Source organism: Actinophytocola sp., assembly GCF_036555685.1.
Lineage (GTDB): Bacteria > Actinomycetota > Actinomycetes > Mycobacteriales > Pseudonocardiaceae > Actinophytocola.
Window position 1 is genome coordinate 1 of the sequence record NZ_DATBKY010000247.1, and the last position, 54,728, is coordinate 54,728.

The window sequence follows — 54,728 nt, forward strand, 5'->3', positions numbered from 1 at the left end:
GGACGAGGGCGTCGATTCGCGACCGCAGCCCGATCGAGCCCTCGGCGGCCGGCTCGGGCAGCCCCGGGTTCGCGATCTTCTCGACGACGGCCGCGTACGTCTGCCGCGCGGTCATCTCGGTGGCCTCGACGTCCGACAGCCTCTCCTGGAGCGCGGCCAGCCTGCCGTCGAACGAGTCGCGCAGCCTGGCGAGCTCGGCGAGGCGGGTACGCAGCTCGCCGAGCCGCGTCGACAGCGCCGGCAGCGGGTCGGTCTTCGCGGCCGTGAGCACGTCGGTCACCACGAGCTCGCGGGCCGAATCGAGCTCGCGCCGCAGCCGGTTCACCGACTCCGCCACGGCCTTGTCGGCCGGGGCCACCGACTCGGCGAGCACCGACACCTCATGAAGCTCGCGTTCGAGCGGTTCGAGCCGGCCGATCGCCGCCGACCACGCGGACTCGGCGGTCGCCAGGACGTCCGTGACCGAGGCGAACGTCTTGCGCATCCGGCTCAGCAGCTCGTCGAGCGTGATCCGCTGGATGGTCTGCGACGGGCCGGTGAGCCCGCGCCGCTCGATCGGGACCTCCTCGGAGTCCAGCTCGACGACGGGCTCGGTGAGCAGCCGGGTGAGCTCGGCTAGCTCGTCGTCGCCGGGACGCGACCGGCGCGCCCGCACCTCCCGCGCCTTGTCGACCATCCCGCGGTAGGCGGCGAACTGTTCCCACAGTGTGGCCATGGCGACGCTCGTCTCGGCCCAGCGCTGCGCGGTCCGGCCGGACAGCGTCGCGCCGCGCAGGAGCTGGTGGCCGGCATGAGAGTCCATGTCGACGAGCGAGGTGGCGATCCGATCGCTGTCCGTACCGAGCCGGTCCAGCGCGCGGTCGACCTCTTCCCTGCTCAACACCGCGGTGCCCACTTCTCCGGTATACCCATCGGCGCTCAGTCCCGGTAGAGCACCGGCGGTAGCGCCGGAGCCGCGCCGAGCAGTTCGCGAAGCGAGTCGTCGTAGATCTTCGTCCAGGTGCCGTCGGTGCGCATCTTCTCGAGCACGGCGTTCACGAACCGCACGAAGTCCTCGTGGCCGTCGGGCATCGCCATGCCGTACGGCTCGTCGTCGATCGAGCCGCCGACGACCTCGGTGAACGGGTCCTGCGCGGCGAGCCCGGCCAGGATCGTGTCGTCGGTGGAGATCGCGTCGACCTGGTTCTGCTGCAGCATCACCAGGCAGTCGGTCCAGTCCGACACCTGCACGGGGACCGGCTTGGACTCCGCGGACGCGATGTTGGCGAGCGAGGTGGAGCCTTCCGTGGCGCACACCCGCTTGCCGCCGAGCGCCTCGATGCCGGCGATCTTGGCTTTCTTCTTCGCCAGCACCCGCTGGTGAGCGAGGTAGTACACGGACGAGAAGTCGACGTCCTTGAGCCGCTCGCAGTTGATCGTCATGGTGCGGATCACGATGTCGACCTGGCCCGACTTGAGCGCGGGGATGCGCTGGCTGGAGGTCAGCACGCGCAGCTGCAGCGCCTTCGGCGTGCCGAAGATCGCCGTGGTGATCTGCTTGGCCATCTCGATGTCGAAGCCCTTGATGGCGCCGTCCGCCGGGTCGCGGTAGCCGAAGCCGAGCGTGTTCTGGTCGACACCGACGACGAGCTTGCCCTTCGCGCGGATGTCGGCCATCGTCGAGCCGGCCGGCAGCGCGTTCGGGGCGGGCAGCGGGCCTGGGCGCAGGCTCTTGGTGGGGTCGACACAGCTGGGCGCCTCCGGTGCCTCCGGTGGGCTGGTCAGCACCTCCGCCCCGGCCGGGAGCGGCGGCTCGGCCTTCGCCCGGCTCCCGGAGACGGCCACGTCCGAGCCGCAGCCGCTGACGATGAGCAGTGCCACGCCGAGAAGCCCGGCCAGTAGGTTCCGGCGGTTCATCGGTACTCCTTGAGCCGCTGCCAGATGCCGACCACCGAGCCGGCGGCCATGATCGCGGCCAGCAGGATCACCCCGAGAACGGTCCCGGTGACCGCGTTGCTCGCCTGCGACACCTCGTCGGTGAACCGCTGCTGGGTGAGCGCCAGCGCCTTCTGCAGCTCCGAGTCGACCTGGTCGAACCGGGCCGCGGCGCCGTTCTCACCGTCGACGATCGTGAGGTCGACGGCGTGCGGGTAGTCGCCGCCGTCGTCGGCCGACCGGATGTCCTTGTGCACCGCGCGCCACTCGTCCCAGGCGGACCGGGCCGTGTCGACGTGGCCGCGCACCTCGTCGTTGATCGCGCCCTCGCGCGCGTCGCCGAGCAGATCGGTCAGCCGGTCGGCGACCTTGCCGTAGTCCTCCTCGTAGGCCGCGCCGCTGCCGCGCGCGACGAGCGTCAGCGTCTCGTCCGAACGGGCCGTCAGCGTCGCGATCCGTGCCTGGGCCAGCTGGTCCACGTCCTGCGAGCCGAACTCCCGGCTCTGGTCCACGTTGGCCGCGACCCCGAGCGTCGCGATGACCACCCACAGCAGCGAGACGAGCGCCGCGCCCGTGGCCACCAGCAGCCCGACGTTGAACACCCGGTTCGTCCGCCGCCGCACGAAGATCTGCGCGACCACCAGCACCGCCAGCCCGACCAGGCCCAGGAAGACCTCGAGCCACGGGAAGCCGCCCGCGCTGTCCTGGTCGTCGGACACCTGCACGGTCTCCGCCTGGTACAGCTGTTCGGCGGCCGGCAGGAGCTCGGTACGCATGAGGTTCGACGCCTCACGCTGGTAGGCCGCGCCGACCGGCAGGCCCTGGTGGTTGTCGGCCCGCGCGGTCTCCACGAGTCCGGTGTAGACGGACAGCTTCGCGGACAGGGTGGCGAGCGGGCTGTCCTGCGCCGTGACGTCGGCGGGCTCCCGGGCGGCGACGGCGATCGCGAGTGCGGACTCGGCCTGCGCGATGTCGTTCTCGTAGCGGGCGCGCTGGTCGGCCGGCTCCTCGCCGCCGGCCAGGAACACGCTCGTGGCGGTGGCGTCCGCGTCCGACAGCGAGCGGTAGATGTCCTGCGCGGCCACGCTGAGCGGACCGCTGCTCGTGGTGAGGTCGTCCAGCGCGGTGGCGCGGGTCTGCACGCCGATCGCGGTGAGCACGCCGACGAGCACGCTGACCAGGACCAGCCCCACGGCCAGGATCGTCAGGACGCCCGGTGTCGTCCGGGCCAGCTCGCCGACTTCGGTGAACCGGCCCCTCGGTCTCGGCGGTTCCGGCGCGGCGGGCCGGGTGATCGCGGGGGCACTCACGGCAGGCCCGCACGTGGCTGAATGGCGATGGACACGGCGCACCTTTCCGAACGGCCTCGACCGGGCCGTACCTTCCCCCGACGGTGATCGCCAGCCTAGTCGGCGCCGTCGTCACCCTGCGTGCCTTTTGGCGCGAAAGACCCACCCGCTTGACAACGGTTGGCACACGATCCACTATTTCACTACTTCATTAGTGAAAGGGTGTTGGAGTTGATCGACTTCAGACTTGATCGAAGCTCCGGCGTCGCGACGTACCTGCAGCTCGTCCACCAGGTCAAACACGCGCTACGGCTGGGCGTGCTGCGGCCGGGGGACCGGCTGCCGACCGCGAAGGAGGTTGTCGACCAGTTGGCGATCAACCCGAACACGGTGCTCAAGGCCTACCGCGAGCTCGAGAGGGAGGGGCTTGTGGCGGGCCGGCCGGGGCTCGGCACGTTCGTGCAGCGCTCACTCGGCGGCGCGTCGGTCACCGACCGCGCGCGGCTGCGGGACGCGCTCGCCGAGTGGGTGCACGAGGCCCGGTCGGCCGGGCTGGACCCGGAGGACGTGGAGGCCTTGTTCGCGTCCGTGGTTCTGGACTCGTTTCGCATGAGGAATGTCTCAGGGGAGGGCACGGCATGACGGCGCTGACCGCGACCGGGCTGGGGAAGAGGTATCGGCGTAGCTGGGCGCTGCGGGACTGCTCGCTGGCCGTGCCCGCCGGGCGGGTCGTGGCCCTGGTCGGCCCGAACGGGGCGGGCAAGACCACGTTGCTGCACCTGGCGGTCGGGCTGCTCCGGCCGACCACGGGCAGCGTGTCCGTGCTCGGCATGCCCGCGGGCGAGGCGCTCTCGCGGGTGGCGGTCCTGGCGCAGGACAAGCCGCTGTACGACGGGTTCACGGTGGCCGAGATGCTTCGCTTCGGCCGTCGGCTGAACCCGCGGTGGGATCACGAGCTGGCGGCCAAGCGGATCGAGGAGCTGAAAATCCCGCTGAACCGCAAGGTGGGCAAGCTCTCCGGCGGCCAGCAGACCCAGGTCGCGCTGACCGTGGTGCTCGCGAAGCGGCCGGAGCTGCTGCTGCTCGACGAGCCGCTGGCCAACCTCGACCCGCTGGCCCGGCACGACGTCATGCGCGGACTGATGTCCGCGGTGGCCGACACGGGCATGACGGTGCTGCTGTCCTCGCACGTGGTGTCGGACCTGGAGAACACCTGCGACTACCTCGTCGTGCTGAACGGCGGCCGGGTGCAGGTGAGCGGTGACATCGAGGAGCTGCTCGCCGGGCACCGGCTGCTGACCGGGCCCGCGGACCTCGCCGACGGCGTAGCCGCCCGGCTGACCACAGTGGACGACACGCGCACCGACCGGCAGGCGACCATGCTCATCCGCGGCGAGCCGGACGCGCTCGATCCGCGGTGGACGGCCCGCGGGGTCGGCCTCGAGGAGCTCGTGCTCGCCTACCTGCGCCGGCCCGACTCGTCGACCCTGCCCCGGCCCGCGCTGGCCTCCGCCTGACCGTCCTGAGGAGACTCATGTTCTGGCTCACCGTCCGGCAGTACCGGATGCAGCTGATCGTCACCGCCGCGGTCCTCGCCGCGATCGGCGTGGTGCTGCTCGTGCACTCGATCACGACGAGGAACGCCATGGCCGGGCTGTCCGGTGATGCGCTGGACCAGGTGGTCGGCGACCGGGTGGCGCTGATGCACTCGCTCGTCACCTGGCTGCCCGCCGCGCCCGCGCTGGTCGGGCTGTTCTGGGGCGCGCCGCTCGTGGCGCGCGAGATCGAGAACGGCACGCACCTGCTGGCGTGGACGCAGTCGGTCCCACGCCGTCGCTGGCTCGCGGTGAAGGTCGCCGTGCTCGCCGGCGCGGTCACCCTGTGCGGCCTCGCCCTCGGGGCGATCGTGACGGGCTGGGTCGGCACGTTCGAGGGGACGCCATTCGCGTACAAGTTCAGCGACTACGGCATCTTCGCCGTCTCGGGGGTCGCCGCCGCCGGCTGGTGGCTGTTCGCGTTCATGCTCGGCACCGCGGCGGGCGCGCTGACCCGCAAGCTGCTGCCCGCGCTGGTCGTCACGCTCGCGGTGTTCTTCGTGGCCGTGTTCGTCCTGTTCCAGCTCCGGGAGAACTACGCGGAGCCCGAGCGGATCGTGGCGCCCGCGGCGCAGGCGGCCACGGCGCAGGACGCCGACGCCATGCCGGTGGAGAGCAACTGGGTCGGTCCGGACGGCAAGGAGATCGCCGGCGCGGTCGAGGGCTGCGACGGGGACGCCTCGACGTACCTGGCGTGCGTGCAGGGCAAGGGGTACAAGGGCGTGACCTACGTCCAGCCGCCCGACCGGTACTGGCGGTTCCAGTGGACGGAGGCGGGCATCCTCGCCGCCGCCGCGGTGCTGCTCGGCGGCGTGGCGTACCAGCGGGTCAGCCGGAGGGCGCTCTGATGGTCTGGCTCACCGTCCGGCAGCACCGGATGCAGCTCGTCGTGACGTCCGGGCTCCTGGTGGCCTTCGGCGTGCTCCTGCTGGTGAACGCGCTCGTCACCCGGCACGCGATCGCCGGGCTGTCCGGCGAGGCGCTCGACGAGGTGCTCCCCGACCGCGTCTACGGCCTGCGCCTGCTGGTCACGTTCCTGCCCGCGGCGTCGGCGCTGGTCGGGCTGTTCTGGGGCGCGCCCCTGCTGGCGCGGGAGGTGGAGCGCGGCACGCACGTGCTGGCGTGGACCCAGTCGGTGTCGCGGTCGCGGTGGTTCTCGCGCAAGCTCGCGGTGCTCGCCGTAGCGGTGACCCTGTGCGGGCTGGCCGTCGGCGCGATGGTCGACGCCTGGCTGGACACGTTCGCCGGCACGCCGTACGCCGACCGGTTCGCCAACTACGGGGTGTTCGCCGGCTCGGGGGTCGCGGCGGCGGGGTGGTGGCTGTTCGGGTTCACGCTCGGCGTCGCCGCGGGCGCCCTGCTGCGCCGCCTGTTGCCGGCGATGGCCGCGACGCTGGCGGTGTTCGTCCTGGCGCTGCTCGTAGTGTTCGCACTCCGCGAGCACTACGCGACACCGGTACGCGTCGTGATCTCCGTCGGTCAGGTGACTCCCCGCGCCGTCGAGGAGGGCATGGTCGTGGCGAGCGGCTGCCTCGACGCCGCCGGCACGGAGACCGCCCTCAGCGCGTCGCCCGCATACCTGAGCTCGGCGGTGACCCCGCCGGCCTGCCCGACCGGATCGCGCGAGGTCACCTACTACCAGCCGGCCGGGCGGTACTGGCGGTTCCAGTGGACCGAGGCCGGCATCCTGCTCGTCGGTGCCTCGCTGTCGGCCGGCGTCGCCTACCAGCGGGTCGCGCGGCGTGCGCTCTGATCAGCGGAGCGCGCGCTCCGGGCCCGGCGGAAGGATGCGGTGGGGGAGGCCGTGCGGGCGCTTGCGCGGCTGCCACTCCCGCGGGTAGCCGAGCGAGACCTCGTCGAAGCGGACGCCGTCGTACTCGGTGGTGCGCGGGATGTGCAGGTGGCCGTAGACCATGGCCGCGGCGTCGAAGCGGACGTGCCAGTCGGCCGTCGCCTCGGTGCCACACCACTGGGCGAACTCGGGGTAGCGCAGCACCCGGGTCGGCTGGCGGACCAGCGGGTAGTGGTTCACCAGCACGGTCGGCGTGGTGACCTCCGCGAGCCGCTTCTCGGTCAGCGCCACCCGTGCCCGGCACCAGTCGTCGCGGGTCGGGTACGGGTCGGGGTGCAGCAAGTACTCGTCGGTGCACACCACGCCCGTCTCGTGCGCGTAGGCGAGCGCCTCCTCCTTGGTGGCGCAGCCGTCCGGCCGGAACGTGTAGTCGTACAGGAGGAACAGCGGCGCGATCGTCACCGTCCCGGCCGGCCCCGTCCACTGGGGGTACGGATCCTCCGGGGTGAGGACGTCGAGCCGGCGGGCCATCGCCACGAGCGCCTCGTACCGCTCGACCCCGCGCAGCGTCACGGGGTCGTCGGTCGGGGTCCACAGCTCGTGGTTGCCTGGCGCCCAGATGACCTTGGCGAACCGTTCGCGCAGCACGCCGAGCGCCCACGCGACGCTCGCGAACCGCTCGGCCACGTCACCCGCGACCAGCAGCCAGTCCGACTCGTCGACCGGGCGCAGGGCCTGCACCACCTCGCGGTTCTCCCGGTAGGAGACGTGCAGGTCACTGACCGCGTAGAGAGCACTCACGACGTCCGACCCTAACGGTCGCGTTATCTGCGCACGCCTACCGTCGTGCTGAACAATGGGCGGGACGGGGTTCGGTTGGGGAGGGAGCAGGGGTGCGCGGACCGATCGCCTCGTTGGCCGGCGTCGTGGCGCTGGCCGCGACGCTGCTGGTGGCGCCGGGTCCGGCGGCCGCGCAGCCGACCACGGTCGCGGGTCTGCTCGCGCACTACTACGACCTCAGCCGCGAGGCGGAGCGCGTCAACGAGGACCTGCTGGTGCTCCAGGACCGGGTGGCCGCGCAGCGGCGGGCGGCGGCCACCGCCACCCGGGCCGCCGACGACGCCACTGCCGAGGCCGACGCCGCGCGGGGCAGGGTGAACGCCGCCCAGGACCTCGACGAGGTCGCCGCCGCGCTCGCGTCCCACAGCGGGCTCGACGCGCTGTCGGCGTTCGCCACGAGCACGAGCCCCGAAGACCTGCTCAGTAGGCTCGACGCGGCGAACCTCGCCCAGCGGCTGTCCGGCCCGCGCGAGGTGCCCGACACCGCGCTCACGGAGGCCGAGGCGGCGGAGGACAAGGCGTCCGCCGCGTCCGCGACCGCGTCGGCGGCGTCCGCGAAGGCCGCCAAGGGCGAGGCCGACCTGCGTGACCGGCGGGCAGATCTCGACCGGCAGATCGCCGAGGTGCGCAAGGCGCTCGACAACCTGACCCCGGACCAGCGGGCGCTGCTGTCCGGCAGCGACGACTACGGCGGCGACGTGGTCGTCCCTGCCGGCAACATCGGCGGCATCATCGAGTTCCTGATGTCGCAGCGGGGCAAGCCGTACCTGTGGGGCGCGGTCGGACCGGACTCGTACGACTGCTCGGGCCTGGTGCAGACCGCGTTCCGGCGCGCGGGCGTGACGCTGCCCCGGGTCTCCCGCCAGCAGGCGACGGTCGGCCTGCGGGTGTCCCGCCAAGAGATCAAGCCCGGCGACCTGATCTTCTACTACCGCCCGGTCCACCACGTGGCCATCGCCGTGGACAACACCCGCGCGGTGCACGCCCCGAGCATCGGCGAGACCGTGAAGGTGAGCGCCATCGACTCGATCGGCCCGATCACGATCATCCGCCGGGTCCTCGGCTGACCGTACGGCGACCTCAGTGGTGGCGGCCGAGGTGCATGCGCCTGCGCAGGTGGTGCTCGCCGTCGGAGTCCATGTCGGAGTCCATCGTCTCGCGGAGTGTACGTAGCATCTCGTTCTCGCGCAGTACCAAGGGATCCGTGCGCAGGTCGCGCCACAGCGACCAGCACAGGCCGATCATCACCACGGCGAACGGAGCCGCCACGATGATGGTCAGGTTCTGCAACCCGGTCAGCGCATTGGCCCCGCCGTTTCCGGCGAGCAGCATCACGATGGCCACGCCACCCATCAGCACGCCCCAGAAGATGACCACGCCGCGCTGCGGGTGCACCGAGCCGCCCTGCGACAGCGTCCCCATGACGATCGACGCCGCGTCCGCGCCCGAGACGAAGAAGATCGCCACCAGGATGATCACCAGCACGGCGGCCAGTGTGGACAGTGGCAGGTGTTCCAGGAACGCGAACGTCATCGCCTGCGGGTTGCCGTCCGTGTTGTACACCCACGCGTTCGGGTCGTACGCGGTCGCCAAGCTCCCGTCCGCGTTCAGCCGGGCAAGCTCCGGCGCCGTCAGGTGCTGTGCCGCGAGCGCCTCGCGCTGCTGCTGGATCGCCGCGCCACCGAAGATCGCGAACCAGAACAGGCTCACCACGCTCGGCACCAGGATCACGCCGGCCACGAACTGCCGGATCGAGCGCCCGCGGCTGATGCGCGCGATGAACATGCCGACGAACGGCGTCCACGAGATCCACCACGCCCAGTAGAAGATCGTCCAGCCCCCGAGCCAGGTCTGCATCGCCTCGCCGCCCGTGGCGCCGGTGCGCCCGGACATCTCCGCGAACTCACGCAGGTAGTCGCCGATCGCGCCGGGCACCAGGTTCAGGATCAGCACGGTCGGGCCGACCACCAGGACGAAGAACGCGAGCACGGCCGCGAGCACCATGTTGATGTTCGACAGCCACTGGATGCCCTTCGCCACGCCGGACACGGCCGACGCCACGAACGCGACGGTCAGCACCGCGATGACCATCACGAGGAGCAGCGTGCCCGCCTCGCCGACCCAGCCGACGTACCGCATGCCTTCGCCCACCTGCAGCGCGCCGAGACCCAGCGACGCGGCCGAGCCGAACAGGGTGGCGAAGATCGCCATGATGTCGATGGCCTTGCCGAGCGGACCGGACGAGCGCCGCTCGCCCAAAAGGGGCGCGAACACCGAGCTGAACAGCTGCCTGCGGCCGCGCCGGAACGTGCTGTACGCGATCGCGAGGCCGACCACCGCGTAGATCGCCCACGGGTGCACGGTCCAGTGGAACAGCGTCGTGGCCATCGCCGTGTGCACGGCCGCGTCCGACGCCGGCAGCGCGGTGCCGGGCGGCGGGCTCATCAGGTGCGTGACCGGCTCGGCCACGCCGAAGAACATCAGGCCGATGCCCATGCCCGCGCTGAACATCATCGCGATCCACGACACCGTGCGGAACTCCGGCTTCTCCTTGTCCGCGCCCAGCGGGATCCGGCCGTACCGGCTGATCGACAGGCCGATCGCGAACAGCACGAATCCACTTGCGACGAGCACGAAGGCCCAGCCGCCATAGGGAATGATGCCGTCGTTGAGGATGCTGCCCGCCACCGAGATCAACGAGTCGGTGCCGAGCACGCCCCACGCCAGGAAGACCACGGTCAGGGCCGCGGCCACCCCGAACACCACCTTGTCGGTGACCGGTGGCCGATCCGCCGCGGCGACGAGCGATTCCCCTGACGTCGCAACGACTCTGGCCCCGCCGGGCCCGGACTCCTCCGGGGTGTGGACCGGCTCCTGCGATGCCGACCCGGTCGCCGACCCGGTCGCCGTCTCCTCGGCCGTCTCCTTCGTCCTGTCGTCCGCCACGACGCCTCCCTCCGACTCAGGCTCATGGTTGTGCGGAGCCTAAACCGTTGGTCAACTCAGGTGAGCGGCGTTGTTGCGCAATGCGCATCCGCGGGTTTTCCGTTACGCAAAAGAGTTCTCGTGCGAGCGACCCGCACCGCCGGTACCATCGCAACCCCCGCGGCGAGGAACACGAGGCCGAGCAGCAGCCAGCCCGCGGTGCCCCAGCCGATGATCAACGAGGTCACGAGCAGCGGGCCGAGCATGCGGGCGACCGTGAAGCCGGATCCGAAGAAACCCTGGTACTGCCCGTGCTTCCCGGGCGGCGCGAGGTCGAAGCTGATCTCCCACGAGCCGCTCGCCTGCATCATCTCGGCGAGCGACTGCAGGCCCGCCGCCAGCAGCAGGACCGCGACCGCGAGCGCCGCCGAGTCACCCGCGGCGGATGTGGCGAACACCGCGCAGGCAACGAGTAGCACGACACCGGCCGCACGCACCTGTCGGGCCGCGGTGACGAGATCGCGCACCCGGCGCGCCACGCGCACCTGGAAGAACACGATCGACATCGTGTTCAGCACCAGCAGCGCCGCCACCGTCCAGCTGGGCGCGTGCGTACGCTGGACGATCCACAGTGGAATGCCGAGCGTGATGAGCGGGATGTGCAGCTGTAGCAACATGTTCAGCACCGCGATGATCGCGTACGGCCGGTCGCGCAGCACCGCGAGCGCCGGCTCGCCGATTGGTCCGCGCGGCTCGGGCGCGACCGCCGGCAGTCGCAACAGGACGAGCGCGGAGACGCCGAGGCTCACCGCGTCCAGCGCGAACACGGTCAGGTATGCGGCCGCCGTGCCGGCCTGCAGGGCGAGCGCACCGAACGCGGCGCCGATCGCGATGCCGCCGTTGATCGCCGACTGGAGCACCGCACGCACCCGCGTCCGGTCGGCCGCGGCCACGAGCCCCGCCAGCAGCGCCTGCCGGGCCGCGGTGAGCCCGCACTGGCCGGCGCCGTAGAGGCTCGCCACCGCCACGAACGGTACGAACGAGCGGACGAACAGGAACGCCACGAGCGAGAGCGCTGTGCCGGCCGCGAGCAGCATCGCCACACCGCGCGGCCCGCGCCGGTCGGCGAGGTGGCCGAGCGGCACACCGGCGAGGAAGCCGACCGCCCACCCGGCCGTGAGTCCGAAGCCGACCTGGGTCGGGCTGAGGCCCACGACCCGCGTGAAGTACAGCGCCGAGCAGACGAGATAACCGCCGAGCCCGATCGAGTCGGTGAGCTGGGCGACCGACAGCACGCGCGCGGGGCCGGGGTCCGGCAGAAGTCTTCCGATGGCTCGCATGGGACGAACCTATGACCGATATTGGCTCCGCGTAAGAACCAATTCCACCTGCGGACCGTTGGGCCAATCAGTTGTCGATCAGCGTCCCGGCACGAACGCAGGCGGCGAGCGCGTCCGGGTCGCCGGTCCGCTGGTAGGACTCGGTCGCGGTGTCGGTGAACTTGATGACGTGCTCGTCCCCGTGCGCGACCGCCCGGTCGACCAGCTCGGTTGCCGGGTCCTCGCCGGTGGGTGCGTCGGGCAGCTCCTCGCGCGGCGCCGACCGGCCGGGCGCGAACGTCGCGGTGATCGCCGCGCTCGCGGCCCACGCGGCGGTCAGGCTGTCCGCCCACATCTCCCGGGGCAGCGCGGGCAACGTGTGCAGGACAGCGTTCGGTGCGGTCGCGGTGTGCACAAGGATCACCGGGCTTGTGTGGCCGTAGCCGAGGTATCCCACGGCCGCCGCGTCCACGAGCTCGGCGAGCCGGTCGCGCGCGTCGTCCGGGTCGGCCGGCGCGCGTAGCGCGGTGAGCGACGCCGGCCATGCGGGCAGCTCGCCGAGCTGCGCGAACCGGCTCGCCACGTTGCCCTGCTGGCTGGCGATCCGCGGCAGGCGGCCGAACGCCTCCCGTGCGTCGAGGGAGCCGGCCGGCGCCTCTACGCCCGGCACGTACGTCGCGCGTGCGGCCCAGAACGCCAGGCCGTGCGCCAGCTCGGTCACCGTGTCCGCGTCCTCGTCGCCCGCCAGCAGCGCGCGGACCGCGTGGCTCGTGCGGATCACGCCGTGCGTGGTGCCCGCGGCGATGGCGGGCAGCAGCCGGGGCCACCACAGCTCGAGCATGTCGCGCCACGGTCGCTCGGCGGCCTGCCGGGTCAGGTAGGCGGTCCAGTCGGCGACGCGGCCGGCGTCGCCCATCGCCTCGCGCCAGGTGTCGTCGGTGATCGGGTCGGTCGCGGGCGGCAGGTCGTCCAGCCGCGCGAGGTAGCCGTCGACCCACGGATGCACGTCCTCCTCGTGCCCGCGCCGGACCAGGACCTCGACCGCCATCGGCCCGTGGTTGGTCAGCGAGTTCTCGTTCCACTCCGGTCCGGCGTGGTGCAGCCGCTGGTACGCCTCGGCAAGGATCCCGTTGCTCACGAGACGAACCTACGACCCAAATTGGCCGGGCCACAGTGCCAATGTGCCCGAAACGTGCTGGGCCAATGTAGGGTTCGCCGGTGGACTTCCACGTCAGCCTCGCCGGGCGCGGCGACCTGTCCGCACGGATCTACCGGCAGCTGCACGAGGCGATCATCGAGGGCCGGCTCGGACCGGGGGAGCGGCTGCCGCCGACCCGCGAGCTGGCGGCGAGCCTGTCGGTCTCCCGCAACACGGTGGCGGTCGCCTACGAGCGGCTCACGGCCGAGGGCTTCCTGGTCGGCCGGGTCGGCGCGGGCACGTTCGTGTGCGCCAACCCGCCGTCCCACCCGCCGGCCACGGACCGGCCGGGCGGCGAGATCCCGGTCCGTCCGGTGTGGCGCGCGCTCGCCGCGGACCCGTCGCCTGCCCGCCCGGTGCTGTTCGACTTCCAGGTCGGCGTGCCGGACGCGCACGGGTTCCCGATGGCCGCGTGGCGCCGGCTGGTCGCCCGCGAGCTCCGCGACGTCGGGGTGCGCGCGTCGGGCTACGTCGACCCGGCCGGGCACGAGGGGCTGCGGGCCGCGATCGCCCGGCACATCGGGCTGTCCCGCTCGGTGCGCGCCGGTGCGGACGAAGTGGTGGTCACGCACGGCGCGCAGCAGGCACTGGACCTCGCCGGCCGGGTCCTGGTCGAGCCGGGCGCGTGCGTCGCGGTCGAGGAACCGGGCTACCCGCCCGTGCGCGAGCTGTTCACCTCGCTCGGCGCGAAGGTCGCCGGCGTGCCGGTGGACGGCGAAGGCCTGGTGGTGGCCGCGATCCCGCACGCGGCGAGCCTCGTGTACGTGACACCGTCGCACCAGTTCCCGCTCGGCACGGCGATGTCGCTGGATCGCCGCAGCGCGCTGCTGTCCTGGGCGCACGAGCGTGGTGCGGTCGTCATCGAGGACGACTACGACAGCGAGTTCCGCTTCTCCGACCGACCGCTCGAACCTCTGCACAGCCTGGACCGGGGCCGCCGGGTGATCTACGTCGGCTCGTTCGCCAAGACCATGCTGCCCATGCTGCGGTTGGGCTTTCTCGTGCCGCCCCCGTCGCTGCGGCCGGCGATCCGGGCGGCCAAGCGCCTGTCCGACCGGCAGGGCGAGGTCACCACGCAGGGTGCGATGGCGGCGTTCCTCACCGAGGGGCTGTTCGCCCGGCACGTGCGCCGGTCCACCCGCCGGTACGCGGCCCGCCACGAGCGGATCACGACGATCCTGCGCCGCGACTTCGCCCACCGGCTCGACATCGTGCCCTCGACCGCCGGCCTGCACCTGGCCGCCTACCTGCGCGAACCGGCCGACGTCGGCGCGATCGTCCGCCGGGCCGCCGACGCGGGCGTGGTGGTCGAGGACCTGCGCACCTACTACGGCGACGGGCCGGGGGAGCCGGGACTCGCGCTCGGCTACGGCGGCATCGAGCTGGACCAGATCGAACCCGGGCTTCGACGGTTGGCAGCCTGCTGGGCGTGATATACCCCCGGACATGACGACCCTCCAGGACGGGACCTCCACCGAGCAGGAGCTGGCCGACGTGCTGGGCGCCGCCGACGCGGCCGCCGCCGAGCTGCGCTCGCTGCCCGGCGCCGCGCGCGCCGCGGCGCTGCGCCGCGCGGCCGACGCGATGGACGCCGCGGCCGGCGACCTGGTGCCCCTCGCGCACCAGGAGACCAGCCTGCCGGTCCGCCCGCGGCTGGCCGGCGAGCTCGGCCGCACCACGTTCCAGCTGCGGCTGCTGGCCGAGGTCGTCGAGGAGGGCAGCTACCTCGAGGTCACGCTCGACTCGCCCGACCCGGACTGGCCGGCCGGCGGGCGCCCCGACGTGCGGCGGATGCTGCGCCCGGTCGGGCCCGTGCTCAACTTCGCGGCCAGCAACTTCCCGTTCGCGTTCAGCGTGGCCGGCGGCGACACCGCGGCCGCGCTCGCGGCCGGTTGCCCCGTGGTCGTGAAGGCGAACCCCGGCCATCCCGCGGTGTCCGCGCTGACCGGCTCGCTCGTCGCCGACGCGCTCACCGCCGCCGGCCTGCCCGCCGGGTCGCTCGCGGTCGTGTACGGCGAGGAGATCGGGCGCGCGGCACTCGTCGACCCGCGGATCAGGGCCGGCACGTTCACCGGCTCGCCTGCGGGCGGGCGCGCCCTGTTCGACATCGCGAGCTCGCGGCCGGACCCGATCCCGTTCTACGCGGAGATGGGCAGCGTGAACCCGGCCTTCGTCACCCCGCCCGCGGCCGCGAGCCGGGCCACGGAGATCGCCGACGGGTACCTCGGCTCGTTCACGCTGGGCACGGGCCAGTTCTGCACGAAGCCGGGCCTGCTGTTCGTGCCGGCCGGTGCGGCGGAGACGTTCGAGTCCCACCTCGTGTCCGAGCTCGCGTCGCGGCCCGCCACCCGTCTGCTGAACGACCGCATCGCGGGCGGCTACGAGCGGCGGCTGGCGGCGCTGACCGCCCACCCGGCGGTGACCGTGCTGCACGCCGGAGCGTCCGGTGTGGACGGTTCGGCACCGACACTGCTCGGCGTCTCGGCGGCGGACCTGCTTGCCCACCACGAAGAGCTGGCCGCGGAGTGCTTCGGCCCGACGTCCATCGTGGTCCGCTACGCGTCCGACGACGAGGCGCTCGCGTGTGCCCGGTCGTTCACCGGCGAGCTGAGCGCCACGGTCCAGGGCGAGGGCGACGACCCGCTCGCCGCCGAGCTGGTGGCCGAGCTGTCCACGCGCGCGGGCCGCGTGCTGTGGAACGGCTGGCCGACGGGGATCGCGGTCACGTACGCGATGCACCACGGCGGGCCGTTCCCCGCGACGACGTCGGCGTTGCACACGTCGGTCGGCACGACGTCGCTGCGCCGGTTCCTCCAGCCGGTGACGTACCAGAACATGCCGCAGAGCCTGCTGCCGGAACCGCTGCGGGACGGCAACCCGCTCGGCGTTCCCCGCCGGGTCGACGGGGTGCTCACGACCCGTTAACGGCCGACGGCGTAGCCCTGCATGCCGCGTGCGTTGGCGGCCGCCCGTAGCTGGCCGGTCGCCAGGTCCCGCGACACCGCGGACAGCCGCCCGAGCGACCAGGGCTCCACGACCGTCACCTCGTGGCCGCGCCGCGCGAGCTCCTCCCGCACGTATCCGTCTACTCTGGACTCCACGACGAGCTCCGCGCCCGTGGCGCGCGGGTAGAACGACGAGGCGAACGCCGTCGTGTGCCAGGCGGGGGCGTCGATCGCCTCCTGCAGGTTCATGCCGTGGCCGGCGTGGTTGAGCAGGAAGCCCAGCTGCCACTGGTCCTGCTGGTCGCCACCGGGCGTGCCGAACGAGAGGACCCGGCCGTCGCGGGTCGCGAGCGAGGGGGACAGCGTCGTGCGCGGCCGCTTGCCGGGCGCGAGCGAGTTCGGCAGGCCCTCCTCGAGCCAGAACATCTGCGCGCGCGTACCCAGGCAGAACCCCAGCGACCCCACCACCGGCGAGCTCTGCAGCCAGCCACCGGACGGCGTCGCCGAGACGATGTTGCCCCACCGGTCGGCGACGTCGATGTGGCAGGTGTCGCCGCGCGTGGTGCCCATCGGGGACAGCGTCGGCTCCCCGATGCCGAGGCCGCTCACCGCGACCTCGCCGCCCTCGGTGACGAACCTCGGCAGCCGGCCCGTGCCCGGGCGCAGCACCGGACCGGCCTCGCGGGTCACGAGCGCCGCCCGCTCGGCCGCGTACGAGGCGGACAGCAGGTGGTCGAGCGGCACGTCGGTGTCGCCGTAGCAGGCGTCGCGGTCGGCGAAGGCCAGCTTCGCGACCTCGGTCATCCGGTGGATCAGCTCGGCGCTGCCCGGTGGCGGCAGCTCGCCCAGCTCCTGGAGCAGTGCCAGCTGCTGCAGCAGGACCGGCCCCTGGCTCCACGGCCCGGCCTTGTACACGGTCCAGCCGAGCGCCGCCATGCTCACCGGCCGCTCGTAGGTCGGTCGCCAGGCGGCCAGGTCGGCGCCGGTGAGCAGGCCACGGTGCGGCACGCCGGAGTCGTCGAGGACCTCGCTGCGGCAGAACGCGTCGAGCTCCTCGGCGACGAAGCCCTCGTACCAGGCGCGGATCGCGGCGTCGAGCTGCGCCTCCCGGTCCGCGCCAGCCGCCTCGGCCTCGGCGACGAGGCGCCGGTAGGTCGCGGCGAGCGCCGGGAGACGGACCAGCTCGCCCGGCCTCGTCACCGGCAGCCATTGGCTCGCCGAGGTGGGCCAGTACGTGCGGAACAGGTTCTCGACCGTCTGGATGGTCAACACGACGGCCTCGGCGACCGGGTGGCCGTGCTCGGCGTATCCGATGGCGTACCGCAGGACGTCGCGCAGCGGCATGGTGCCGTGGTCGCGCAGCAGCGTGAGCCAGGCGCCGACCGCGCCGGGCACGGTCGCGGCCAGCAAACCGGTGCCGGGCACGAGATCCAGGCCCTGGTCGCGGAACCGCTCGACGGTCGCCGCGGCCGGCGCCACGCCTTGTCCACACAGGACTTGCGGCTCGGGGTCGGCGGCGGTGGCGAAGATGGCGGGCACCTCGCCACCCGGGCCGTTCATGTGCGGCTCGGTAACGTGCAGGGTGAACCCGGCGGCCGCGGCGGCGTCGAACGCGTTGCCGCCGTGCTCGAGCACCGCCATCCCGGCGGCCGACGCGAGCCAGTGCGTCGAGGCCACCATGCCGAAAGTTCCGGAGAGCTCGGGGCGGGTGGTGAACACCCGACCACGCTACCTCGCGGTGGGAGGGCGCACCTCCAGCCGGATGCGCTTGTTGCCCTTGCCCTTGGACTCCGTGCCGGTCACGGCCACCGAGCCGACCTCGGCCGTGCTGAGCACGTGCGTGCCGCCGTCGGCCTGCTTGTCGAGCCCGACGATGTCGATGACGCGCAGCGGGTCGATCTCGGCCGGTATCAGGTTCGCCGACGTGCGGATCAGCGCCGGGTCGGAGTCGGCGACGTCGCGGCCGAGGAAGGTCACCACGATCTCGCGGGCGGCGGCGATCTCGTCGTTGATCCGCGCCTCGACACGCTGGCCGAGCTCGGCGGACATGCTCTCCAGCGGGAAGTCCAGCCGGCCCTTGCCGGGGTCCATGTTGCCGCCGGTGACGGGGATCCGGAACTCGGTCCAGATGACCCCGCAGAGGATGTGCAGCGCGGTGTGGGTGCGCATGAGCAGGTGCCGGCGGTCCCAGTCGAGCTCGCCGAACACGTCGGTGCCGGTGTCGGGTGGCTCGGGCGTGTCGAGCCAGTGCCAGATCCGGCCACCGTCGCGCTTGACCTTGGTGACCGCGGCGGTGCCGGCGCCCCAGCGCAGCGTCCCGAGGTCGTGCGGCTGGCCGCCGCCACCCGGGTAGAACGCGGTCCGCGCCAGCGCGACGCGTCCCTGCTCGCGGTCGACCGCCTCGACAGCGCTGTCGAACTCGCGCCGGTACGCGTCGGTGGCGAACAGCTCGGTGCCCGCTTGCCCCGGCGGCGGTGCGGCGGGGGTCTTGTTGCCCGGAACGGCCATGACGTCTTACCCCCCTCGGGTATACTGAGTGGTCGGGCACGGCAACGGCGGAAAGGTTACTCGGCATGCGGGGCTACACCAGCGACAAGGACAGCTACCTGAAGCGTCTGCGCCGCATCGAGGGTCAGATCCGCGGACTGCAGCGGATGGTGGAGAACGACGAGTACTGCATCGACGTGCTCACCCAGATCTCCGCGGCGACGAAGGCGCTGCAGGCGGTCTCCCTCGGCCTGATGGACGAACACCTGCGGCACTGCGTGGCGGCTGCGCTGGCCGATGGCGGCAAGGACGCGGACGAAAAGGTCCGCGAGGCGAGCGACGCGATCGCAAGGCTGGTCCGCTCCTGACTGATGTGATTCCGCCTGCGCCCGTAGTGGTGCGCCGACTCGCGCAGGCGGGCGATCAGCTCGACGGCCTCTCTCGGCCCGACGGCAAGGCGCGGTGTCGACGAAGGCACGGTGCACCCCGGCGGCTGAGACCGGGCGGGCGCCCCGCCCTGCGTTCCCTGCACGGGACCGCAACCCCGCAAACGAACCGGCCACCAAGCCAAGCTATCCGGCCCGGACCACCCCGGCCCCTGGACCGGCCCGGAAACACCCCGACAGGACCGAACTCAACGAACCCCGCGAGGCCGGAACTGGATGCTGATCCGCGGCCCGACCGCCTTGGCCGTCTTCGGCACCGCGTGCTCCCAGGTCCGCTGGCAGGACCCGCCCATCACGATCAAGTCCCCCAGCCCCAACGGATAGCGCAGGACCTCGCCACCCCCGCGGGGCCGGAGTAACAACGGCCGCGGCGCGCCCACCGAGACGATCGCGACCATGGTGTCCTCCGTGCTGCCCCGGCCGATGCGGTCGCCGTGCCAGGCCACCGAGTCGCGGCCGTCGCGGTAGTAGCACAGGCCGGCGGTGCGGAAGGGCTCGCCGAGCTCCTCCGCGTAGTACGTCGTCAGGGCGTCGCGGGCGGCGGGCAGCACCAAGTCGGGGAGTGGGTCCTCCTCGTCGTAGAAGCACAGCAACCGTGGCACGTCCACGACCCGGTCGTACATCTGGCGGCGCTCCTCGCGCCACGGGACGTCCCGGGACAACCGCTCGAACAGCCTGCCGGAGCCGGTCAGCCAGCCCCGGCGGACGTCGAGCCACGCGCCGTCACCGAGCTCGGTCCGCGTCGTCGCGGAGAGCGAGCGCAGCCCGACGTCCTCGAGATCGTCGAGGAGGGAACCCTGCACAGCACCGGACATGCCTCCACCATACCTCGCCAAATCGAACACGCGAGCGATTGTCCCCGAACGTGTGAGATGCCGGACGATTCGGAGCGCCGCGGTCGGGTACGTGAGGGCAATGACCATCACCGACACGGGCCGGCGGCGACCCAGGATCGTCGTCGTGGGGACCGGCTTCGCCGGCTTCCACTGCCTGCGCACGCTGCAACGACGCCTCCCCGACGCCGAGCTCGTCGCGGTCAACCCCGCCGACTACATGCTCTACGTGCCGCTGCTGCCCGAGGTCGCCGGCGGCACGCTCGAGCCGCGCCGGGTGGCGGTGCCGCTGCGCACGGAGCTCCGGGGCACCCGGACCGTGCTCGGCCACGTCACCGGCATCGACCTGACCCGCAAGTGCGTGACGGCCGTGGACGTCGAGGGCCGACGCCGGGACATCGAGTGGGACCGCCTCGTCATCGCGTCCGGCAGCGTCACCCGGCTGCTGTCGATCCCCGGCGTCGCCGAGCACGCGAAGGGGTTCAAAACCATCGCCGAGAGCATCTACCTCCGCGACCACGTCCTGCGCCAGATCGACCTCGCCGAGCTCGCAAGCAACCTCCGCGAGCGCACCGAACGCACCACGTTCGTCGTCGTCGGCGCCGGCTACACGGGGACCGAGCTCGCCGCCCAGGGCAAGGAGCTCACCCGCCAGGCCAAGCGCGATGCGCGCTGGGTCCTCCTCGACATGGCCGACCGCGTGCTGCCCAACCTCAGCCCGCGCCTGTCCGGGCCGGCCAAGAGAGTCCTCGAGAAGCGGGGCGTCGAGGTCCGGCTCGGCCAGAGCGTCAGCGAGGTCACCGACACCTGCGTCCGGCTCACCGACGGCACCGAGATCCCCACGCGCACGGTCGTCTGGTGCGTCGGCGTGCGGCCGGACCCGCTCGTCGAGCCGCTCGAGCTGCCCACCACGCAGGGCCGGCTGAACACCGACGAGTTCCTGACCGTGCCCAGTCACCCGGACGTGTTCGCCGCGGGCGACGTCGCCGCGGTGCCCGACCTGACCCGGCCGGGGGAGATCACGCCGATGACCGCGCAGCACGCGCAGCGGCAGGGCCGGGTCGCCGGCATCAACGTCGCGGCGTCGCTCGGGGCCGGCGAACGCAAGCGGTACAAGCACAAGGACCTCGGCTTCGTGGTCGACCTCGCGGGCACCCAGGCGGTCGCCGACCCGCTGCACGTGCCGCTGCGCGGATGGCCCGCCAAGGTCGTCACCCGCGGGTATCACCTGGCGGCCATGCCGGCCAACCGCCTTCGGGTCGCGTTCGACTGGATCGCCGACCTGCTGACCAGGCGCCAGGTGGTCCACTTCGGACTCGTGCCGGCCGAGGGCGTCAGCCTCGCCGACGCGGACCGCGCGCGTGGGCAGGACAACGAACACGAGAAGACGGGAGGGCAGGCCCGATGGTCGAGTTCGGCTACACGCTGATGACCGAGCAGGCGGGACCCCGGGAGCTGGTGCGCTTCGCCGCCGAGGCGGAACGGGCGGGGTTCGCGTTCGAGGTGATGAGCGATCACTACTCGCCCTGGCTGGAGGAGCAGGGGCACTCGCCCAACGCGTGGAGCGTCCTCGGGGCGGTCACGCAGGCGACCGAGCGGGTCGGGCTGATGACCTACGTGACCTGCCCGATCATGCGCTACCACCCGGCCGTCGTCGCCCAGCAGGCGGCGACCGTGCAGTTGCTGTCGCACAACAGGTTCACGCTCGGCCTCGGCGCGGGGGAGAACCTCAACGAGCACGTCGTCGGCCGGGGCTGGCCGCCGGCGAACGTCCGGCACGAGATGCTCGCCGAGGCCTTGCAGATCATCGGCGGGCTGTTCGACGGTGGCTACGTCAACTACGCGGGCGACCACTACCGCGTCGACTCGGCGAAGCTGTGGGACCTGCCGGACGTGCGGGTGCCGATCGCGACGGCGGTGTCCGGCGAGCAGTCGGTGGGGCTCTTCGCGCCGATGTCCGACGCGATGATCGCCGTCGAGCCCAAACCGGAACTGGTGCAGCAGTGGGACTCCATCCGGCACGCGGAGTCGCCGAAGATCGCGCAGCTGCCGGTGTGCTGGGATCCCGACCGGAGCGCCGCCGTGCGCCGCGCGCACGAGCAGTTCCGGTGGTTCGCGGGCGGCTGGAAGGTCAACGCCGAGCTGCCCGGCCCGCCGGCGTTCGCCGCGGCGACCAGCTTCGTCAGCGAGGACGACGTCGCGCAGAACATCCCGTGCGGGCCGGATGTCGGCCCGATCGTGGCGGCCGCGAAACCCTTCTGGGAGGCCGGTTTCACGCACCTCGCGCTCGTCCAGATCGGCGGCGACCACCAGGACGGCTTCTTCGAGTTCGCCCGGGACCGGCTGCTGCCCGCGCTGAACGAGGCGGCCAACTAGAGTCCGGGGTGTGCTGCTGCGGACCGACCGGTTGCTGCTCCGCCCGTTCGAGCTCCGCGACGCCGACGACGTGTGGGCGTACCGGCGCCTCCCCGAGGTCGTGCGGCACATGCTCGTCGAGGCTCGCGACCGCGACGGCGCGGCTGTGGGGGTCCGGCGCATGATGGCCGAGACCGAGATCGGTCCGGACGGCGGCGTCGTCACGTTCGCGGTCGTCCTGCCCGAGCGCGACACCGTGATCGGCGAGGTGTCGCTCGTCGTGCGCAGCGCCGTGCACCGCTGCGGCGAGATCGGCTACGTGTTCCACCCCGACCACCAGGGCAAAGGCCTTGCCAGCGAGGCATCGAACGAGCTGCTGCGGCTCGGTTTCGAAGACCTGGGACTGCGCCGCGTCTACGGGATGTGCTCCGCACAAAACGCCGCGTCCGCCCGGCTGATGGAGCGGCTCGGCATGCGCCGCGAGGCACACTTCATCGGCAGCCGGTGGGCCAAGGGGACGTGGCGCGACGAGCTGGTCTACGCGATCCTGGCCGACGAGTGGCGGCTCAGGCGGTCTCGGCTCAGGCGGTCTCGGTGAACTCGATGTGATCGGTGGTCCACGCGACCGCCTTCTGGCTCACGGTCAGCCCGAGGCCGGGGCGGTCCGGCACGAGCACGCGGCCGGATCGGACCTCGACCCGCTCGTTGAACAGCGGCTCCAGCCAGTCGACGTGCTCGATCCAGGTGCTGCGCGGGTACGCGGCTGCCAGGTGGAGGTGGACCTCCGTCGCGAAGTGCGGGGCCAGGCCCAGTCCTTTGTGGTCGGCCAGTGCGGCGATGCGCAGGAACGGCGTGATGCCCCCGACCCGCGGCGCGTCCGGCTGCACGACGTCGCTCGCGCCGGCCTCGATCAGCTGCGCGTGCTCGGTCACGCTGGTCAGCATCTCGCCGGTGGCGATCGGCGTGTCGAGTGCCGCGGCCAGCGCGGCGTGCCCCACCGCGTCGTGCGCGTCCAGCGGCTCCTCGATCCAGACCAGGTTGAACCGCTCGAGCGCGCGGCACATCCGGTGCGCGGTCGGCCGGTCCCACTGCTGGCTCGCGTCGACCATCAGCGGCACCCCGTCGCCGAGCCGCTCGCGCAGCACGCGCAGCCGCTCGAGGTCGGCCGCGAGATCCGGCTGCGACAGCCGCAGCTTGATGCCCCCCGCACCGGCGGACAGCGCGCGCTGGGCGGTCTCGACCACCTCCGGTAAGGGCGTGGACGGCACCCCGGCGTAGCAGTGCACCGCGTCCCGGTACGCACCCAGCAGCTTCGCGAGCGGCAGCCCGGCCCGGCGCGCCTTCAGGTCCCACAACGCGATGTCGACAGCTGCGATCGCCTGCGCGGCGAGCCCGCCGCGACCGACCGACGCGCCTGCCCAGGCGAGGTCCTCCCAGATCCGGCCGGTGTCGTTGGGGTCCTGGCCGAGCAGTTGCGGCGCCAGCTCCTTGGCATGTGCGTAGAGCGCAGGCCCGCCGGCGCGCTTGGCATAGCTGAAGCCGAGCCCACGGCAGCCGTCGACGGTGCCGATCTCGGCGAACAGGAACGCGACCTCGGTCAGCGGCTGCGACCGGCCCGGGTGGGCCTTGGTGTCGCTGACCGGCGCGGCGAGCGGCAGGAAGACCAGGGAGAGCCGGACCCGGTCGATGCGATCTCCGCTGGGCGCGGTCGGGGCGGCGGCTTCGGGCACGCGGATATCTCCTCAGGGTGGGTGGGGGAGCGTTCAGTTCTACCGCGTCGACACTTCGTTGCCTAGGGCCAGGTGGCGTGTACATTTGTTCATGTACAGATGTACATGAACGAGGAGACGGCCGTGCCCTACGTGTTCCTGCTGCTGGCGATCGCCGTCGAGGTGGTGGCCACCAGCCTGCTCAAGCTCAGCGACGGTTTCACGAAGCTCTGGCCGACCGCCGGCTCGCTCGTGGGCTATGCGGCGGCGTTCGTGCTGCTCGCCATCGTGGTGCGAACCGTGCCGGTCGGGGTGGCGTACGCGGTGTGGGCGGGGCTCGGCACGGCGGCGATCGCGGCGGTCGGCGTGCTGTTCCTGAACGAGTCGGTCAACTTCGCCAAGATCGCCGGCATCCTGCTCGTGATCGGCGGCGTGGTGACGCTCAACCTGGGTGGTGCGCATTGAATGCGCGGCGGGACCCCGAGGGCCGGCGCCGCGCGATCGTGCGCGCGGCGGTCGAGGAGATCGCGGAGGTCGGCGTCGGGAACGTGACGCACCGGCGGATCGCCGCGCGCGCGGGTGTCCCACTCGGATCCACGACGTACTACTTCCCGACGCTCGACGACCTCGTCTCGGCCGCGCTGCGGGAGGCCACCGAGACCGCCCGCGCACACCTCGAGGCGTGGGCCGACGAGCTGACCGCGAGCGAGGACCTCGGTGGCACGTTCGTCGACCTGGCCCGCCGCTACCTCGCCGACCGCGACCAGGCGCTGCTCGAGTACGAGCTGTGCCTCGCCGCGACCCGCACGCCGCAGCTGCGGCCGGCCGCGCAGCTGTGGATCGACGGGCTGCGCGGCATCTGCGCGCGGTTCTCGGGCGGGCCGGAACGCGGGTTCGCGCTCGCCGCGCTCGTGGACGGCGCGCTGCTGGAGGCGCTCGTGACCGGCGACGAGCTCGACGCCGACGGTCTGCGCGCCGGCGTCGAGTCGCTGGTGGGCCGGGCGGTCAGCCCCCGAACAGGGGGATGACCGACTTGATCGTGTTGTAGAGGCCGTACGCGAGCGGGATCCCGACGACGAGCCAGGAGATCCACAGCCGGACGGTCTGCGTGCCGCTCGTGGCGGTGGGTTCGGTCATGGCCTACCTCGTTCCGCTCGCGCTGGTGTCTTCCGTCGCGGCCGCCTCGGCGAACGCGTCGGTGCGCTCGGCAGCCTCGTGGAACCGGTCGGCTACCGGGCGGATCAGCAGGTTCGCGATGAAGCCGATCGCCAGCACACCGACCATCGTGAACAGCGCGGGCCGGTAGTCGGCGGCGACCAGCTCGCCCGGCTTGCCCCGCGCGTCGAGGAAGCCGTTGATGATCAGGGGCCCGGCGATGCCGGCGGCCGACCACGCGGTCAGCAGCCGGCCGTGGATCGCGCCGACCTGGTAGGTGCCGAACAGGTCACGCAGGTAGGCAGGCACGGTCGAGAAGCCGCCGCCGTAGAAGGAGATGATGATGCCGGCGAGCAGCACGAAGACCGCGGTGGCCGAGTGCCCGACGGTGGCCAGCAGCACGTAGAGGATCATGCCGACGCCGAGGTACATGACGTAGGTCGGCTTGCGGCCCAGGAAGTCCGAAGTGGACGACCAGCCGAAGCGACCGGCCATGTTGAACAGTGACAGCAGACCGACGAACGCCGTCGCGGCCGTGCCCGCGACGCTGGACGTGGTGCCCTCGCGGAAGAAGTCCTGGATCATCGGCGCGGCCTGCTCGAGGATGCCGATGCCGGCGGTGACGTTGCAGAACAGGACCGTCCACAGTAGCCAGAACTGTGGCGTCTTGATCGCGTTCGCGGCCGACACGTTCGCCGTCGTGACGAGCGGCTTCGCCCTGAGCTTCGCCGGGTCGAAACCGGCCGGCGCCCAGCCCGGTGGCGGCACCTTCACGGTGAAGACACCGAACATCATGACGATGAAGTAGATGACGGCGAGCGTCAGGAACATCGCCGCGACCGCGCTCCCGGACGCGACCGAGGACGAGTTCGACGGGTCGTAGTCCGAGTCGTAGAGCGCCATCAGCTGGCGGGACAGCGGCGAGGCGATGAGCGCGCCGCCGCCGAAGCCCATGATCGCCATTCCGGTGGCGAGTCCCGGGCGGTCCGGGAACCACTTGATCAGCGTGGACACGGGGGAGATGTAGCCGATGCCGAGGCCGATGCCGCCGACGAACCCGTAGCCCAGGTACACCAGCCAGAGCTGGTTGGTGGTCACGCCGAGCGAGGCGATCAGGAAGCCGGCGCACCAGAAGCAGGTCGCGGTGAACATGGCGGCGCGGGGGCCGACCCGCTCCACCCACGTGCCCATCACGGCCGCGGAGACCCCGAGCATGACGATCGCGATCGAGAAGATGATCCCGATGGCGGTGAGGCTGGCGTCGAAGTGTTGCACCAGTGCCGTCTTGTAGACGCTGGTGGCATACGCTTGACCGATGCAGAGGTGAATCGCGAGTGCGGCGGGCGGAATCAGCCAGCGGCTGTAGCCGGGACCGGCCACCGTGTGTTCGCGATCAAGGAACGACAGCGCCAAGACGCACCTCCATGTGCCGTCCGGAGTGTCCTGAATGGACCTCGTAGCGCCAGAATGTGAGTAAGCAGACGCTACTGACCACGATGGTTGAGGGTCAAAACAATCTGAGTAATGACCTCATAAGTGAAGTTTATCACTCACGCTCGCCTGTTGCGGTTTGGAGATTTTTGTCGGGAATCGCGAAAACTCAGGTGAGATACCGCTGAAGCAGCGCGTCGAGCTCGGACTGGAGGTCCACCTGATGCGTGGTGTCCAGCAGGGCCCGGGCGAGCATCGGCTCGGGGTCGCGGTCGGCGAGGACGAGGCCGACCTGGTGCGCCCGGCGCGGCCGTTTGAGCGGCACGACCCGCAACCCTTCGGGTACGCCGAAGACGTGCAGCCACGCGTGCGCGATCACGCTCGACCATCGCTTGGTGCCGACGTGCGCGTAGATCGCGGACACCGTGTCGGCCTCCACCGACGGCGTCACCGTCACCCCTGCCTCGGCGAAGTTCCGGTCGAGGATCCGCCGGTTCTGCATCTCGGAGGACAGCATGCACAGCGGCGTGTCGGCGAGCTCCTCCCAGCCGACGGTCTGGTGGTCGGCGAACCGGCCGTCCGCCGGCGTGAGGAGCATGTACCGCTCGCGGTAGAGCGGGACGACGCGGACCGTGCCGAGCGGCTCACCGTCGATGTAGGTCATGCCGATGTCGAGGTCGAACTCGGCCAGCCGGTGCACGATCTCCCGTGAGGACAGCGACTCGATAGACACGCGGACCTGTGGGTGTGCCTCGGCGAGCGGCGTGGTGAGCAGCGAGGCGACGGTCAGCGCGGTCGGGATGGCACCGATGCGCAGCACGCCGGACAGCCCGCCGCGCATGCTCGCGAGCTCGTGGCGCATCGCGTCCTGCTCGGCGAGGATCCGGTGGGCCCACAGCAGTACCTGCTTGCCCTCGGGCGTGAAGCCCTCGAACCGCTGCCCACGCTGGACGATCTGGACGTCCAGCTCGGCCTCGAGCTTGCGGATGGCGGCGGAGAGCGCCGGCTGGGAGACGTGACAGGACTCGGCAGCGCGCCCGAAGTGGCCCTCGCGCGCCAGCGCGCTCAGGTACTCCAGCTGGCGCAGCAACATGGCCAAGACATACCCGCAAAGCCGCCGAAGGTAAAGCGGACCTGTCGGACGAGTAGGTTGATCTCATGCCGGCCGCCCACTCTAAGCCTGGCGGATCGGCGATCCGCGACGTCGTCCTCGCGGTGCACGGTGGTGCCGGATCGGTACCGCGCGGCAGTATCTCCGACGAGCGCGAGCTGGCCTACCACGAGGGGCTGACCGCGGCGCTGCGCGCGGGGCAGCGGGTGCTCGACGGCGGCGGATCGAGCCTGGACGTGGTCGAGGCGGCCGTGCGGGAGCTCGAGGATCATCCGAACTTCAACGCCGGCCGCGGCGCGGCCTTCAACGCCGATGCCGGACACGAGCTGGACGCCTCGATCATGAACGGCCGGGACCTGTCGGCGGGTGCCGTGGCCGGGGTCCGGCACGTGCGCAATCCCATCTCGCTCGCGCGGCTGGTGATGGAGAGGTCGGATCACGTGCTGCTGGCCGGGGACGGCGCGGAGGCGTTCGCGTTGCGCCACGGCGTGCCGTACTCCACTCAGGACTACTTCTTCACCCAGCGCCGGTGGGACGCGTTGCTGGCGGCGAAGAAGCCGGAGGCGCCGCGGTCGCGCGGCGGTGGCACCGTCGGCGCGGTGGCGGTGGACCGGTCGGGCGACATGGCGGCGGCGACCTCGACCGGTGGCATGACCAACATGCTGGCCGGCCGGATCGGCGACTCCCCGGTGATCGGCGCCGGCACGTACGCGGACAACCGCACGGTCGCGGTGTCGTGTACGGGCACCGGCGAGGTCTTCCTGCGCGGTGTTGCCGCGTACGACATCGCCGCGCTGATGGCGTACACGGGTGCGCCGGTGGACCACGCCGCGGGCACGGTGATCCTCGAGAAGATCCCGGGCCTCGGCGCGCTGGGCGGTGCGATCGCCCTCGACCCGGATGGCGCGCTGTCGACCCCGCACAGCAGCGAGGGCCTCGTGAACGGCTACCTGACCCGCGACGGCAAGATCGTCACGCGCGTGTACGACGACGAGACACCCGCCGCAGGCTGAGCGCGCCTGGTTACCGAGTCCGGTTACTGGGTCAACCTGATCGGGTTCACGATGTCGGCGGTGATCGTCAGCAGCATGACCGCGCCGCCGATGAGCACCAGCACCATCGTCACGGTGGACAGACGGGTGAAGTCGACCGGCGCGGCCGCGGCCTTGCCCCGGCGCTCACGCAGCCAGTTGCGGACGCGCTCGTAGGCGATGATCGCGATGTGGCCGCCGTCCATCGGCAGCAGCGGCAGCAGGTTGAACACACCCATGAAGAAGTTGAGGCCGGCCAGCAGGAGGAAGAACAGCTGCCACAGCCCGGCCTGGACGGCCTCGCCGCCGATCCGGCTCGCACCGACCACGCTCACCGGCGTGTTCGGGTCGCGCTCGGCGCCGAAGATCGAGCTCACCACGGCCGGGATGCGTTGCGGGAACTCGGTGAGCTTCACCGCGGTCTGACCGATCATCTCGGCCGAGAAGCTCGCGGTCGCACCGAAGGCGTCGACCGGACCGTAGGTGAACGACGTCGCGGCCGAGATGCCGGCGACGCCGACCGCGGCCTCGGCGCCCGGCCGTTCGAGCCGCGGCACGTCGACGGTCAGATGCAGTGTCTCCTCGCCTCGGCGGACGTCGAAGACCGTGGGTCCCTGCGCCTTCCGGACGGCGGCGACCATCGCCGGCCACGTCGGGGTGGCCATGCCGCCGACCCCGACGATCTCGTCGCCGGGTCGGATGCCGGCTTCCTGCGCGGGGCCGCCCGAGCCGGGCGGGCACGTGGGATTGGCGAGCTGGGCGTCGGTGCGCGCGTCGGTCACGCACGCCGACACCTGCGACACGACCGGCTTCTGCGTCAGGTTCGGCAGCCCGAGCGTCGCGGCGAGCAGGTACAGGACGAGGAACGCCAGGGCGAAGTGGGTGATCGGGCCGGCGAGCATGACCGCGGTCCGCTTCCACGCCTTCTGCTTCCACATCGCGCGGCGCTCCTCGTCGGGCGTGAGCTCGTCGAGGGTCGTCATGCCGGCGATGTCGCAGAAGCCGCCGAACGGCAGGGCCTTCAGCCCGTACTCGGTCTCCCCGCGGCGGAAGGAGAACAAGGTGGGCCCGTAGCCGACGAAGTAGCGGCGCACCTTCATGCCGAACGCCTTGCCGGCGAGCAGGTGCCCGGCCTCGTGCAACGCGAGCGAGACGCCGATGCCGAGAGCGAACAGAACGACGCCGAGGATGTACGCCACCACGGTCCCCTTTTGCACCCGGTCCCCGACCGGCTCCGACAGTGGCATCGCCGAGGTGAAACCCGCGTGTGCGCCGCGCCGGCCGCCGCTTTCTGAGCCGCACGGGCAAGGCGATCGACGTCCTCGCGGACGGCCGCTCGTACGCGGACCGGGGCTTACGCGGCCAGGGTGTCGAGGATCTGCTGGCCGTACTTCGCGAGCTTGTTCTCGCCCACGCCGTTCACCGCGCCCAGTTGGGCGAGCGTGGTCGGGGACTCGGTGGCGATCTGGCGCAGCGTGGCGTCGTGGAAGATCACGTATGCCGGGACGCCCTGCTCCTTCGCGGTGGCGGCGCGCCAGGCGCGAAGGCGTTCGAAGACCGGGCGCGCCTCGGCCGGCAGCTCGGCCTGCGTCGCGGCCGGCTTGCCGCGCGACGCGGAGCGAGCCGCGCGTTTCGGTTCGTGCCGCAGGCGGACCTCGCGACGGCGACCGAGGACCTCGCCGCTCGCCTCGGTCAGCACCAGCGTGCCGTGGTCGCCCTCCACGGTGAGCAGGCCCTGCGCCAGGAGCTGGCGCACGACGCCGCGCCACTCGGGCTCCGACAGCTCGGTCCCGACGCCGAACACGGTCAGCGAGTCGTGGCCGAACTGCGTGACCTTCGCGGTCGTGCGGCCGAGCAGGATGTCGACGACGTGCCCGACACCGAACTTCTGCCGCCGCTCGCGGTCGAGCCGGTACACCGCCGAGAGCACCTTCTGCGCCGGGACGGTGCCGTCCCACGACTCCGGCGGCGACAGGCACGTGTCGCAGTTGCCGCACGGCTCCGCGCGCTCGCCGAAGTAGTTGAGCAGCTGCACCCGCCGGCACTCGACCGTCTCGCACAGCGCGAGCATCGCGTCGAGGTGGGTCCCCAGCCGCCGCCGGTGCGCGTCGTCGCCCTCCGAGGTGGCGATCATCTTGCGCTGCTGCACGACGTCCTGCAGTCCGTACGCCAGCCACGCCGTCGACGCCAACCCGTCCCGGCCGGCGCGGCCGGTCTCCTGGTAGTAGCCCTCGACCGACTTCGGCAGGTCCAGGTGCGCGACGAACCGCACGTCCGGCTTGTCGATGCCCATGCCGAACGCGATCGTCGCGACGACCACCAGACCGTCCTCGCGCAGGAACCGCGCCTGGTTCGCCGCGCGGGTCCGGGCATCCAGGCCCGCGTGGTAGGGCAGCGCCTCGATCCCGTTCTGCGTCAGGAACGCGGCCGTGCGCTCGGTCGAGGCACGCGACAGGCAGTAGACGATGCCCGCGTCGCCCTTGTGCTCGGTGGACAGGAGCTCGAGCAGCTGCTGCTCCGGCTTGTTCTTCGCGACGATGCGGTACTGGATGTTCGGCCGGTCGAAGCTCGCGACGAAGTGCCGCGCCTCGGTCAGGTCCAGCCGGGTCGCGATCTCCTTGCGGGTGGCCTCGGTGGCGGTGGCGGTCAGCGCTATCCGCGGCACGTCCGGCCAGCGTTCGTGCAACGCCGAAAGCTGCAGGTAGTCCGGGCGGAAGTCGTGGCCCCACTGGGCGACGCAGTGCGCCTCGTCGATGGCGAACAGCGCGACCGTGCCGCGGTCGAGCAGCCGCAGCGTGGACTCGACGGTCAACCGCTCCGGGGCGAGGTACAGCAGGTCCAGCTCGCCGGAGAGGAACGCGGCCTCGGTCTGCCGGCGCTGCTCGAAGTCCTGTGTGGAGTTGAGGAAACCGGCCCGGACGCCGAGCGCGGTGAGCGCGTCGACCTGGTCCTGCATCAGCGCGATGAGCGGCGAGACGACCACGGCGACACCGTCGCGGACGAGCGCGGGAATCTGGTAGCAGAGCGACTTCCCGCCACCGGTCGGCATCAGCACGAGCGCGTCGCCGCCCCCGACGACGTGGTCGATGACCTCCTGCTGGTTGCCGCGGAAGGCGTCGTAGCCGAACACGCGGCGGAGCGTCTCGACGGTGCGCTGGGTCTGCGGGTCGGTGCCGGCGGGGAGAGTCACGCGGGCGATTCTATGGGCGAACCCCGACGGTTCCCGGGAGTTGTCCACAGGTGCCCTAGGCGTGTCCGCCGACCGTCACCTCACCGATGGTCAGCTCCGCCTTTCCCTCGAGGACCGTGCCGACCCGGTCGACCTGCTCGGCCAGCTCAGCGCGGCGGCTCTTGCTCAGCCGAGCGAACGGCTCGACGGTCACGCGGATCCGCCGGCCCGACCGTTTCTGGTGCCACTTCCCGCCGACGACCCCGTCGACCAGCAGCACCTGGACGTTCCCGGCCGCCCGGGTGGCCGCCACGCCGGGGTAGAGCCGCGCCTTGTCGTTGCCGACCGCGTACGCGTACGGGTCGAAGTACGGCAGCAGCCGCACGCCGCGCGGTGGCTCGCCGGGCATGCCGGTGTCGCCCTTGCTCACCCACGCAACCTCGCCGCCCACCTCGACCTCCTCGAGGGCGGCCGCCGCGAACGCCGACCGCGCCCAGGCGTCCGTCGCGCCGATCCAGTTCGCGAACCGCGCGGGTGTCGACGGGCCGTACGCGTACAGGTAGTGCTCGAGCAACTCGGGCGTCGCGTCCGCGGCCGGCGCGAAGCCGGGCAGCCAGCGGCGCGGGCTGGTGTAGGTGACGTTGCGCCCGCGGGCGGGGCCGAAGCAGAGCGTGCCCCGGATCCCGGCGAGGTGCATGACCTGGCGCCAGCGCGGCCACTTGCCCTGGAACGCCTCCATGACGGGATCGCCGGCCCACGCCCCGCACGAGGCGACGACCGCGTCCGTCAGCTCGTCGACGGTCAGCTCCGCGTCGGCGACGGCGTGCTCGACGGCCGCGAGCACCGCCTCGGTCTGCTCCGCCGTGAGCCGCAGCGAGGCCGGCATCGGGTTGGACCAGGGCACGGCCGACAGCGCGCCGACCCACATCGGCAGGTCGCGGGTGGGCAGCAGGTGCACGGTGCCGCGCGGGCCGAACGTCTTGACCAGGCTCCGCTCGGTCCACAACGCGTGCCGCACGTCCGCCCGCGTCGCGCCGTCCAGCCGCAGCGCGATGCCCAGCTCCGCGGCGGAGAGGACCTGTGCGTGCGTGCCGGCGGTCGCGGTGACCACGTCCACCGGCGTGCCGGCCAGCGGCGCGGCGAGCCCGTGCCGTGCCAGCCGCCGCGCGCACACCTGCGACCAGCTCAGGCCCGTCATGGCGCGAACCGCTTCGCGCCCCTCACGTACGCCATCGCCACGACGTATCTCGGCTCGCACATGCGCTCGTCGACCTCCTCGGGTCAGCCCGGCCGCCCGCCGCCGGATCCACCACAGGTTGCCCAGCGGCCACGCTAACGGGCATATAGGCCGGATTCTGTCCTAGATGGGTGGCAATCTGACGGGCATGAGCGATCCGTCCGGCCGGCTGCTCGCGCTGCTGTCGCTGCTGCAGACCCCGCGCGAGTGGCCCGGCAGCGAGCTGGCGCGCCGCCTCGAGGTCAGCCCGCGCACGGTGCGCCGCGATGTGGAGCGGCTGCGCGAGCTCGGCTATCCGGTGCACGCGACGAAGGGCGCCGAGGGCGGCTACCGGCTCACCGCGGGCACCGCGATGCCGCCGCTGCTGCTCGACGACGAGGAGGCGGTGGCGATCGCGGTCGGGCTGCGAGCCGCGGCCGGGCAGGCGGTCGCCGGCATCGAGGAGGCGGCGGTCCGCGCGCTGACCAAGCTCGAGCGGCTGCTGCCGTCGCGGCTGCGCTACCGGGTCGGTGCGCTCGGCGCGGCCACCGTCGCGCTGCCGGCCGGCCAGGCGACCGTGGACCCGGCGCACCTCACCCTGCTCGCGGCCGCGATCGCGAACCGCGAGCGGGTCCGCTTCACCTACCGCACCGGCGACGGCGTCGAAGGCCGCCGGCTGGCCGAGCCGCACCGGCTCGTCTGCGCCGGCCGGCGCTGGTACCTGCTGGCGTTCGACACCCAGCGCGCCGACTGGCGGAGCTACCGCGTGGACCGCGTCAGCGAGCCGTTCGCCACCGGCGCCCGGGCAACGCCACGCGAGCTGCCCGAGCAGGATCCGGTCGCGTTCGTCACGGCGAAGATGTACTCCGGCGCGCCTACCTACGCCGCGGTGGCCACCCTCGACCTGCCCGCCGCGCCGGTACACCTCGGCGGGGTGAGCACACCGCTCGGCGGCGGGCGCTGCCGCTGGCAGAGCCCCGAGGACACGCTCGAGTGGCTGGCGTTCCGGCTGCTGACGCTCGGCTGCGAGGTCGAGGTGCACGAGCCGCCGGAGCTCGTCGACCACCTCCGCGCGGTCGCCGGACGGGCGCGCCGGGCGGCCGGCGGCGCGAAATCCTGACCGGTCCGGCTTGTCGATTTCGTGGATCCTCGTTCGACGCGTGGTCAGCGGCTAGGTTGACGCCTGCACGGAAGGGGTAGGACGTTGCGATTCATGGTCATCCGCAGGGCGGACGAGGAGACCGAGGCAGGGGTGCTGCCGAGCGAGGAGCTCCTCGACGCCATGTCGAAGTACAACGAGGAACTGGTGCGGGCCGGCGTGATGCTGGACGGGGTGGGCCTGCAGCCCAGCTCGAAAGGCGTGAAGGTGCGGTTCAGCGGTGGCCGGCCGGCCGTGATCGACGGTCCGTTCACCGAGGCCAAGGAGCTGATCGCAGGCTATTCGGTCATCGAGGCCGGCTCGCTCGCGGAGGTCGTGGAGCTGGTGAAGCGCTGGCCGAAGGTGGACGGCCACGGCAACGCGCAGATCGAGATCCGGCGCGTCACCGAGATCGAGGAGTTCGAGACCGCGAGCCCGGAGGCCGTCGAGACCGAACAGCGGATCCGCGCCGCCAGGGACAAGGCCTGAGGGAGGAGAGCGCCATGCGATTCATGGTGATGGTGAAGGGCGACTCGGACACCGAGGCCGGTGCGCCGCCGCCGACCGAGCTGCTGGACGCGATGACCCGGTACAACGAGGAGCTCGTTCGGGCCGGGGTCCTGCTCGACGCCAACGGCCTGGCGCCGTCGTCCGACGGCGCGCTCGTGTCGTTCTCGAACGGCGAGCCGACCGTGATCGACGGGCCGTTCGCGGAGGCCAAGGAGCTCGTCGCGGGCTACTGGGTGCTGGACGTGAAGTCCCTCGAGGAGGCCATCGAGTGGGTCAAGCGGGTTCCGGCCGACCCGGACGTCGAGGCGGAGATCGAGATCCGACCGGTCTTCGAGGGCACCGACTTCGGCGAGCAGATGACCGACGAGATCCGGGACCGGTTCGAGCGGATGGCGCGGTCGATCGCCGACAAGCGCGGTTGAGCACGGCGTTCTGGCTTGCCCTCGTAACGGGTGACCTGCTCTGATGGCGCCGTGGCGACGTTGGAGGTGCACCGGACGGTCGACGCGGTCTGGCGGATGGAGTCCGCGCGGTTGATCGCCGGGCTGGCCCGCATGGTGCACGACGTCGGGCTGGCCGAGGAGCTCGCGCAGGACGCGCTCGTCGCGGCGCTGGAGCAGTGGCCGGAGTCGGGCGTCCCGGACAACCCGGGCGCCTGGCTCATGGCCATCGCCAAGCGCCGCGCCATCGACCAGTTCCGCCGGCGGGAGACGCTCGAGCGCAAGGTCACCGAGCTGGGCCGGGACCTCGAGACGCAGGAGGGCCCGTCCGCCGAACCGGACTTCGACGCGATCGACAGCAACATCAGCGACGACATGCTGCGGCTGGTGTTCATCTCCTGCCACCCGGTGCTGTCGACCGAGTCGCGCGTGGCGCTCACCCTGCGCCTGCTCGGCGGGCTGACCACCGAGGAGATCGCGCGCGCGTTCCTGGTGCCGGAACCGACGATCGCGCAACGCATCGTGCGGGCCAAGAAGACGCTGGCGCAGAAGAAGATCCCCTTCGAGGTGCCGAACGCGAGCGAGCTGGGGGAACGGCTCGCGTCCGTGCTCGAGGTCGTCTACCTGATCTTCAACGAGGGCTACTCGGCGACCGGCGGCGACGACTGGATGCGGCCCGCCCTGTGCGAGGACGCGATGCGGCTGGGCCGGATCCTCGCCGAGCTCGTGCCGGCCGAGCGCGAGGTCCACGGGCTGGTGTCGTTGATGGAGATCCAGGCCTCGCGCTCCCGCGCCCGGCTCGGCCCGTCCGGCGAGCCCGTGCTGCTGTTCGACCAGGACCGCACGCGCTGGGACCGGCTGCTGATCCGTCGCGGGCTGGCCGCGCTCGCGCGAGCCGAGGCGCTGCCCGGCGAGGCCGGTCCGTACGAGCTGCAGGCGGCGATCGCGGCGTGTCACGCGCGGGCCGCAACGCCCGAGGACACGGACTGGGCCCGGATCGCGGCCCGCTACGCCCGGCTGGTGCAGCTGGTGCCGTCGCCGGTGATCGAGCTGAACCGCGCGGTCGCGATGGGCATGGCGTTCGGTCCCGACATCGGGCTGGAGATCGTGGACGAGCTCAACCAGGAGCCGTCGCTGAAGAACTACCACCTGCTGCCGTCCGTGCGGGGTGACCTGCTCGCCAAGCTGGATCGGCACGCCGAGGCGCACGCCGAGTTCAGCCGCGCCGCCGAGCTCACCCGCAACGAGCGGGAGCGAGCCCTGCTGCTGTCCCGCGCGAAGGACAGCGCGGCCGCCGCGGGGGCGTGACGCCGGGCGAATCCCAGCTGATCTAGCCTTTCGCCAGAGCAGGTGCGGGAGGGGCGATGACCAGCGGGTCGCCGGGCATGAAGGACGTTGCCGCGCGGGCAGGGGTGTCCGTCGGCACGGTGTCCAACGTGCTGAACCGTCCGCACCTGGTCAGCGAGGCGACGCGCACTCGCGTGCGGGCGGCCATCGTCGAGCTCGGGTTCGTGCGCAACGAGACCGCGCGGCAGCTGCGGGCCGGCCGGAGCCGGACCGTCGCCTACGTCGTGATGGACGCGGCCAACCCGTTCTTCAACGACGTCGCCCGCGGGGTCGAGGACGCCGCGCGCGCCGAGGGCATCGCGGTCTACCTCTGCAACAGCAACCAGGACGCCGCCCGCGAGCAGGAGTACCTGGAGCGGCTGCGCGAGCAGCGGGTGCAGGGTGTGCTGATCACCCCGATCGACCCGTCCGGGGAGCGGCTCGTGGAGATGCCCGACCGCGGCACGCCGGTGGTGCTGGTCGACTGCCAGGCGCCCGACCCGTCGTGGTGCTCGGTCGCGGTCGACGACGAGCTCGGCGGCGAGCTGGCGCTGACGCACCTGCTGGAGTCGGGCCACGAGCGGATCGCGTTCGTCGGCGGGCCGATGTCGGTGCCGCAGGTACGCGACCGCCACCGCGGCGCGCTGCGCGCGCTCACGGCGGCCGGCTACCCGGAGTCCGCGCTGACGCTGCTCCAGACCGAGGCCCTGCAGGTCGCCGAGGGCCGCCGGGCGGGGGAGCGGCTGGCCGGCCTGCCCGCCTCGTCCCGGCCGACGGCCGCCTTCTGCGCCAACGACCTGCTCGCGCTCGGCCTGTTGCAGGCGATGACCCGCCTGGGCCGGTCGGTGCCGGAGGACCTGGCCGTCGTCGGCTACGACGACATCGTGTTCGCCGAGGCGGCCGCGGTGCCACTGACGTCGGTGCGCCAGCCGCGCGAGCAGCTCGGCCGCACGGCCGCGAAGCTGCTGTTCGAGGAGGCCGCGGGCGACGCGGACCACGAGCACCAGCAGATCCGCTTCCGCCCGGAGCTGGTGGTGCGCGCGTCGACCCGCGTCGTGCGCTGAGGCCCTCGCCGGCGAGGTCGAGGCACTGGTGGCCCGGAGCAACCGCCTCGGCGCGGACCCCCGCAACACCAACTACGCGGGCGGCAACACGTCGGCCAAGGCCGCCGGCGCCGATCCGGTCCCCGGTGGCGGTGTGGAGTTGTTGTAGGTCAAGGGATCCGGCGGCGATCTCGGCACGCTGACCGAGGGCGGGCTCGCCGTGCTGCGGCTGGACCGGCTGCGCGCGCTCGCCGACGTCTACCCCGGGGTCGAGCACGAGGACGAGATGGTCGCCGCGTTCGACTACTGCCTGCACGGCAAGGGCGGCGCGGCCCCGTCGATCGACACCGCGATGCACGGGCGCGGTGCTGACGATCGCGTCCACCACGCAGCTGCTGGACGTCCGCGCCCGGACGTGGGCACCCGCTCTCGCGGCGGCTTCGGCGACGGGCTGCTGCCGCCGATCCGCGATCCGGGCACGTTCATCGGGTCCGCGGCCGAACTCGGTGGCACGCCGGTGATCGCGGTCGGGTCGCACGACACGGCGTCGGCCGTGGTCGGCGTGCCCGCCGAGGGGAAGCGGTTCGCCTACATCTCGTGCGGCACGTGGTCGCTGGCCGGCGTGGAGCTGGCCGCGCCGGTGCTGATGGGCCAGAGCCGGCGTGCGAACTTCACGAACGAGCTCGGCGTGGACGGCACGGTTCGGTACCAGCGCGACGTGATGGGTCTGTGGCTGCTCGAGGAGTGCTTGCGTGCCTGGCCCGGCGCGGACCGCTCGGCGCTGCTTGCCGAGGCCGCCACCCTCACCAGGTGCTCGGTGATCGACCCGGACGACCCGGTCTTCCTGCCACCCGGCGAGATGCCGGCCCGCATCGCCGAGGCGTGCCGCGCCACGGACCAGCCGGTGCCCGCGAGCCGCGCGGAGACGGTTCAGTCCATCATGGACAGTCTGTCGGCCGCGCACCACCGCGCGGTCGCCGTGGCGGCGGCGCTGTCCGGCCACGACGTGGACGTCGTCCACATCGTCGGCGGCGGCGCGCGGAACGCGTTGCTGTGCCAGCTGACCGCGGACGCCTGCGGCCTCCCGGTCGGGGCGACGGCGCTGGGCAACGTCCTGGTGCAGGCCCGCACACTGGGTGCCCTGCCGGGCGATCTGGCGACGCTGCGCGCCCTGGTTCGCGCCACACAGCCGACCGTCCACTACGAACCAACCGGCTGAGCGCGGGCGACCGGCACCCCGTCGCGCGGGGCGACGAGGTGCCGTGACCAGTCAACGGAGGTTGCCGAAGAAGGCGCGGATGTCACCGGCCACGAGGTCGGGCACCTCGAGGGCCGCGAAGTGGCCGCCGGTGTCGAAATGGCTCCAGTGCACGATGTTCGAGTTGTCCCGGTCCGCGAACGCCTTGATGGTCCGGAAGTCGTCGGCGAAGACGGCGACGCCGGTCGGGGCGGCGTTGACCGGCGTGGGGTCGTCCGTCGGCGCGTTGTCGTAGTAGGCGCGGGACATGCCGGCGGCGGCGTTGGTGAACCACGTGACGGTCACCTCCAGGATGATCGTCTCCAGCGGGACCAGCGACGTGCCGTTGCCGAAGGAGTTGAACAGCTCGCCGTAGGCGAGCAGCCCGACCGGCGAGTCGCTCAGCGCGGCCGCGATCGTCTGCGGGCGGCTGGCGTTCATCGTGTTGTAGCCGCCGACCTTCTGGAACCACTTGAGGTGTTCCAGGCCCGCGTAGTCCGCCGGGTCGAGGCGCTCGAACTCCGCCGGATCGCCGGACGGGAACGAGAACAGCTGCAGCACGTGCAGCCCGAGGAAGCCCTCCGGCGCCAGCAGCCCGAGCTCGCGGGCCACCACGGCGCCGTTGTCGGAACCGTGCGCGCCGTATCTCTCGTAGCCGAGGCGGCGCATGAGCGTGTCGTAGGCACGCGCGACGCGGGCGGCGTTCCAGCCGGTTTCCGGCACCGGGTTGGAGAAGCCGAAGCCGGGCGCGTCCGGTACCACGACGTGGAACGCGTCCTCGGCGCGCCCGCCGTACGCGACCGGGTCGGTGAGCCGGTCGATCATGTCGAGGTAGTCCACGGACGAACCCGGGTAGGTGTGGAGGAGCAGCAGCGGCGTCGCCCCGGCGTGCGGCGACTCGGCGTGGACGAAGTGCAGCGGCTGCCCGTCGATCTCGGTCATGAAGTGCGGGTGGGCGTTGATGCGCGTCTCCGCGGCACGCCAGTCGAACGCGCGCCACGCCTCGACGGCCTCGCGCAGGTAGTGGTTCGGCGTGCCGTGCTCCCAGCTGTCGCCGGGCGCGGGCCGCGGCAGCCGGGTGCGCTCGAGGCGGGTCATCAGGTCGTCCAGGTCTGCCTGCGGGATGTCGACGGTGAAGGGGCGGATGGTGGTGTCTGTGTTCGTCATGACCGGAACGCTACGGTGCCTATAGGAACGTTTGGTTCCTATTGAGCGGAGAGGATTCGCGGCATGTCCGACACGCCCGCGCGACTGCTCGCCCTGCTGTCGCTGCTGCAGTCCCGCCCGTTGTGGAACGGCACCGAGCTCGCCGCGCGGCTCGGCGTCACCACCCGCACGATCCGCAACGACATCGAGCGGCTGCGTGGCCTCGACTACCCGGTCGAGGCCACGCGCGGAGCGGTCGGCGGCTACCGGCTCGGCGCCGGGGGGAAGCTGCCTCCGTTGCTGCTCGACGACGAGGAGGCGGTCGCCGTCGCGATCGGGCTGCGCGCCGGGCGTGGCGTCAGCGGGCTGGAGGCGTCCAGCGCCCGCGCGCTCGCGAAGCTGGAACAGGTGCTGCCGCCCCGGCTGCGGCCCACGGTGGAGGCCGTCGCGTCGGTCGTCGAGCACGCCCCGGAGAACACCGGCACGGACGCGCCCGACCCCGAGGTCGACCCGGCCGTCCTGCGGACGATCGCCGCCGCCGTCCACGACGTCGAGTGGCTCCGTTTCGACTACCGCGACTCCGCGGACCCGCCGCTGCTGGTGGAGCCGTACCGCCTGCTCGCCTGGCAGCGGCGCTGGTACCTCGTCGCGCGCGACCCCGCGACCGGCGAGTGGGACATCCACCGCGCCGACCGGATCGTGCCGCGCATGCGCACCCACCGCCGCTTCACCCCGACGCCGCTGCCCGGCGGCGACTACACGGCGTTCACCATGCGCCGCGTCGCGAGCAGCGGGTGGAACGTGCACGCCCGGCTGCGGATCGACGCGCCGGCGCAGGCCGTGATCGACCGGATCAACCCGGCGGTCGGCGTCGTCGAGGCGGTGACCGAGACCAGGTCGGTTCTGGTCACCGGCGCCGACTCGCTCGACACGATCGCCGCGTACGTCGGCATGCTCGGCATGGACTTCACCGTCGACTCGCCGCCCGAGCTGCGCGTACTGCTGCACCGGCTCGCCGGTCGCTACGCCCGCGCGTGAGGGGCGGTCTCTCGTCGATTCCGGCCACGACCGGACCCGCCCGATGGCACCCTGTGTCGCCATGGCGGAGGTACGCGAGCGAGCGAATCGGCGGCTGGCCGCGTCACGGCTGCTGACGCCGTCCGCGCTCGGCCTGGCGCTGATCTGCTTCCTCTTCGGCTTCCTCGCCGTTTCCTGCGGAACGCCCGGCGGCTACGGCCGCACCGGCCAGGGTGGGGAAACCACGTACACCGGGCTCGACCTGGCCACCGGCACGCCGCCGACCGTCGACCCGGGGCACCTGCGCCCGGAGCTGGCCGGCCGCACCGACGATCTCGGCTGGCACCCCATGATCCTGCTCGCCGCCGTCGCCATCGCCGTCGGCATGGTCGCGGGCGCGGGCCGGTTCCGCCTGCGCCGCCGCGTGGTCGTCACCGCGACCGCGGCGGCGATCGTGCTGCTCGTCGCCGGCGAGCTCGTCGCCCGGCAACGGCTCGTCGACCAGGTCGCCGACCAGGTGCGGCGCCCGCTGCCGCCTGGCCACGCGGCCGCGGACTACGTCATGGTGGCCGGCGGGTTCAACGGGGCGCTCGTGCTCACCGGCTCGGTGCTCGCCTGTTTCGTCGTCGCGTACCTCAGACGTCGCTCGGCGGCGCGGACGACCTGACGTCAGGGCGGGGGGGACCAGAGCGGCGGCAGGTGCAGGCAGGCCTCGTCCAGGGCGAGGTCGGACAGGATCGCGCGGTACGCGGAGCGGCACGCCGCCGCCTCCGCGTCCGCGCCCAGTCGCGCGTGGACGATCGCCAGGCGGGCCAGCAACCGCGCCTCCTCCAGCGGGGATCGCAGCTGCCGCCACACCGCGAGCGACGCGGTCAGCGAAGACACGGCCGCGGCGGCCGCTCCGCGTGCCATCGCCAGGTCCCCGCGCGCTCGCAGCGACTCCGCGATCCCGTCGCGGTTGCGCATCGCCTCGAACTCCGGCTGCGCGTGGTCGAGCCGGGCCGTCGCGGACGACCAGCGGCCGCGGCGGATGTCGATGTCCGCACGGGTCTGCTCCACGTACGCCGCGTGCAGGTCGTCGCCCAGCTCGCGGGTGATCTCGGCGGCCTCGTCCAGTGCCGCGGCGGCGTCGTCGAGGCGCGCCGCGTCGATCAGCGTGTACGCGTAGATGATCAGGTTCTGCGCGGTCGCCCGGCGGTTGTCGCCGCTGCGGCGGATCGTGAGGGCGCGCTCGACCAGCTCCGGCGACGGCCTGCCCCGGTCGCGATCGGTCTCCGCCCGGTTCACCAGCAGCGGAGCCAGCACCCGGTCCGACTCCGTCGCCGCCGCCAGTCCCTCGTCGAACATGGCCGCCGCCTCCGCCAGCCGGCCCGCCCGGCGCATCGCGAGGCCCGCGTGCAGCAGCGCCCGCAGGAACCGGGTGTGGTCGTCCATCTCGCGCGCCAGGCGCAGCGCCTCGGCGGCCACCGACGCCATCTCGGCCGCCCGGCCCAGCTGCGCGTACACCGCGAACAACGCCTGCAACACCTTGAGCAGCAACGGTTCCGGCCCGTGCGCCCGCAACGCCTCGGCCGCCACCCGCAGCGCCTGCTCCCGCTCGTCGTCGTACGCGCGCAGCGTCAGGAACCCCGACACCCGCAGCGCCAGCTCGCCCGCCGGCTCCGCGTGCCCCTCGGCCGCCGCCTGCTCGATCGCCGTCGCCAGGTTGTGGCGCTCCGTCTCCAGCCACTTCCGCGGTTGCGTGCTCGCCGCCTCCGACGGCATCCGGCCGGCTACCGCGGCCAGGTCGGCGCTGTACGTCGTGTGGTGTGCCGCCCGCTGGTCGGCCTCCCCGGCGAGCGCGAGCCAACCGGACAGCATCCGCGACACGGCGGCCGCGCGCTCCGCGTCGGCGTCCTCCACCGACGCGCGCTCCGCGGCGAAGTCCCGCACCAGCCCGTGCAGCCGGTACCGCGACTGGCCCACCGCGTCGCGCCCGGCCGCCTCGACCAGGTGCACCTCGACGAGCTGGTCCAGCAGCCGCTCCGCCGGCCCGCCGAGCACCTCCCGCGCCACCCACGCCGGCCAGTTCGTCGCGCGCACCAGCCCGAGCCGGCGCAACAACGTCCGGTGCGGCTCGGCCAACGCCTGGTAGCTCAGCTCGATGCTGGCGCGCACGTTCAGGTCGCCGACCGCGAGCTCGTCCAGCCGGCCCCACTGCTGCGCCAGCCGCCGCCGGAAGTCCTCGAGTGTCCACTCCGGATGGACGGACAGCCGCGCCGCCGCGACGCACACGGCGAGCGGCAGGTTTCCGCACAGCTCCACGACCTCCGCGGCCGCGTCGGGCTCCGCCGACGCCCGGTCCGCGCCGATCACCGCCGCGAGCAACGCCACCGCGTCCTCGTCCGCAAGCACCGGCACCGACCACCGGGCCGCGCCGACCAGCGCGCCGAGCTGGCGGCGCGACGTGACCAGCGCCCGCGAGCCCGTAGACGCCGGCAACAGTGGCCGCACCTGCTCCTCACCGGCCGCGTCGTCGAGCACCACCAGCATTCGCCGCTGCGCGAGCAGGCTGCGGTACAGCCCGGCCCGCTCGTCCGGGTCGTCGGGCAGGCTCGGGCCGTCCACGCCGAGCGTGCGCAGCAGCCGGCCCAGCACCGTGTGCGGGTCGGCCGGCGGGTCGTGCGTGCCACGCAGGTCCGCGTAGAGCTGGCCGTCCGGGAACTCCGCCGCGAGCCGCTGCGCCGCCGCGAGCGCGAGCGTCGTCTTGCCCACCCCGCCCGGCCCGACGAGCACGCGGACCAGCCCGGCCGCGTCGTCGTCGCGGGTCAGCTCCGCGCAGATCTCGCCGATCAGCTTGTCCCGCCCGGTCAGCACCGACGTCGGCGCCGGCAGCTGGCGCGGCACCGGCGGGCCCGCCGCGGTCACGCTCTCGCCACGCAGGATCCGCTGCTCGAGCCGGCGCAGCGGCGGGCCGGGTTCCACGCCCAGCTCGTCGGCCAGCCGCCGGTACAGGTCGCGGTACGCGCCGAGCGCCTCGGCCCGGCGGCCGGACGCGGCCAGCGCGGACATGCGCAGCTCGTGCAGCCGCTCGCGGTACGGGTGCTCGGCGAGCAGCGGCTCGACGTCGCGGAGCACGTCGTCGTACCGCTCGAGCGCGAACTGCGCGTCCAGCCGCGCCTCGGCCGCCGTCAGCCGCTCGCCGTGCAGCACCTGCCGGATCGGCCCGGCGAGCTCGTCGGCGACGTCCGCGAGCGCCGGGCCGCGCCACAGCGCGAGCGCTTCCGCGAACAGGTCCGCGGCCGACGCCGGGTCGCCCGCCGCCGTGGCGTCCCGGCCGGCCGCCACCAGCTCGCGGAAGCGGAGCACGTCGAGCCGGTGGTCGCCGAGCCGCAGCTCGTACCCGGTCGCGCGGGTGAGGATCAGGCCGTCGGTGTCGTAGGCACGCAGCCGGCGCCGCACGTTGCTGATCAGGTTGTGCAGCTGCGCGCGGGCCGTGCTGGGCGGGTCGTCCCACAGCGCGTCGACCAGCCGGTCCAGCGAGGTCAGCCGCCCCGCGTTGAGCAGCAACGTGGCCAGCACGAACCGTTCACGTCCGCTGCCGGCCGGTACCGACGTTCCGTTGTGCCGGGCTACCACCGGCCCCAGGAGCCCGAACTCCACCGGACGAGTCTTGCAGAGCTAGTGTCCCGCGGTGTCGAGCATGGTGATCTCATCGGCCGACAGCGAGAGGTCTGTCGCCTTGACCGAGTCGAGGATCGTCTCCGGCCGCGACGAGCCCGGGATCGGGATCACCACCGGCGACTTCGCCAGCATCCACGCGAGGCACACCTGCTGCGGGCTGGCCCCGTGCGCGTCCGCGACCTGCGCGAACGGGCGGAACATGGACCCGAGCTCGGCCGCGTGCGAGGCGCCCGCGAGCGGCCCCCACGGCAGGAACGCGATGCCCATCCCGGTGCACAGGTCGAGCTCGGGCTCGCTTTCGCGAAACCGCGGCGAGAACTCGTTCTGCACGCTCACCAGCCGCCCGCCCAGGATGTCGTTCGCGAGCCGGATCCGGTCCGGGTCGGCGTTCGAGATGCCGGCCATGCGGATCTTGCCGGCGTCGAGCAGGTCGCGGATGGCGCCGATCGAGTCCGCGTAGTCGACCTTCGGGTCCGGTCGGTGGAACTGGTACAGGCCGATCGCCTCCACGCCGAGCCGCTTGAGCGACGCGTCGCACGCCTGCTTGAGGTGCTCCGGTGAGCCGTCGAGCGTCCACGAGCCGTCGCCGGGCCGCAGGTGGCCGCCCTTGGTGGCGACGAGGACCTCGGAGGTGTCGCCGCCGTAGCTCGCGAGCGCCCGCGCGATGAGCGACTCGTTGTGGCCGACCTCGCCCGCGTGCCAGTGGTAGGCGTCGGCGGTGTCGATCAGGGTCACGCCCGCGTCCAGCGCCGCGTGCACGGTCGCGACCGAGCGCTTCTCGTCGGGGCGGCCCTCGATCGACATCTGCATGCCACCGAGACCGATCGCGCTGACCTGCACGTCCCCGATGCGGCGAGTCTGCATGGTGTTCCCTTCGCCGGGTGTGCTCGTCCGTCACCCAGTCTTCATGAGCGGCCGGCGAGCTGCTCTATGACGAGCAGCACGGCCGAGTGGTCGAGGCCGCCGTGCCCCTGCGCCTTCGCGGCGGCCATCAGCTGCGCCATGGTCGCGCCGAGCGGGATCACCACGCCGGCCGAGCGGGCCGACTCGAGCAGGATGCCGAGGTCCTTGTGGTGCAGGTCGATCCGGAAGCTCGGGGTGAAGTCGCGGCCGAGCATGGCGGGCGACTTGCGGTCGAGGATCGTGCTGCCGGCGAGCCCGCCCCCGATCACCTCCATGGCCGACGCGAGGTCGACGCCGTGCGCGGCGAGGAACACCACCGCCTCGGCGAGCAGCCCCAGGTGGCCGGCTGTGAGCAGCTGGTTCGCCGCCTTCACCGTCTGACCGGCGCCGGCCCGACCGACGTGCACGATCGTCGTGCCCAACGCCCGCAGCAGCGGCAGCGCGGCCTCGAAGTCCGCCTCCGCGCCGCCGACCATGATCGACAGCTTGCCGTCCACCGCGCCCTGCTCGCCGCCGCTGACCGGTGCGTCGAGCGCGCGCAGGCCGGCGTTCGCGGCATGTTCGGCGACGGTCCGCGCGGTCGCTGGCGCGATCGTGCTCATGTCGACGAGCAGCGTGCCCGTGGCGGCCGTGGCGAGCACGCCGTCGTCGCCGAGCACGACCGCCTCGACGTCGGGGGAGTCGGGCAGCATCGTGAACACGACCTCGGCGCCGCGCACCGCCTCGGCCACCGAGCCCGCCGCGGTGCCGCCGGACCCGGCGAACGTGGCCGTCCGGCCGGGGCTGCGGTTGAACCCGCTGACCTCGTGTCCGGCGCGCACGAGGTTCGTCGCCATCGGCAGTCCCATGGTGCCGAGCCCGACGAACGCGATCCGGGTCATGGTTCCTCCTATTGCCGGATACAGCTGTCTGATGCCGCTCGTTCGGACGCTACCGGGGGCCCACGTCTACCGTCGGTCGGTGTTCCGATAGACACAGGCCCCCGTATGGACCACTTCCGCTGGTTCGGGGCGTACGGTCGGTGAACAGACACATTGACGACTTGCGGAAATAGGCAAACAATGCCCGTACTGGGTGACTCACCGTCGGTGGGTAGCGAAAACTGGGGAATGGGGAGATCGGGTGATGGCCAACGCGAGATCCGGCCGTTCCGCCGCACGTTTGCCAGAACCGGTCAACAAGATCACGCCGTACCAGCGACTGAAGGAAGCCATTCGCGCGGGCGAGCTGATACCGGGGCAGCAACTGGTGGAGTCGGTCCTGGCGGAATGGTGCGAGGTGAGCCGCACGCCGATTCGGGAGGCGTTGTCGAAGCTGCAGCACGACGGGCTGGTCGAACGCAACGACCGGGGTCTTGTCGTGCGGGAACGCAGTCCCGAAGAGGTCCTGGACATCTACGAGACGCGGATCGCGCTGGAGGGCACGGCGGCTCGGATGGCCGCGGAGCGGCGCAACTCGCACGACTTGATCCTGTTGCGCCGGGCAATGGGTCGGCTGGAGGTCTCGAGCACGGATGACGTGGACGCGATGGTCCGGGCCAACCGGCAGTTCCACACCGCGGTGTGGCGGGCCAGTCACAATACGTCGCTGATCGACCTGCTCGAGCGGCTGGACCTGCATCTGGTGCGGTACCCGGCGAGCACGCTCGAATCGCCGGGGCGCTGGGAACGCTCAAACGAGCAGCATCACGCAATTGTCGACGCGATCGAGGCGCGGGACAGCGACGGCGCGGAGAAGTGTGCCGTCAGTCACTTCACCGAGGCGCGCGACATCCAGCTGGCGTTGTTCGACGACGCATTGTGAATTGGCGCCGGATGGAATTTCGGTGATCGAAATCGTGAATCGTGCGCATGATTTCTGTGGCACGTCGGCCGTGTCGCGTCCGTCCAATGGCGGTCGCGCGCGGCCTGGCAGGCTGCCCGCGTGCGATACGGATATCTGGCGACCATGGGCACGAAGCCGGGCCACCGCGACGACCTGGTGAAGATCCTCCTCCGCGGCGAGAACGGGCTGCGCTCGGCGGGCTGTGAGCTGTACGTGGTGGGACACGCGGAATCGGACCCGGACACGGTGTGGGTGTACGAGGTGTGGCGGAGCAAGGCCCACCACGACGCGTCGCTGGCGCTTCCGGAGACGAGGGCGGCGATCGCCGGCGCCATCCCGCTGCTGTCCGGCGAGCGCACCGGCCAGGAGCTGCTCATCGCCGGCGGCCTCGGCCTGCCCGCCGAGCCCCGCACGTAGCCACACGCGAGCCCGGCGGAGTGGCCACAACCCCTCGACGAGGTAGCCAGGGAGCGGCTGGGACCGCGTGTGCGGGGGCCAATGTGGACGTACAGCCCGGACAGGGGCCGCGGATCCCGAGCCGCGGCATGCCCGAGTGGTACGGCCGGCCGCGCACCTGCCGCGGCAGGTCGGTCCCGTCGTCCTGACCGCTTTCCGCCGGCATGGCAGTCTCACGTTTCGTGGGACCGGGGCGTCTACGTGGTGTGAGACCTTTCGAGCAGATCGTCGCCGAGTACGGGCCGATGGTGCTGCGCGTGTGCCGGGCGCTGCTCGGCGCCGCGGACGCCGACGACGCGTGGTCGGAGACGTTCCTGTCCGCGTTGCGCGCCTACCCGGGCCTGCCGGTGGACGCCAACGTGGAGGCCTGGCTGGTCACCATCGCGCACCGCAAGGCCATCGACGTACACCGGGCGACCGCCCGGCGGCCCGTCGCGGTGGGCCGCGTGCCGGACCGGCCGTCCCGTGCGGGCCGGCCGGAGGACTGGGACGGCGACCTGTGGGACGCGCTCGCGGCGCTGCCCCGCAAGCAGCGCGAGGCGGTGGCCTACCACCACCTCGCCGGCCTGCCGTACCAGGAGGTCGCGGCCATCACCGGCGGCAGCACCGACGCCGCCCGGCGCGCCGCGGCCGACGGCATCAAGCGGCTGCGCACGACGTACCCGAGGGGAGAGGACGATGACTGAGTTGTTCCCACCGGCACCCGCGTCCGTGCCGGCACACCTGCACGACCGGCTGGTGGCCGGCGCCGAGCGCGAGGGCCTGCTCGACGTCGCGTACCGGACCGTCGACACGCCGGTCGGCACGCTGCTGCTGGCCGCCACCCCGGCCGGCCTGGTGCGGGTCGCGTACGGGCCGGTTCCCGAGGCCCTCTCCGCGCTGGCGGACAAGGTGAGCCCGCGGATCCTGCACGCGCCCGGCCGGCTCGACTCGGTGGCGCGGCAGCTCGACGAGTACTTCGCCGGGACGCGGCGATCCTTCGACGTGCCGCTGGACCTGCGGCTGGCGACCGGTTTCCGGCGGGCCGTGCTGGACCACCTGCCCGACATCGCCTACGGCCGCACGGAGAGCTACGCCGAGGTGGCCGCCGCGGCGGGGAGCCCGCGTGCGGTGCGGGCGGTGGGCACCGCGTGCGCGCTGAACCCGGTGCCGATCGTGGTGCCGTGCCACCGGGTGGTGCTCTCGAACGGCTCGATGGGCCGGTACGCGGGTGGCGAAGCGGCGAAGCGGACCCTGCTGACGTTGGAGGCGGCGTGAAGCTGAACATCGACTGGGAAGCCGTGACGGCGGAGCTGAACACGAACGGGTGCGCGCTCTTGCCGCGCCTGCTGACCGCGCGCGAGTGCGCGTCGATCGCGTCGCTGTACGACGACCCGTCCCGCTTCCGCGCGACCATCGACATGGAGCGCTACCGCTTCGGGCGGGGCCAGTACCGGTACTTCACGACTCCGTTCCCACAGCTCGTCTCCTCGTTGCGGGCCGCGCTGTACCCGTCACTGGTGCCGATCGCCCGCGACTGGGCGGAGAAGCTGCGCTGGCCGGCGACGTGGCCGGACACCCTCGCGGAGTGGCTCGACGAGTGTCACGCGGCCGGCCAGACGAAGCCGACGCCGATCCTCCTGCGCTACACGGAGGGCGACTGGAACGCGCTGCACCGGGATCTGTACGGGGACAAGGTTTTCCCGCTGCAGGTGGTGATCAACCTGAACGTCCCGGGCGAGGATCACACGGGCGGCGAGTTCCTGATGGTGGAGCAACGCCCACGCGCCCAGTCCCGCGGCATCGCGACGCTGATCCCGCAGGGCCACGGCCTGGTCTTCACCACCCGCGACCGCCCGGTCCGCTCCGCCCGCGGCTGGTCGACGGCCCCGATGCGCCACGGCGTCTCGGTCATCCGCTCCGGCCGCCGCCACACCCTGGGCCTGGTCTTCCACGACGCGGCCTAGCGTCGCATCGCAATCGGCCTGGCGGGCGGGGACGAGGTCGACCTTGCCCACCGACGACGGCCACGAAGGCGAGCAGTAGCACCGGCGCGACCGCCACCCTCGACCAACGCATCGGCCGGAGCCGGCGCAGGGTCCGGTGACGTCCGGACCACGAGGACGTCCGGCGGCCCGAACCGATCGGCCTGCACCAGCCTCATTCGGCCACGTCGCGAACCTCCAGTATGGTCGAGGTCAAGGGCACGTGGCGCACGACACCGCCTGCCGGTCCGCGGGAACCCCTAGCCTCAATACCGATGGACCCGGGGCGGGGAACGGACTGGGGAGGACGACATGGTGAAGGCAGCGGTGCTGATGCGGCAGGGCGAGCCGCTCGAGGTACGCGACATCGAGCTCGGTGACCCCGGCCCCGGCCAGGTCCGCGTGCGCGTCGCAGCCGCCGGCGTGTGCCACTCCGACCTCTCGCTCGCCAACGGCACCCTCGCGCTCAACATGCCGGCCGTGCTCGGCCACGAGGGCGCCGGCACGGTCGTGGCGGTCGGGGAGGGCGTCGACCGGGTCAAGGAGGGCGACCCCGTGGTGCTGAACTGGGCGCCCGCGTGCCGCGAATGCTGGTTCTGCGAGCAGGGCGAGCCCTGGCTGTGCGTGCACGCCGAGGAACGCGCCACCCACCCGTACGCGACGCTCGCCGACGGCACCCCGGTCTACCCGGGCCTCGGCACCGGCGCGTTCGCGGAGGAGACGATCGTGCCGCAGGAGGGCGTCGTGCCCATCCCCGGCGACATCCCGCTCGAGCAGGCCGCCGTGCTCGGCTGCGCGGTGCTGACCGGCAACGGCGCGGTGCACAACACCGCCCGGGTCCGCGCGGGACAGTCGGTGGTCGTGATCGGGCTCGGCGGCATCGGGCTCTCGGTCCTGCAGGCGGCCCGCTCGGCCGGCGCGGACCCGATCATCGGCGTCGACGTCAGCGCGTCGAAGGCCGAACTCGCCGCCGTACACGGGGCCACGGAGTTCATCGTCGCCGACGACAAGACCAGCAAGGCCGTCCGCGCGAGCACCGGCGGCCGCGGCGCCGACCACGCCTTCGACTGCGTCGGCCTGCCGGCGACCATCCGCGCGTCATGGGGGAGCAGCCGCCGGGGCGGCACGGTCACGGTGATCGGCGTCGGCAGCCGGACCAGCCCGGTCGAGTTCAACGCGCTCGAGCTCTACTGGTTCGGCCGTACGCTGCACGGCTGCGTCTACGGCTCGTCCGATCCCGACGTCGACGTGCCGCGGCTGCTGGGCGAGGTCGCCGCCGGGCGGGTCGACCTCGCCGCGCTCACCACGGACACCACGGACCTGAACGGGGTGAACGAAGCGTTCGAGCACTTCGGCCAGGGCGGCCGGACGATCGTCCGCTTCTAACCCGGGACGCTGCCGAACGCGATCTCGTTGCCGTCCGGGTCGTGGTAGGTGATCTTGCGCACGCCGTTGCCGTAGTTCTCCTCGCCGGCCGGTTCGATGCCGTGTTCCGCGATCGCGGCTACCCGTGAGTCGAGGTCGTCGACGATCACCGTGACGAGCCCGTGCCCCGCGTGCTCCGGCCGCTGCACGATGTAGACCATCCGATGGTCGGCCAACTGCCACACGGCCTCGGTGTCGTGCGGGAACATCGACGGCTTGCCGAGCAGAATCTCGTACCAGGAAAGCGCCGCCGTGAAGTCGGCGACGGGCAGGCCTGCAAAGAGTTCCAGCGACATGGCGCCATGCTAGGCGGCCGCGTCCCAGGTCACCGGGAGCTCGTGCAGGCCGTAGACGGTCGCGTCGTCCTTCACCGGCAGCTCGTCGATCGGCACGGCCACGCGCAGCGTCGGGATGCGGGCGAACAGCGTGTCGAACACGACTTGCAGCTCGAGTCGCGCCAGATTCTGGCCGAGGCACTGGTGCGCGCCGAAGCCGAACGCGATGTGGTTGCGTGCGCCCCGGCTCAGGTCCACCCGCGCCGGTTCGGGGAAGACGTCCGGGTCGTGGTTGGCGGCCAGGTTCATGGTCACCACGCCTTCGCCCGCCTTCACCGGCACGCCGCCCACCTCCGTGTCCGCCACCGCCACCCGCGAGGTCACCCACTCGACGATCGTCAGGTGGCGCAACAGCTCCTCGACCGCGTGCGGCGTCTTCGCCGGATCCGCGCGGAGCTCCGCGAGCTGGTCCGGTCGCTGTAACAGGGCGACCGTGCCGAGCGAGATCATGTTCGCGGTCGTCTCGTGGCCCGCGATCAGCAGGAGCAGCGCGAGGCTGGTGAGTGCGTCGTGGTCCGCGGTGCCGTCGGCGCGGCGCTGCCGGATCTGCCGGCCGATCAGGTCGTCGCCGGGGTCGGCCTCCTTGCGCGTCACCAGATCGTCCATATAGGACCGCAGCTCGTCGCTCGCGGCGATCGCCTGCTCCTTGGTGGCCTTGCGGTTCAGCAGCGTCTTCGTGCGCGCCTGGAAGTAGTCGTGGTCGGGGTAGGGCACGCCCAGCAGCTCGCAGATCACGAGCGACGGCACGGGCAACGCGAGCGCCGCGACGAGATCGGCGGGCCGCGGTCCGGCGAGCATCGCGTCGACGTGCTCGTCGACGATCTGCTGGATCCGCGGCCGCAACGCCGCGAGGCGCCGGACGGTGAACTCGCCGAGCACCGCGCGCCGCGCGGGACCGTGCTCCGGCGGGTCCATCGACAGCAGCGAGCGCGGCGAGTCCTGCCGCTGCAGCCGGCGCCCGACGATCACCGGGAAGTTGGGGTCGAGCCGGTTGGCGCTGAACTTCGGGTCGGTCAGCAGCGCTCGCACGTCCGCGTGCCGTGTCGCGATCCACGCCTCGTCGCCGGTGCGCAGCATGACCTTGGTCAGCGGGCCGGTCTCGCGGCGGGCGAGGTGGCCGTCGGTTGCCTCGAACGGGCAACCGCGGGGTGGCGGGAAGTCCGGCTCTGTCATGCGTTGTCCCTTGTGACCGATGTGGAAGGAATTCGTCCGGTTGCTTCCGACCGTAGTCATGCGGACGCGGATCGTCCAGTTCCGGGGGATGGGATAATCACGCGATGAACGGCATGACGTCGGAGGCGCCGCTGCGGTCCGACGCGCGCCGCAACCGCGACCAGATCCTGCGAGCGGCCAAGGAGATCTTCGCCGCGCGCGGGCTCACGGTGCCGATGGACGAGATCGCGCGGGAGGCCGAGGTCGGCGTCGGCACGCTGTACCGGCGGTTTCCCGACCGCGAGGCGCTGATCCGCGCGGTGTTCCGGGACAACGTCCGGACGATCGCGGAGGACATCCGGGCCGCGCTCGACGAGGAGCCGACGGCGTGGGACGCGCTCGTGCGGATCATCCGCCAGTCCGCGCAGCTGCGACTGTCGATGCGGCTGCACGCCCACCGGGCCGCGGTCGCGGCGATGGTCCGGGACGACGAGGAGACCGAACGCTACCGCCGCGAGGCGTTCGACGTGCTGGACGAGGTCGTGCGCCGGGCGCAGGAGGAGGGCTCGCTGCGCACGGACGTCGGGCTGGGGGACCTCGCCGTGCTGTTCGTGTCGGTCGTGCACCAGACGCACGACCTGGCAGCGGAGGCGGCCGAACTGGCGCCGGGCCGGGTGCTGGGGATCATGCTCGACGGCCTGCGGGCGCGCGACGCGGTACCGCTGCCGGGCCGGCCGCTCACGCGGTCCGACCTCCGGCGCTGAGGGTTACTCCGCCTCGAGGGAGATCGCCTGGCTCGGGCACATGTCGACGGCCTCCTCGACGGCCGTCAGCTGCTCGCCCTCGACGTGCTCGACGAGCACCACGACCGTGCCGTCGTCGTCGTTCTGGTCGAACACGGCGGGCTCGGTGAGCACGCAGTTCCCGGAGCCGACGCAGCGGGCGGTGTCGGTGACGACTCGCATGTCGTGTCCCTCCTTGGTATTCCGCTCCGACCGTACCGCGTGTGACGCGCGTCGCCCCGGCGCGCTGTCACGTCTCGAGCGGCTGCCCAGTCCAGTTCACGACAGGAGGGAGAACGTCATGACCCACATCGTGGTGCTGGGCGCCGGCTACTCGGGGCAGCTGGCGGCGAATCTCGCCGCCCGCCGGCTGGACGCCGAGGTGACGGTGGTGAACGAGCGGGACCGGTTCGTCGAGCGGGTGCGGCTGCACCAGCTCGCCGCCGGCCAGGAGCTGCGCGAGCACAAACTCGCCGACCTGCTGCGCAAGAGCGGCGCGCGGCTCGTGGTGGACCGGGTGAGGTCGATCGACACCTCGGCGCACGCGGTGATTCTCGAGTCCGGCGAGCCGATCCACTACGACACCCTGATCTACGCGCTGGGCAGCGGACCCGATCTGGAGTCCGTGCCGGGGGTGGCGGCACACGCGCACCCGGTGACCGGCGCCGAGCAGGCCTCGCGGCTGCGTGCCAGGTTGTCCGACGGCGGCACGGTGACCGTCGTCGGCGGCGGGCTGACCGGCATCGAGGCGTCGACCGAGCTCGCCGAGTCCTACCCCGAGCTGAAGGTGCGGCTGCTGACCGGGGACGCCTTCGGCTCGCGGCTGTCCACGCGCGGCCGGGCGTACCTGCGGTCCACGTTCAAGCGGCTGGGCATCGAGGTCCGGGACTCGGTGCAGGTGACCGAGGTCCGCGCGGACGGCGTCGTCCTGGCCGGCGGCGAGCACATGCCGTCGGACGTCGTCGTGTGGACCACGGGCTTCACCGTGCCGGCGCTGGCCCGCGAGGCCGGCCTGGCGGTCGACGAGCACGGCCGCATGCTGGTCGACGAGACGATGCGCTCGGTGTCCCACCCGGACGTCTACGGCGTCGGCGACGCGGCCTCGGTGCACGTGGGCGACCAGGAGCTGCGCATGGCGTGCGCGACGGGCCTGCCGATCGCCCAGGCCGCGGTCCGCGCGATCGCCGCCCGTGCCGCCGGCCGCGAACCGCGCCCGATGCGGTTCCGGTTCGTGAACCAGTGCATCAGCCTGGGCCGCCGGGACGGCCTGATCCAGTTCGTGCACGCGGACGACTCCCCGAGGGAGGCAGTGCTCACGGGCCGCCCGGCCGCGCTGTACAAGGAGCTCGTCGTGCGGAGCGCGCTGCTGGTCCAGCGCCACCCCGCGATACCGACCTCCTTCTGAACGACCGCCCACCGGCGCTGGCTAGCATTCGCTCGGCGGGTGGTCGAGCAGGGGAGCGGCGGGTGCGGGAGATCGCGGTGTTCGGCGGTAGTGCGCATCCGGAGCTGGCTGCGGAGATCTGCGAGCACCTCGAGGTGCCGCTGGAGCCGGTGCGCGTCACGCGGTTCGCCAACGACTGCCTCGAGGTGCAGCTGCAGGCCAA

At 72.4% G+C, this 54,728-nt stretch carries 55 protein-coding genes and 1 pseudogene (1 of these 56 running past the window's edge); 32 read left to right on the plus strand and 24 right to left on the minus strand.

What is annotated here, in order from left to right; all coding sequences use genetic code 11:
- The 3 genes from VH969_RS24690 to VH969_RS24700 form a co-directional block, all read right to left on the minus strand.
- Positions 1-883: coiled-coil domain-containing protein (locus VH969_RS24690; RefSeq protein ID WP_331978264.1), on the minus strand; the 883-nt coding region annotated here is incomplete at its 3' end.
- Positions 884-918: 35 nt separating this feature from the next.
- Positions 919-1,896 carry a glutamate ABC transporter substrate-binding protein gene (locus VH969_RS24695; RefSeq protein WP_331978266.1) on the minus strand — a complete coding sequence of 326 codons (978 nt, stop codon included), beginning with the start codon at positions 1,894-1,896 and terminating at the stop codon, positions 919-921.
- Entirely contained in the window at positions 1,893-3,224 is a 1,332-nt protein-coding gene (locus tag VH969_RS24700) for a GlnX family signal transduction membrane protein (protein ID WP_331978268.1), read from the minus strand. The genes VH969_RS24695 and VH969_RS24700 overlap by 4 nt, the downstream gene beginning before the upstream one ends.
- A 210-nt stretch (positions 3,225-3,434) precedes the next feature.
- On the opposite strand from VH969_RS24700, the gene VH969_RS24705 reads away from it, so the two are divergent.
- The 4 genes from VH969_RS24705 to VH969_RS24720 are packed head-to-tail and all read left to right on the plus strand — an operon-like array spanning position 3,435 to position 6,551.
- On the plus strand, positions 3,435-3,845 hold the full coding sequence (locus tag VH969_RS24705; RefSeq protein ID WP_331978270.1) for a GntR family transcriptional regulator: 411 nt from the start codon (positions 3,435-3,437) through the stop codon (positions 3,843-3,845).
- Positions 3,842-4,720, plus strand: a complete 879-nt coding sequence (locus VH969_RS24710; protein ID WP_331978273.1) for an ABC transporter ATP-binding protein — start codon at positions 3,842-3,844, stop codon at positions 4,718-4,720. The genes VH969_RS24705 and VH969_RS24710 overlap by 4 nt, the downstream gene beginning before the upstream one ends.
- A 17-nt stretch (positions 4,721-4,737) precedes the next feature.
- Positions 4,738-5,646, plus strand: a complete 909-nt coding sequence (locus VH969_RS24715; protein ID WP_331978275.1) for an ABC-2 membrane transporter-related protein — start codon at positions 4,738-4,740, stop codon at positions 5,644-5,646.
- On the plus strand, positions 5,646-6,551 hold the full coding sequence (locus VH969_RS24720; protein ID WP_331978277.1) for an ABC-2 membrane transporter-related protein: 906 nt from the start codon (positions 5,646-5,648) through the stop codon (positions 6,549-6,551). The genes VH969_RS24715 and VH969_RS24720 overlap by 1 nt, the downstream gene beginning before the upstream one ends.
- Here the strand turns inward: VH969_RS24720 and VH969_RS24725 are convergent, their stop codons facing one another.
- On the minus strand, positions 6,552-7,391 hold the full coding sequence (locus VH969_RS24725) for a metallophosphoesterase family protein (protein ID WP_331978279.1): 840 nt from the start codon (positions 7,389-7,391) through the stop codon (positions 6,552-6,554).
- A gap of 92 nt (positions 7,392-7,483) precedes the next feature.
- Here VH969_RS24725 and VH969_RS24730 point away from each other — a divergent pair, with 92 nt between their 5' ends.
- Positions 7,484-8,497 (plus strand): C40 family peptidase, encoded by a 1,014-nt coding sequence (locus VH969_RS24730; protein WP_331978281.1) that lies wholly within the window; start codon positions 7,484-7,486, stop codon positions 8,495-8,497.
- Between the two features lie 13 nt (positions 8,498-8,510).
- Here the strand turns inward: VH969_RS24730 and VH969_RS24735 are convergent, their stop codons facing one another.
- The 3 genes from VH969_RS24735 to VH969_RS24745 all read right to left on the minus strand — a co-directional run bounded on the left by VH969_RS24735 (position 8,511) and on the right by VH969_RS24745 (position 12,812).
- On the minus strand, positions 8,511-10,376 hold the full coding sequence (locus VH969_RS24735; RefSeq protein WP_414638614.1) for a BCCT family transporter: 1,866 nt from the start codon (positions 10,374-10,376) through the stop codon (positions 8,511-8,513).
- Between the two features lie 56 nt (positions 10,377-10,432).
- A complete protein-coding gene (locus VH969_RS24740) occupies positions 10,433-11,695 on the minus strand; it encodes an MFS transporter (protein WP_331978284.1) in 1,263 nt (420 codons plus the stop codon).
- A 67-nt stretch (positions 11,696-11,762) separates the two neighbouring features.
- Entirely contained in the window at positions 11,763-12,812 is a 1,050-nt protein-coding gene (locus tag VH969_RS24745; RefSeq protein WP_331978286.1) for a questin oxidase family protein, read from the minus strand.
- A gap of 80 nt (positions 12,813-12,892) precedes the next feature.
- Here VH969_RS24745 and pdxR point away from each other — a divergent pair, with 80 nt between their 5' ends.
- Both pdxR and VH969_RS24755 read left to right on the plus strand, forming a co-directional pair.
- Positions 12,893-14,305 carry a MocR-like pyridoxine biosynthesis transcription factor PdxR gene (pdxR, locus tag VH969_RS24750; RefSeq protein ID WP_331978288.1) on the plus strand — a complete coding sequence of 471 codons (1,413 nt, stop codon included), beginning with the start codon at positions 12,893-12,895 and terminating at the stop codon, positions 14,303-14,305.
- A 13-nt stretch (positions 14,306-14,318) separates the two neighbouring features.
- Complete coding sequence (locus VH969_RS24755) at positions 14,319-15,797, plus strand: aldehyde dehydrogenase (NADP(+)) (protein WP_331978290.1); 1,479 nt, start codon at positions 14,319-14,321, stop codon at positions 15,795-15,797.
- On the opposite strand, the gene VH969_RS24760 is transcribed toward VH969_RS24755, so the two are convergent.
- Positions 15,794-17,536 (minus strand): gamma-glutamyltransferase family protein, encoded by a 1,743-nt coding sequence (locus VH969_RS24760; RefSeq protein WP_331978292.1) that lies wholly within the window; start codon positions 17,534-17,536, stop codon positions 15,794-15,796. The genes VH969_RS24755 and VH969_RS24760 overlap by 4 nt on opposite strands.
- A 9-nt stretch (positions 17,537-17,545) precedes the next feature.
- Positions 17,546-18,325: an alanyl-tRNA editing protein gene (locus tag VH969_RS24765; protein ID WP_331978294.1), complete on the minus strand. Its 780-nt coding sequence runs from the start codon at positions 18,323-18,325 to the stop codon at positions 17,546-17,548.
- Between the two features lie 65 nt (positions 18,326-18,390).
- Between VH969_RS24765 and VH969_RS24770 the strand changes: the two genes are divergently transcribed.
- Positions 18,391-18,672 (plus strand): metal-sensitive transcriptional regulator, encoded by a 282-nt coding sequence (locus VH969_RS24770; protein ID WP_331978296.1) that lies wholly within the window; start codon positions 18,391-18,393, stop codon positions 18,670-18,672.
- A gap of 266 nt (positions 18,673-18,938) precedes the next feature.
- Here VH969_RS24770 and VH969_RS24775 read toward each other — a convergent pair whose 3' ends face one another.
- The gene (locus VH969_RS24775; protein WP_331978298.1) at positions 18,939-19,565 is read right to left on the minus strand and encodes an alpha-ketoglutarate-dependent dioxygenase AlkB; all 627 of its coding nucleotides are present in this window, start codon (positions 19,563-19,565) and stop codon (positions 18,939-18,941) included.
- 100 nt (positions 19,566-19,665) lie between these two features.
- Here VH969_RS24775 and VH969_RS24780 point away from each other — a divergent pair, with 100 nt between their 5' ends.
- The 3 genes from VH969_RS24780 to VH969_RS24790 are packed head-to-tail and all read left to right on the plus strand — an operon-like array spanning position 19,666 to position 22,536.
- Positions 19,666-21,012 (plus strand): NAD(P)/FAD-dependent oxidoreductase, encoded by a 1,347-nt coding sequence (locus VH969_RS24780; RefSeq protein ID WP_331978300.1) that lies wholly within the window; start codon positions 19,666-19,668, stop codon positions 21,010-21,012.
- Entirely contained in the window at positions 20,988-21,959 is a 972-nt protein-coding gene (locus VH969_RS24785) for an LLM class F420-dependent oxidoreductase (protein WP_331978302.1), read from the plus strand. The genes VH969_RS24780 and VH969_RS24785 overlap by 25 nt, the downstream gene beginning before the upstream one ends.
- 10 nt (positions 21,960-21,969) lie before the next feature.
- Positions 21,970-22,536, plus strand: coding sequence for a GNAT family N-acetyltransferase (locus VH969_RS24790; RefSeq protein ID WP_331978304.1), 567 nt, complete (start codon positions 21,970-21,972; stop codon positions 22,534-22,536).
- Here VH969_RS24790 and VH969_RS24795 read toward each other — a convergent pair.
- Positions 22,520-23,668, minus strand: coding sequence for an L-talarate/galactarate dehydratase (locus VH969_RS24795; protein ID WP_331978306.1), 1,149 nt, complete (start codon positions 23,666-23,668; stop codon positions 22,520-22,522). The two genes, VH969_RS24790 and VH969_RS24795, sit on opposite strands and share 17 nt — an antisense overlap.
- A gap of 99 nt (positions 23,669-23,767) precedes the next feature.
- Here VH969_RS24795 and VH969_RS24800 point away from each other — a divergent pair, with 99 nt between their 5' ends.
- Both VH969_RS24800 and VH969_RS24805 read left to right on the plus strand, forming a co-directional pair.
- Positions 23,768-24,112, plus strand: coding sequence for a DMT family transporter (locus tag VH969_RS24800; protein WP_331978308.1), 345 nt, complete (start codon positions 23,768-23,770; stop codon positions 24,110-24,112).
- Complete coding sequence (locus VH969_RS24805; protein WP_331978310.1) at positions 24,109-24,675, plus strand: TetR/AcrR family transcriptional regulator; 567 nt, start codon at positions 24,109-24,111, stop codon at positions 24,673-24,675. Before VH969_RS24800 ends, VH969_RS24805 begins: the two co-directional genes overlap by 4 nt.
- On the opposite strand, the gene VH969_RS24810 is transcribed toward VH969_RS24805, so the two are convergent.
- From VH969_RS24810 to VH969_RS24820, 3 genes are all read right to left on the minus strand, one after another.
- Positions 24,653-24,784: an MFS transporter small subunit gene (locus tag VH969_RS24810; protein ID WP_331978312.1), complete on the minus strand. Its 132-nt coding sequence runs from the start codon at positions 24,782-24,784 to the stop codon at positions 24,653-24,655. The two genes, VH969_RS24805 and VH969_RS24810, sit on opposite strands and share 23 nt — an antisense overlap.
- A 3-nt stretch (positions 24,785-24,787) precedes the next feature.
- On the minus strand, positions 24,788-26,215 hold the full coding sequence (locus tag VH969_RS24815) for an OFA family MFS transporter (RefSeq protein WP_331978314.1): 1,428 nt from the start codon (positions 26,213-26,215) through the stop codon (positions 24,788-24,790).
- Between the two features lie 187 nt (positions 26,216-26,402).
- A complete protein-coding gene (locus VH969_RS24820; protein WP_331978316.1) occupies positions 26,403-27,326 on the minus strand; it encodes a LysR family transcriptional regulator in 924 nt (307 codons plus the stop codon).
- 65 nt (positions 27,327-27,391) lie between these two features.
- On the opposite strand from VH969_RS24820, the gene VH969_RS24825 reads away from it, so the two are divergent.
- Complete coding sequence (locus VH969_RS24825) at positions 27,392-28,357, plus strand: isoaspartyl peptidase/L-asparaginase family protein (protein WP_331978318.1); 966 nt, start codon at positions 27,392-27,394, stop codon at positions 28,355-28,357.
- A gap of 23 nt (positions 28,358-28,380) precedes the next feature.
- Here the strand turns inward: VH969_RS24825 and VH969_RS24830 are convergent, their stop codons facing one another.
- The 3 genes from VH969_RS24830 to VH969_RS24840 all read right to left on the minus strand — a co-directional run bounded on the left by VH969_RS24830 (position 28,381) and on the right by VH969_RS24840 (position 32,742).
- Complete coding sequence (locus tag VH969_RS24830; RefSeq protein ID WP_331978389.1) at positions 28,381-29,577, minus strand: M50 family metallopeptidase; 1,197 nt, start codon at positions 29,575-29,577, stop codon at positions 28,381-28,383.
- Between the two features lie 152 nt (positions 29,578-29,729).
- Positions 29,730-31,565 carry a DNA helicase RecQ gene (gene recQ, locus VH969_RS24835; protein ID WP_331978320.1) on the minus strand — a complete coding sequence of 612 codons (1,836 nt, stop codon included), beginning with the start codon at positions 31,563-31,565 and terminating at the stop codon, positions 29,730-29,732.
- Between the two features lie 55 nt (positions 31,566-31,620).
- Entirely contained in the window at positions 31,621-32,742 is a 1,122-nt protein-coding gene (locus tag VH969_RS24840) for a winged helix DNA-binding domain-containing protein (RefSeq protein WP_331978322.1), read from the minus strand.
- A gap of 187 nt (positions 32,743-32,929) precedes the next feature.
- Here VH969_RS24840 and VH969_RS24845 point away from each other — a divergent pair, with 187 nt between their 5' ends.
- The 7 genes and pseudogenes from VH969_RS24845 (at position 32,930) to VH969_RS24875 (ending at position 38,436) form a co-directional block, all read left to right on the plus strand.
- Complete coding sequence (locus tag VH969_RS24845; protein ID WP_331978324.1) at positions 32,930-33,880, plus strand: helix-turn-helix transcriptional regulator; 951 nt, start codon at positions 32,930-32,932, stop codon at positions 33,878-33,880.
- A 93-nt stretch (positions 33,881-33,973) separates the two neighbouring features.
- Complete coding sequence (locus VH969_RS24850; protein WP_331978326.1) at positions 33,974-34,387, plus strand: YciI family protein; 414 nt, start codon at positions 33,974-33,976, stop codon at positions 34,385-34,387.
- Between the two features lie 14 nt (positions 34,388-34,401).
- The gene (locus VH969_RS24855) at positions 34,402-34,830 is read left to right on the plus strand and encodes a YciI family protein (protein ID WP_331978328.1); all 429 of its coding nucleotides are present in this window, start codon (positions 34,402-34,404) and stop codon (positions 34,828-34,830) included.
- Positions 34,831-34,926: 96 nt separating this feature from the next.
- Positions 34,927-36,156 carry an RNA polymerase sigma factor gene (locus VH969_RS24860; RefSeq protein WP_331978391.1) on the plus strand — a complete coding sequence of 410 codons (1,230 nt, stop codon included), beginning with the start codon at positions 34,927-34,929 and terminating at the stop codon, positions 36,154-36,156.
- A gap of 56 nt (positions 36,157-36,212) precedes the next feature.
- Positions 36,213-37,238 carry a LacI family DNA-binding transcriptional regulator gene (locus VH969_RS24865; protein WP_331978330.1) on the plus strand — a complete coding sequence of 342 codons (1,026 nt, stop codon included), beginning with the start codon at positions 36,213-36,215 and terminating at the stop codon, positions 37,236-37,238.
- A 25-nt stretch (positions 37,239-37,263) separates the two neighbouring features.
- Positions 37,264-37,605 (plus strand): annotated as a pseudogene (locus tag VH969_RS24870) (bifunctional rhamnulose-1-phosphate aldolase/short-chain dehydrogenase); the annotation flags it as partial.
- A 258-nt stretch (positions 37,606-37,863) separates the two neighbouring features.
- On the plus strand, positions 37,864-38,436 hold the full coding sequence (locus VH969_RS24875) for an FGGY-family carbohydrate kinase (RefSeq protein WP_331978393.1): 573 nt from the start codon (positions 37,864-37,866) through the stop codon (positions 38,434-38,436).
- Positions 38,437-38,487: 51 nt separating this feature from the next.
- On the opposite strand, the gene VH969_RS24880 is transcribed toward VH969_RS24875, so the two are convergent.
- A complete protein-coding gene (locus VH969_RS24880; RefSeq protein WP_331978332.1) occupies positions 38,488-39,621 on the minus strand; it encodes an epoxide hydrolase family protein in 1,134 nt (377 codons plus the stop codon).
- 63 nt (positions 39,622-39,684) lie between these two features.
- On the opposite strand from VH969_RS24880, the gene VH969_RS24885 reads away from it, so the two are divergent.
- Together VH969_RS24885 and VH969_RS24890 are read left to right on the plus strand one after the other, a co-directional pair.
- Positions 39,685-40,638, plus strand: coding sequence for a helix-turn-helix transcriptional regulator (locus tag VH969_RS24885; RefSeq protein ID WP_331978334.1), 954 nt, complete (start codon positions 39,685-39,687; stop codon positions 40,636-40,638).
- 61 nt (positions 40,639-40,699) lie between these two features.
- Positions 40,700-41,284 carry a hypothetical protein gene (locus VH969_RS24890; protein WP_331978335.1) on the plus strand — a complete coding sequence of 195 codons (585 nt, stop codon included), beginning with the start codon at positions 40,700-40,702 and terminating at the stop codon, positions 41,282-41,284.
- Positions 41,285-41,286: 2 nt separating this feature from the next.
- Here VH969_RS24890 and VH969_RS24895 read toward each other — a convergent pair whose 3' ends face one another.
- From VH969_RS24895 to VH969_RS24905, 3 genes are read right to left on the minus strand one after another with little or no spacing between them, the layout of a single operon-like run.
- Positions 41,287-44,259 carry an AfsR/SARP family transcriptional regulator gene (locus VH969_RS24895; protein WP_331978336.1) on the minus strand — a complete coding sequence of 991 codons (2,973 nt, stop codon included), beginning with the start codon at positions 44,257-44,259 and terminating at the stop codon, positions 41,287-41,289.
- Positions 44,260-44,277: 18 nt separating this feature from the next.
- Entirely contained in the window at positions 44,278-45,144 is an 867-nt protein-coding gene (locus VH969_RS24900) for an aldo/keto reductase (protein WP_331978337.1), read from the minus strand.
- Between the two features lie 41 nt (positions 45,145-45,185).
- Entirely contained in the window at positions 45,186-46,064 is an 879-nt protein-coding gene (locus VH969_RS24905; protein WP_331978338.1) for a 2-hydroxy-3-oxopropionate reductase, read from the minus strand.
- Between the two features lie 244 nt (positions 46,065-46,308).
- Between VH969_RS24905 and VH969_RS24910 the strand changes: the two genes are divergently transcribed.
- The 6 genes from VH969_RS24910 to VH969_RS24935 all read left to right on the plus strand — a co-directional run bounded on the left by VH969_RS24910 (position 46,309) and on the right by VH969_RS24935 (position 50,813).
- Positions 46,309-46,986, plus strand: a complete 678-nt coding sequence (locus tag VH969_RS24910; RefSeq protein WP_331978395.1) for a GntR family transcriptional regulator — start codon at positions 46,309-46,311, stop codon at positions 46,984-46,986.
- Between the two features lie 120 nt (positions 46,987-47,106).
- Positions 47,107-47,424 carry a putative quinol monooxygenase gene (locus tag VH969_RS24915; protein WP_331978339.1) on the plus strand — a complete coding sequence of 106 codons (318 nt, stop codon included), beginning with the start codon at positions 47,107-47,109 and terminating at the stop codon, positions 47,422-47,424.
- Positions 47,425-47,669: 245 nt separating this feature from the next.
- Positions 47,670-48,149 (plus strand): RNA polymerase sigma factor, encoded by a 480-nt coding sequence (locus tag VH969_RS24920; protein ID WP_331978341.1) that lies wholly within the window; start codon positions 47,670-47,672, stop codon positions 48,147-48,149.
- Entirely contained in the window at positions 48,142-48,720 is a 579-nt protein-coding gene (locus VH969_RS24925; RefSeq protein ID WP_331978343.1) for a methylated-DNA--[protein]-cysteine S-methyltransferase, read from the plus strand. Before VH969_RS24920 ends, VH969_RS24925 begins: the two co-directional genes overlap by 8 nt.
- Entirely contained in the window at positions 48,717-49,409 is a 693-nt protein-coding gene (locus VH969_RS24930; RefSeq protein WP_331978345.1) for a 2OG-Fe(II) oxygenase, read from the plus strand. The genes VH969_RS24925 and VH969_RS24930 overlap by 4 nt, the downstream gene beginning before the upstream one ends.
- Before the next feature lie 330 nt (positions 49,410-49,739).
- Positions 49,740-50,813, plus strand: a complete 1,074-nt coding sequence (locus VH969_RS24935; RefSeq protein WP_331978347.1) for a Zn-dependent alcohol dehydrogenase — start codon at positions 49,740-49,742, stop codon at positions 50,811-50,813.
- On the opposite strand, the gene VH969_RS24940 is transcribed toward VH969_RS24935, so the two are convergent.
- Both VH969_RS24940 and VH969_RS24945 read right to left on the minus strand, forming a co-directional pair.
- Complete coding sequence (locus tag VH969_RS24940) at positions 50,810-51,148, minus strand: VOC family protein (RefSeq protein ID WP_331978349.1); 339 nt, start codon at positions 51,146-51,148, stop codon at positions 50,810-50,812. The genes VH969_RS24935 and VH969_RS24940 overlap by 4 nt on opposite strands.
- Before the next feature lie 9 nt (positions 51,149-51,157).
- On the minus strand, positions 51,158-52,360 hold the full coding sequence (locus VH969_RS24945; RefSeq protein ID WP_331978351.1) for a cytochrome P450: 1,203 nt from the start codon (positions 52,358-52,360) through the stop codon (positions 51,158-51,160).
- Between the two features lie 104 nt (positions 52,361-52,464).
- Here VH969_RS24945 and VH969_RS24950 point away from each other — a divergent pair, with 104 nt between their 5' ends.
- Positions 52,465-53,103, plus strand: a complete 639-nt coding sequence (locus VH969_RS24950) for a TetR/AcrR family transcriptional regulator (RefSeq protein WP_414638615.1) — start codon at positions 52,465-52,467, stop codon at positions 53,101-53,103.
- A 3-nt stretch (positions 53,104-53,106) separates the two neighbouring features.
- Here VH969_RS24950 and VH969_RS24955 read toward each other — a convergent pair whose 3' ends face one another.
- Positions 53,107-53,304 (minus strand): ferredoxin, encoded by a 198-nt coding sequence (locus VH969_RS24955; RefSeq protein ID WP_331978353.1) that lies wholly within the window; start codon positions 53,302-53,304, stop codon positions 53,107-53,109.
- A gap of 118 nt (positions 53,305-53,422) precedes the next feature.
- On the opposite strand from VH969_RS24955, the gene VH969_RS24960 reads away from it, so the two are divergent.
- Together VH969_RS24960 and VH969_RS24965 are read left to right on the plus strand one after the other, a co-directional pair.
- Positions 53,423-54,526: an NAD(P)/FAD-dependent oxidoreductase gene (locus VH969_RS24960; RefSeq protein WP_331978355.1), complete on the plus strand. Its 1,104-nt coding sequence runs from the start codon at positions 53,423-53,425 to the stop codon at positions 54,524-54,526.
- A 62-nt stretch (positions 54,527-54,588) separates the two neighbouring features.
- Positions 54,589-54,728, plus strand: partial view of a ribose-phosphate diphosphokinase gene (locus tag VH969_RS24965; protein WP_331978357.1) — the 5' portion only. The gene runs 790 nt beyond the window's last position; 140 of the gene's 930 nt are visible here — the first part of the coding sequence; it begins with the start codon at positions 54,589-54,591; its stop codon lies beyond the right edge, outside the window.

What these genes read in the sequence shown, in the direction of transcription:
- VH969_RS24695 (WP_331978266.1), bottom strand. Translation starts at nt 1,896, where the DNA reads ATGAACCGCCGGAACCTACTGGCCGGGCTTCTCGGCGTGGCACTGCTC.
- VH969_RS24710 (WP_331978273.1), top strand. Translation starts at nt 3,842, where the DNA reads ATGACGGCGCTGACCGCGACCGGGCTGGGGAAGAGGTATCGGCGTAGC.
- VH969_RS24715 (WP_331978275.1), top strand. Translation starts at nt 4,738, where the DNA reads ATGTTCTGGCTCACCGTCCGGCAGTACCGGATGCAGCTGATCGTCACC.
- VH969_RS24720 (WP_331978277.1), top strand. Translation starts at nt 5,646, where the DNA reads ATGGTCTGGCTCACCGTCCGGCAGCACCGGATGCAGCTCGTCGTGACG.
- VH969_RS24740 (WP_331978284.1), bottom strand. Translation starts at nt 11,695, where the DNA reads ATGCGAGCCATCGGAAGACTTCTGCCGGACCCCGGCCCCGCGCGCGTG.
- VH969_RS24755 (WP_331978290.1), top strand. Translation starts at nt 14,319, where the DNA reads ATGACGACCCTCCAGGACGGGACCTCCACCGAGCAGGAGCTGGCCGAC.
- VH969_RS24765 (WP_331978294.1), bottom strand. Translation starts at nt 18,325, where the DNA reads ATGGCCGTTCCGGGCAACAAGACCCCCGCCGCACCGCCGCCGGGGCAA.
- VH969_RS24770 (WP_331978296.1), top strand. Translation starts at nt 18,391, where the DNA reads ATGCGGGGCTACACCAGCGACAAGGACAGCTACCTGAAGCGTCTGCGC.
- VH969_RS24775 (WP_331978298.1), bottom strand. Translation starts at nt 19,565, where the DNA reads ATGTCCGGTGCTGTGCAGGGTTCCCTCCTCGACGATCTCGAGGACGTC.
- VH969_RS24780 (WP_331978300.1), top strand. Translation starts at nt 19,666, where the DNA reads ATGACCATCACCGACACGGGCCGGCGGCGACCCAGGATCGTCGTCGTG.
- VH969_RS24785 (WP_331978302.1), top strand. Translation starts at nt 20,988, where the DNA reads ATGGTCGAGTTCGGCTACACGCTGATGACCGAGCAGGCGGGACCCCGG.
- VH969_RS24800 (WP_331978308.1), top strand. Translation starts at nt 23,768, where the DNA reads ATGTACATGAACGAGGAGACGGCCGTGCCCTACGTGTTCCTGCTGCTG.
- VH969_RS24810 (WP_331978312.1), bottom strand. Translation starts at nt 24,784, where the DNA reads ATGACCGAACCCACCGCCACGAGCGGCACGCAGACCGTCCGGCTGTGG.
- VH969_RS24820 (WP_331978316.1), bottom strand. Translation starts at nt 27,326, where the DNA reads ATGTTGCTGCGCCAGCTGGAGTACCTGAGCGCGCTGGCGCGCGAGGGC.
- VH969_RS24825 (WP_331978318.1), top strand. Translation starts at nt 27,392, where the DNA reads ATGCCGGCCGCCCACTCTAAGCCTGGCGGATCGGCGATCCGCGACGTC.
- VH969_RS24840 (WP_331978322.1), bottom strand. Translation starts at nt 32,742, where the DNA reads ATGACGGGCCTGAGCTGGTCGCAGGTGTGCGCGCGGCGGCTGGCACGG.
- VH969_RS24845 (WP_331978324.1), top strand. Translation starts at nt 32,930, where the DNA reads ATGAGCGATCCGTCCGGCCGGCTGCTCGCGCTGCTGTCGCTGCTGCAG.
- VH969_RS24850 (WP_331978326.1), top strand. Translation starts at nt 33,974, where the DNA reads ATGGTCATCCGCAGGGCGGACGAGGAGACCGAGGCAGGGGTGCTGCCG.
- VH969_RS24855 (WP_331978328.1), top strand. Translation starts at nt 34,402, where the DNA reads ATGCGATTCATGGTGATGGTGAAGGGCGACTCGGACACCGAGGCCGGT.
- VH969_RS24860 (WP_331978391.1), top strand. Translation starts at nt 34,927, where the DNA reads ATGGAGTCCGCGCGGTTGATCGCCGGGCTGGCCCGCATGGTGCACGAC.
- VH969_RS24865 (WP_331978330.1), top strand. Translation starts at nt 36,213, where the DNA reads ATGACCAGCGGGTCGCCGGGCATGAAGGACGTTGCCGCGCGGGCAGGG.
- VH969_RS24875 (WP_331978393.1), top strand. Translation starts at nt 37,864, where the DNA reads ATGGGCCAGAGCCGGCGTGCGAACTTCACGAACGAGCTCGGCGTGGAC.
- VH969_RS24880 (WP_331978332.1), bottom strand. Translation starts at nt 39,621, where the DNA reads ATGACGAACACAGACACCACCATCCGCCCCTTCACCGTCGACATCCCG.
- VH969_RS24885 (WP_331978334.1), top strand. Translation starts at nt 39,685, where the DNA reads ATGTCCGACACGCCCGCGCGACTGCTCGCCCTGCTGTCGCTGCTGCAG.
- VH969_RS24890 (WP_331978335.1), top strand. Translation starts at nt 40,700, where the DNA reads ATGGCGGAGGTACGCGAGCGAGCGAATCGGCGGCTGGCCGCGTCACGG.
- VH969_RS24900 (WP_331978337.1), bottom strand. Translation starts at nt 45,144, where the DNA reads ATGCAGACTCGCCGCATCGGGGACGTGCAGGTCAGCGCGATCGGTCTC.
- VH969_RS24905 (WP_331978338.1), bottom strand. Translation starts at nt 46,064, where the DNA reads ATGACCCGGATCGCGTTCGTCGGGCTCGGCACCATGGGACTGCCGATG.
- VH969_RS24910 (WP_331978395.1), top strand. Translation starts at nt 46,309, where the DNA reads ATGGCCAACGCGAGATCCGGCCGTTCCGCCGCACGTTTGCCAGAACCG.
- VH969_RS24925 (WP_331978343.1), top strand. Translation starts at nt 48,142, where the DNA reads ATGACTGAGTTGTTCCCACCGGCACCCGCGTCCGTGCCGGCACACCTG.
- VH969_RS24935 (WP_331978347.1), top strand. Translation starts at nt 49,740, where the DNA reads ATGGTGAAGGCAGCGGTGCTGATGCGGCAGGGCGAGCCGCTCGAGGTA.
- VH969_RS24940 (WP_331978349.1), bottom strand. Translation starts at nt 51,148, where the DNA reads ATGTCGCTGGAACTCTTTGCAGGCCTGCCCGTCGCCGACTTCACGGCG.
- VH969_RS24945 (WP_331978351.1), bottom strand. Translation starts at nt 52,360, where the DNA reads ATGACAGAGCCGGACTTCCCGCCACCCCGCGGTTGCCCGTTCGAGGCA.
- VH969_RS24950 (WP_414638615.1), top strand. Translation starts at nt 52,465, where the DNA reads ATGAACGGCATGACGTCGGAGGCGCCGCTGCGGTCCGACGCGCGCCGC.
- VH969_RS24955 (WP_331978353.1), bottom strand. Translation starts at nt 53,304, where the DNA reads ATGCGAGTCGTCACCGACACCGCCCGCTGCGTCGGCTCCGGGAACTGC.
- VH969_RS24960 (WP_331978355.1), top strand. Translation starts at nt 53,423, where the DNA reads ATGACCCACATCGTGGTGCTGGGCGCCGGCTACTCGGGGCAGCTGGCG.